38 protein-coding genes and 1 pseudogene (1 of these 39 running past the window's edge) are annotated in these 57,671 nt (G+C 48.5%); 24 read left to right on the forward strand and 15 right to left on the reverse strand.

Annotation, left to right across the window (positions count from 1 at the left end):
* Both DEF47_RS25270 and DEF47_RS08405 read right to left on the reverse strand, forming a co-directional pair.
* Positions 1–374: hypothetical protein (locus DEF47_RS25270; protein WP_287045077.1), on the reverse strand; the 374-nt coding region annotated here is incomplete at its 3' end.
* Complete coding sequence (locus tag DEF47_RS08405; protein WP_012189735.1) at positions 371–2,683, reverse strand: DUF8740 domain-containing protein; 2,313 nt, start codon at positions 2,681–2,683, stop codon at positions 371–373. The genes DEF47_RS08405 and DEF47_RS25270, both read right to left, overlap by 4 nt.
* 467 nt (positions 2,684–3,150) lie before the next feature.
* On the opposite strand from DEF47_RS08405, the gene DEF47_RS08410 reads away from it, so the two are divergent.
* Positions 3,151–5,523 (forward strand): carbohydrate-binding protein, encoded by a 2,373-nt coding sequence (locus tag DEF47_RS08410; RefSeq protein WP_012189736.1) that lies wholly within the window; start codon positions 3,151–3,153, stop codon positions 5,521–5,523.
* Between the two features lie 251 nt (positions 5,524–5,774).
* Positions 5,775–8,840, forward strand: a complete 3,066-nt coding sequence (locus tag DEF47_RS08415; protein WP_012189737.1) for a type ISP restriction/modification enzyme — start codon at positions 5,775–5,777, stop codon at positions 8,838–8,840.
* Between the two features lie 110 nt (positions 8,841–8,950).
* Here DEF47_RS08415 and DEF47_RS08420 read toward each other — a convergent pair whose 3' ends face one another.
* Entirely contained in the window at positions 8,951–10,981 is a 2,031-nt protein-coding gene (locus DEF47_RS08420; protein WP_012189738.1) for an FG-GAP repeat protein, read from the reverse strand.
* Positions 10,982–11,516: 535 nt separating this feature from the next.
* On the opposite strand from DEF47_RS08420, the gene DEF47_RS08425 reads away from it, so the two are divergent.
* The gene (locus DEF47_RS08425) at positions 11,517–12,059 is read left to right on the forward strand and encodes a hypothetical protein (RefSeq protein WP_012189739.1); all 543 of its coding nucleotides are present in this window, start codon (positions 11,517–11,519) and stop codon (positions 12,057–12,059) included.
* Positions 12,060–12,240: 181 nt separating this feature from the next.
* On the opposite strand, the gene DEF47_RS08430 is transcribed toward DEF47_RS08425, so the two are convergent.
* Positions 12,241–14,826: a HEAT repeat domain-containing protein gene (locus DEF47_RS08430; RefSeq protein WP_012189740.1), complete on the reverse strand. Its 2,586-nt coding sequence runs from the start codon at positions 14,824–14,826 to the stop codon at positions 12,241–12,243.
* A gap of 604 nt (positions 14,827–15,430) precedes the next feature.
* On the opposite strand from DEF47_RS08430, the gene DEF47_RS08435 reads away from it, so the two are divergent.
* The 5 genes from DEF47_RS08435 (at position 15,431) to DEF47_RS08455 (ending at position 22,925) form a co-directional block, all read left to right on the forward strand.
* Positions 15,431–17,065: a hypothetical protein gene (locus tag DEF47_RS08435; protein ID WP_012189741.1), complete on the forward strand. Its 1,635-nt coding sequence runs from the start codon at positions 15,431–15,433 to the stop codon at positions 17,063–17,065.
* A gap of 38 nt (positions 17,066–17,103) precedes the next feature.
* Positions 17,104–20,634 (forward strand): hypothetical protein, encoded by a 3,531-nt coding sequence (locus tag DEF47_RS08440; protein ID WP_012189742.1) that lies wholly within the window; start codon positions 17,104–17,106, stop codon positions 20,632–20,634.
* A gap of 136 nt (positions 20,635–20,770) precedes the next feature.
* Complete coding sequence (locus DEF47_RS08445) at positions 20,771–21,313, forward strand: hypothetical protein (RefSeq protein ID WP_012189743.1); 543 nt, start codon at positions 20,771–20,773, stop codon at positions 21,311–21,313.
* A gap of 8 nt (positions 21,314–21,321) precedes the next feature.
* A complete protein-coding gene (locus tag DEF47_RS08450; RefSeq protein WP_012189744.1) occupies positions 21,322–22,056 on the forward strand; it encodes a DUF2071 domain-containing protein in 735 nt (244 codons plus the stop codon).
* 8 nt (positions 22,057–22,064) lie between these two features.
* Positions 22,065–22,925, forward strand: coding sequence for a complex I NDUFA9 subunit family protein (locus DEF47_RS08455; RefSeq protein ID WP_012189745.1), 861 nt, complete (start codon positions 22,065–22,067; stop codon positions 22,923–22,925).
* Positions 22,926–23,060: 135 nt separating this feature from the next.
* Here the strand turns inward: DEF47_RS08455 and DEF47_RS08460 are convergent, their stop codons facing one another.
* Positions 23,061–24,284: a S8 family peptidase gene (locus tag DEF47_RS08460; RefSeq protein ID WP_287045078.1), complete on the reverse strand. Its 1,224-nt coding sequence runs from the start codon at positions 24,282–24,284 to the stop codon at positions 23,061–23,063.
* 450 nt (positions 24,285–24,734) lie between these two features.
* On the opposite strand from DEF47_RS08460, the gene DEF47_RS08465 reads away from it, so the two are divergent.
* The 4 genes from DEF47_RS08465 to DEF47_RS08480 all read left to right on the forward strand — a co-directional run bounded on the left by DEF47_RS08465 (position 24,735) and on the right by DEF47_RS08480 (position 31,088).
* Positions 24,735–25,742, forward strand: a complete 1,008-nt coding sequence (locus DEF47_RS08465) for a sugar ABC transporter substrate-binding protein (protein WP_012189747.1) — start codon at positions 24,735–24,737, stop codon at positions 25,740–25,742.
* Positions 25,743–25,801: 59 nt separating this feature from the next.
* A complete protein-coding gene (locus tag DEF47_RS08470; RefSeq protein WP_012189748.1) occupies positions 25,802–27,172 on the forward strand; it encodes a hypothetical protein in 1,371 nt (456 codons plus the stop codon).
* A 39-nt stretch (positions 27,173–27,211) separates the two neighbouring features.
* Positions 27,212–28,315 (forward strand): STAS domain-containing protein, encoded by a 1,104-nt coding sequence (locus tag DEF47_RS08475; protein ID WP_012189749.1) that lies wholly within the window; start codon positions 27,212–27,214, stop codon positions 28,313–28,315.
* Between the two features lie 67 nt (positions 28,316–28,382).
* Positions 28,383–31,088 carry an ATP-binding protein gene (locus DEF47_RS08480; protein WP_012189750.1) on the forward strand — a complete coding sequence of 902 codons (2,706 nt, stop codon included), beginning with the start codon at positions 28,383–28,385 and terminating at the stop codon, positions 31,086–31,088.
* Here the strand turns inward: DEF47_RS08480 and DEF47_RS08485 are convergent.
* The 5 genes from DEF47_RS08485 to DEF47_RS08505 all read right to left on the reverse strand — a co-directional run bounded on the left by DEF47_RS08485 (position 31,076) and on the right by DEF47_RS08505 (position 36,015).
* A complete protein-coding gene (locus tag DEF47_RS08485; RefSeq protein WP_012189751.1) occupies positions 31,076–31,954 on the reverse strand; it encodes a PHP domain-containing protein in 879 nt (292 codons plus the stop codon). The two genes, DEF47_RS08480 and DEF47_RS08485, sit on opposite strands and share 13 nt — an antisense overlap.
* A gap of 9 nt (positions 31,955–31,963) precedes the next feature.
* Positions 31,964–32,251 (reverse strand): DUF1905 domain-containing protein, encoded by a 288-nt coding sequence (locus DEF47_RS08490; protein WP_012189752.1) that lies wholly within the window; start codon positions 32,249–32,251, stop codon positions 31,964–31,966.
* A 68-nt stretch (positions 32,252–32,319) separates the two neighbouring features.
* A complete protein-coding gene (locus DEF47_RS08495; protein ID WP_012189753.1) occupies positions 32,320–34,062 on the reverse strand; it encodes a cache domain-containing protein in 1,743 nt (580 codons plus the stop codon).
* A 24-nt stretch (positions 34,063–34,086) separates the two neighbouring features.
* On the reverse strand, positions 34,087–35,226 hold the full coding sequence (torT, locus tag DEF47_RS08500; protein ID WP_012189754.1) for a TMAO reductase system periplasmic protein TorT: 1,140 nt from the start codon (positions 35,224–35,226) through the stop codon (positions 34,087–34,089).
* 141 nt (positions 35,227–35,367) lie between these two features.
* Positions 35,368–36,015 carry a RidA family protein gene (locus DEF47_RS08505; RefSeq protein ID WP_012189755.1) on the reverse strand — a complete coding sequence of 216 codons (648 nt, stop codon included), beginning with the start codon at positions 36,013–36,015 and terminating at the stop codon, positions 35,368–35,370.
* 298 nt (positions 36,016–36,313) lie between these two features.
* Here DEF47_RS08505 and DEF47_RS08510 point away from each other — a divergent pair, with 298 nt between their 5' ends.
* From DEF47_RS08510 to DEF47_RS08535, 6 genes are all read left to right on the forward strand, one after another.
* Complete coding sequence (locus tag DEF47_RS08510) at positions 36,314–36,628, forward strand: hypothetical protein (RefSeq protein WP_041304430.1); 315 nt, start codon at positions 36,314–36,316, stop codon at positions 36,626–36,628.
* Positions 36,629–36,771: 143 nt separating this feature from the next.
* Positions 36,772–37,149, forward strand: coding sequence for a cupin domain-containing protein (locus DEF47_RS08515; RefSeq protein WP_012189756.1), 378 nt, complete (start codon positions 36,772–36,774; stop codon positions 37,147–37,149).
* An 80-nt stretch (positions 37,150–37,229) separates the two neighbouring features.
* A complete protein-coding gene (locus DEF47_RS08520; RefSeq protein WP_012189757.1) occupies positions 37,230–37,898 on the forward strand; it encodes a DUF8817 family protein in 669 nt (222 codons plus the stop codon).
* Positions 37,899–38,102: 204 nt separating this feature from the next.
* The gene (locus DEF47_RS08525) at positions 38,103–39,635 is read left to right on the forward strand and encodes a tetratricopeptide repeat protein (protein ID WP_012189758.1); all 1,533 of its coding nucleotides are present in this window, start codon (positions 38,103–38,105) and stop codon (positions 39,633–39,635) included.
* Positions 39,632–40,495 carry a LysM peptidoglycan-binding domain-containing protein gene (locus tag DEF47_RS08530; protein ID WP_012189759.1) on the forward strand — a complete coding sequence of 288 codons (864 nt, stop codon included), beginning with the start codon at positions 39,632–39,634 and terminating at the stop codon, positions 40,493–40,495. The genes DEF47_RS08525 and DEF47_RS08530 overlap by 4 nt, the downstream gene beginning before the upstream one ends.
* Before the next feature lie 33 nt (positions 40,496–40,528).
* Positions 40,529–41,920 (forward strand): S8 family peptidase, encoded by a 1,392-nt coding sequence (locus DEF47_RS08535; protein WP_287045080.1) that lies wholly within the window; start codon positions 40,529–40,531, stop codon positions 41,918–41,920.
* A 56-nt stretch (positions 41,921–41,976) separates the two neighbouring features.
* On the opposite strand, the gene DEF47_RS08540 is transcribed toward DEF47_RS08535, so the two are convergent.
* From DEF47_RS08540 to DEF47_RS08550, 3 genes and pseudogenes are all read right to left on the reverse strand, one after another.
* The gene (locus DEF47_RS08540) at positions 41,977–42,417 is read right to left on the reverse strand and encodes a hypothetical protein (protein ID WP_012189761.1); all 441 of its coding nucleotides are present in this window, start codon (positions 42,415–42,417) and stop codon (positions 41,977–41,979) included.
* Between the two features lie 798 nt (positions 42,418–43,215).
* Positions 43,216–43,410 (reverse strand): annotated as a pseudogene (locus tag DEF47_RS25165) (DnaJ domain-containing protein); the annotation flags it as partial.
* A gap of 6 nt (positions 43,411–43,416) precedes the next feature.
* Positions 43,417–44,391 carry a hypothetical protein gene (locus DEF47_RS08550; protein WP_012189763.1) on the reverse strand — a complete coding sequence of 325 codons (975 nt, stop codon included), beginning with the start codon at positions 44,389–44,391 and terminating at the stop codon, positions 43,417–43,419.
* 126 nt (positions 44,392–44,517) lie between these two features.
* Here DEF47_RS08550 and DEF47_RS08555 point away from each other — a divergent pair, with 126 nt between their 5' ends.
* Both DEF47_RS08555 and DEF47_RS08560 read left to right on the forward strand, forming a co-directional pair.
* On the forward strand, positions 44,518–44,844 hold the full coding sequence (locus tag DEF47_RS08555; protein ID WP_012189764.1) for a hypothetical protein: 327 nt from the start codon (positions 44,518–44,520) through the stop codon (positions 44,842–44,844).
* A gap of 3 nt (positions 44,845–44,847) precedes the next feature.
* Complete coding sequence (locus DEF47_RS08560; protein ID WP_012189765.1) at positions 44,848–45,156, forward strand: hypothetical protein; 309 nt, start codon at positions 44,848–44,850, stop codon at positions 45,154–45,156.
* 52 nt (positions 45,157–45,208) lie between these two features.
* Here DEF47_RS08560 and DEF47_RS08565 read toward each other — a convergent pair whose 3' ends face one another.
* Positions 45,209–45,649: a hypothetical protein gene (locus DEF47_RS08565; RefSeq protein ID WP_012189766.1), complete on the reverse strand. Its 441-nt coding sequence runs from the start codon at positions 45,647–45,649 to the stop codon at positions 45,209–45,211.
* A 243-nt stretch (positions 45,650–45,892) separates the two neighbouring features.
* Between DEF47_RS08565 and DEF47_RS08570 the strand changes: the two genes are divergently transcribed.
* Positions 45,893–53,377, forward strand: coding sequence for an RHS repeat-associated core domain-containing protein (locus tag DEF47_RS08570; RefSeq protein WP_012189767.1), 7,485 nt, complete (start codon positions 45,893–45,895; stop codon positions 53,375–53,377).
* 61 nt (positions 53,378–53,438) lie between these two features.
* Here the strand turns inward: DEF47_RS08570 and DEF47_RS08575 are convergent, their stop codons facing one another.
* Positions 53,439–53,975, reverse strand: a complete 537-nt coding sequence (locus DEF47_RS08575; RefSeq protein WP_012189768.1) for a DinB family protein — start codon at positions 53,973–53,975, stop codon at positions 53,439–53,441.
* A gap of 183 nt (positions 53,976–54,158) precedes the next feature.
* Here DEF47_RS08575 and DEF47_RS08580 point away from each other — a divergent pair, with 183 nt between their 5' ends.
* The 3 genes from DEF47_RS08580 to cas10d all read left to right on the forward strand — a co-directional run.
* Entirely contained in the window at positions 54,159–54,791 is a 633-nt protein-coding gene (locus DEF47_RS08580; RefSeq protein WP_012189769.1) for a TetR/AcrR family transcriptional regulator, read from the forward strand.
* A gap of 30 nt (positions 54,792–54,821) precedes the next feature.
* Positions 54,822–56,186 carry a cytochrome P450 gene (locus tag DEF47_RS08585; RefSeq protein ID WP_012189770.1) on the forward strand — a complete coding sequence of 455 codons (1,365 nt, stop codon included), beginning with the start codon at positions 54,822–54,824 and terminating at the stop codon, positions 56,184–56,186.
* 205 nt (positions 56,187–56,391) lie between these two features.
* On the forward strand, positions 56,392–57,671 hold the beginning of the coding sequence (gene cas10d / locus DEF47_RS08590) for a type I-D CRISPR-associated protein Cas10d/Csc3 (RefSeq protein WP_012189771.1). 1,666 nt of this gene lie beyond the right edge of the window; 1,280 of the gene's 2,946 nt are visible here — the first part of the coding sequence; the start codon lies at positions 56,392–56,394; its stop codon lies beyond the right edge, outside the window.

Genomic DNA, 57,671 nt, shown 5'->3' on the forward strand with positions numbered 1-57,671 from the left:
GTGTTGGTCGGCGTGTTGGTCGGCGTGTTGGTCGGCGTGTTGGTTGGTGTATTGGTTGGCGTGTTGGTTGGTGTATTGGTTGGTGTGTTGGTTGGTGTGTTGGTTGGTGTGTTGGTCGGCGTTGGGGTTAATGTTGATACACCATACCAAAACCCGCCTTCGACGCTAAAATTGCCACCAGTATGGGCGACACTAGCATCGGCCTGACCAATCGAGCCATGCAGATCAAAATTGCCGCCAGTGCTATTGCCACCGCCGCTATCAATCGTTGACCAATCGAGGCTAAAAACCCCGCCAGTTTGAGCTTGGGCTAGCTGAACTGCTAGCATAAGCGCGATCAATGGGATCGCCCACCAGAGCAAACGACGTTTCATGCGCGTTGCCCCTTGCTGCGACGACCAAGCATCCACCCCAAGCCCAATCCAACTGCGGCAATCGCGATCAACCACAACCATGGGAGACTGGTTTGAGGATTTTGGCTATGTTCCAAGGCTGCGAGTCGTGCATCAAGTGCCGCCATGTGCTCGGCTTGTTGATCGAGTAATTGAGCTTGTTCGGTGGCTAAATTGTATAAACCTTGGACTCCAGCGAGGGCCACGCCATCAGCATCGACCGTGGCAATGTGGCGATCATCAGTGCCTAAACCAAAGGCGGCATAAAAATCTTGGGCGGTTGGGCCAATATGGCGAACTGCTGCACCTTCGCTGTTGTAGCTCCAAGCTTGTACGGGAATACTGGCAAGCTGATCGAGCACAGCTTGGGGATCGATCGTGGCGAAATTTGATTTGAGATTTTTATCTGATGAATTGGCCCATGTACCGCCTTTGCTCAGGAAAGCGCCACTTTCAGTTGCCAAAATCGCGCCATCAGGCATATCGACCTTGGTGCTGCTGCCAAACCACGCCCCACCTGGAGCACGCACGATAAACTGACCTGGCCCAGTCGTCGAAATACTATCATCTTTGTTGGCTTGTTGACCAGCCCAAACAAAACTCCCAGCGTGAGCAGCGACGGCATTTTCGCCAGCGGCAACGGTATAATCGGCCAAGGTTGTATTGCCGCTACCACCCAGAATTGCCGATAAGGTGCTGTTGGCATTATTGTTTTGCCCACCGCCGACAAATGTACCCGCACCTGCCGCTTGATTGTTGATACCACCAACTACGGAAGCGTAGGTATTAGTGGCATCATTATTGACACCACCAGCCACGACCGAATATTGGCCAGTCGCTGTATTGGTCTGGCCGCCCCCGACATATGCGCCAGTGTTGGTCGCTTGATTCGATTGGCCACCACCAACTCCGGCGATATTGGAAGAAGCAGTATTGCCGCGTCCACCAGCAACTACTGAATAGCCACCGCTGGCTGCATTCAGTTGGCCACCACCGATGCTGCTGGTATCGCCACTGGCAGCATTAGTAGTGCCACCAGCAACTGTGGTGTAGTTGGCGCTAGCGCTATTGCCACTGCCGCCAGCAACCGTCGCACCATCTTCGCTGGCGGTATTGCCATTGCCACCACCAACCGTGGCATATTGCTGACCAGTTGTATCGCCAGTTACGCCCGCTACGTTATTTGTACCACCGCCGATTGTGCCATAATCGTCGTAAACACGATTGGCTTGGGCACTGTTGGAATTGCCACCGCCGCTGATTGTGGCATATTGAGCAGCAGCACTGTTGTTGTAGCCACCAGCAACTGTTGAGTAATCATCGCTGGCAGTGTTGCTGCGGCCACCACTGACGATCGCATAGTTATCGCTGGCAACATTGGCCCGACCACCGCCAACAGTGGCATACATTTGGCTGACGGCCTCGCCAGTTAAACCTGCGATATTTTCGCTACCCCCAGCAATTGTGCCATAATCATCGTAAATTGTGTTGCCAGTTGTGCCACCACCACCAGCAATTACACTATAGCGACTATTATTAATCACATTGTTGATGCCACCACCGATCGTTGACCAAGCGCCGCTGACGTTGTTGGTTTGACCACCGCCAATCACAATGTATTCTTGGCTGGCGGTATTGTTGATGCCCCCACCGATGGTTGAATAGACATCGTTGCTTGGGCTACCATCGTTGCTGCCGACGCTATTGCCAGCCCCACCACCAATTGAACTATAGTTATCGTAGGCGCTATTCAGGCCACCTGAGTTGCCACCACCATTAATTGTGATCCCAATCGCCAACGATGAGGCAGTATTGCCTTCGTAGCCGCCAATTAAGTTGGGGCTAAAGCTGTTTTGGCGTGTCCAGAAGCCTGGCAAGGCTAAAGCCAAGGGCGCGGCTGTCACTTGTTGGCGGGGCGTGAGCGTGGTATAGCTGCCGCTAGCATCGGCCTTAACTGCTAGCTCGATCCAGCGACTTTCACCATTGAACAAGCCTTCGCTAAAGGTGAGTTCGCTAGTAAATAAACCATTGCTCACAGTCACATCATTGCGGGTGACTACGCCTAAAGCTGTGCCACCGACTGCGTCAACGTACAAACCAAATTGAAAATCGAACACACCATTTGCCAAGCTGCCACTTTCGCGTAACATGCCTTGGTAGGTAATTGTTTCGCCTGAAGGTGCTAAAACTGCCGATGGTTGCTGCTTGGTTTGATCTTGGGCAGCAACCGGTAGCAGCCATGTGCTGGCTAAAACGAGGGCGATTAGCATAAGATAGCGTTTACGAATCATGATTGTGGCTCCTTTGAATAAAATGCTGCCATGGTTCTGCACTCTTATCCCTCGTTCACGACGACGCGAGGCTTGAGACCCGAACTATCTAGATGGTGCGGCCTAGGGAATGAGTTTATTTATAGCACCATTAGCGGCTGAGATCTAGCTGCAAAGAGCCTGAGCCTAAAAAGAAATGACAGATAGATCCAAGATCCATCTGTCATTTGAGTTAAATGAGGTTTAATTATTTAATTGCGATTGGCAGCTAGATTGAGCTAAATCAGACATTTGGGCCTCTAGGATAGGAACTTTGGTCCTGATTGCAAGATTTAGGAGTTAGTTCTTTTGGGCTATTTTTTGATTCTTGAACTTCTTAACATTTATTTAAACTTTTTATTAATACGTGTACTTGACAAATGAACAGGCGATGCTTTATACATTCACTAAAATAAGTTAATAATCTTAACCTATTGTTAGGAGTCGTTATGCAACGTTTTTTTTCATTGATGTTGGTATTTAGTTTATTTGCGAGTCTCTTATTCAACCAAGCTACTCACGCCGCACCAAACCCATGGGCAGCCAATACGGCCTATGCGGTTGGCAGCCAAGTTAGTTACAATGGCACGATCTATGAGTGTTTACAAGCCCACACGGCCTTAGTTGGTTGGGAGCCAGCCACCACACCCGCGCTCTGGAAGCAGGTTAGTACTGCTCCAAGCGCTACGACAATTCCCGCAACAAGCATTCCGCCAACCGCTCCCCCTGCCACAAATATTCCGCCAACTGCAACCGCAACGCCGACGGCTGGCTGTTTAAATCCAGCGGCGGGCGTTGGTTGGCAAAGCCGCAGTTTAAGCAACCAAACTGGGAATTTTAGTTTGAGCTTTGAGGCAACGCTGAGCGCTAGCCCCACCAATGCTGTGATTGGCTTGGCCAATGCTGTGCCAACCGATTACACTGGTTTAGCAATTGCTGTGCGCTTTAATCCAACTGGCTCAATCGATGCCCGCAACGGCGGAACTTATGCTGCTGCTACCAATGTGGCCTACAGTGCTAATACACGCTATCGTTTTCGGATTGTTATCAATCTTGTGGCTCATACCTACAGTGTTTATGTTACGCCGCAGACTACTAGCGAAGTTTTGATTGCCAGTAATTTTGCTTTTCGCAGCGAACAAGCCAATGTGAGCAATTTAAACACCTTGGCGACGGTGGTTGGTGGCACAGGAGCCGTTGGCTCACTCAATCTTTGCAATATCAGCCTGAATCTGCCTGCAACTCCAACGCCGCTGCCAACCGCAACGCCAACCCCACGACCAACCGCAACCCCAGTGCCAACCGCAACTCCAGCGCCAACCGGTTATACCCCAGCTTTTTGTGCCAACTATCCACCAGCAATCGTCGCAGGCAGTTGGCAATCATCGGTGGTCAGCTATCACAATGGGCGTTTGCAATATACCAACGATAGTGCCCAAAACCGAATTCCTGATTTTAGCTATGCTGGCTATTATTCAGGCCAACGGCCACTGCCAAATCTGGCGGTTGTCCAAACACTCAGCCCAATCAGTGGCGATAATACCGCCCGCATTCAACAGGCACTCGATGCAATTGGCAATCGCACGCCCGATGCCAATGGTTTGCGTGGAGCATTATTGCTTGCACCTGGCCGCTACAACATCAACGGAACCTTACGCATCAACAAAAGTGGCGTGGTGCTGCGCGGCAGTGGCGATGGCAGCGATGCTAGCACTTCCACGATTTTGCTAGGAGTTGGCAACACGCCGCATCAACGCACATTAATTGTGGTGGGCAACGGCGATTCAACCCCGTGGACGGCTGGCTCCGCCACCAACGTGACCGACCAATTTGTACAAGTTGGCAGCAAAAGCTTGAATGTAGCCGATCCCAGTCGTTTTACGGTTGGCCAAGAAGTGATTGTGCGCCACCCATCATCACAAGCATGGATCAACGCGGTCAATGGTGGCGGGGTAGTCAATGACGCTTGGTGGGCGGTCGGTGCTTTAGATATGACTTGGACGCGCCGAGTAACTAAGATTGCTGGTACAACCCTGACGCTTGATGCTCCAATTTTCAATCATTTGGATCGGGCGTTGAGCCAAGCGACGGTTGCTCCGGTTGCCAGCCGCACTATCATCGCCAATGCTGGGGTAGAAAATCTGCGGGTTGATATTCAGACCGCTGGCGGCGAGGATGAGAACCACGTTTGGGATGCAATTGGGATTGTCGGGGCAGAAAATAGCTGGGTCAAAAATGCGACAGTCTTGCACTTTGGCCATGCTGGGGTGTTTACTCAAGGCGCAATTCGCATCACGGTTGAAGATGTGCAGGCACTTGATCCAGTTGGCATTCGGACTGGTGGCCGTTTTTACAACTTCGATGCCGAATCGAATAGCCAACTCGTGTTGTTTACGCGGGTTCATGCCACTGGCGGTCGCCACAACTTTATTTCCAATGGAACTCAAACCACCTCGGGGATTGTTTGGCATCGTTCGACTGAAGGCGGCGGCTCGGATAGCGAAGGCCATCGTCAATGGAGCCAAGGTCTATTGTTCGACACCATTAATGCTAGTGCCGCCAGCAATATCAAGCTGATCAACCGTGGCGATTATGGCACATCGCATGGCTGGGGCAATGTGCATTCAGTCATCTGGAACTACAATCGCACGATGATGGTGCAAAAGCCGCCAACTGGCCAAAACTATGTCATCTCACAGGCTGGCACGCGTAGCACCTCGTATCCCTTCCCGGGCGCTGGTGGTTTTGCCGATATTCGCAGCGGCAGTTTAGTACCCAATTCGCTCTACGAAGCTCAACTTTGTGATCGGCTAGAACAGTGAAGTTACCTCACTACCTCACCCGATCCTTACAAGGGTAGGTTTTAAGATCCCTCACCCCCTCTCCCACTACCATGAGCGAGGGGAGTTCCATTGTTCATGCTGGGGTGATTCCCCCTCGCCTCGCGGGCGGGCTAGGGGGTTAGGGGGTGAGGGTATGCACATCGCCCGCCCGTCCAACCAGCGGAGGTGAGGGAATGAACGTCGCCCTATGCTATAATTGTACAAGTGTGCGTGGTGAATAGGGAGTTGTTATGCCAACGATTGCCCCCAAGGTGCTGAACACCTACCGTGTTGAGCTAGCGAGGGTGATGAAAGTCGGCGGTCTCAATGAAGGTGCGATTCGTAATGCCTTTCAAAATTTGTTGAGCGAGGCTGGCCGCGCTTGGGGCATGACCCTCGTCGCCGAGCAAACACTCACGCTAGGTTCGCGCAAGGCGCTGCGCTTCGATGGCGAGTTGCGCGATAGCCTCAAATTGCGCCATGGAATTTGGGAAGCCAAAGATCCTGCCGATGATTTGGAACGCGAAATTAGCAATAAGCTCCGCGCAGGCTACCCCACCAAAAATACGCTGTTTGAAAATAGCCGCCAAGCAGTGTTATACCAACATAATCAGCGGGTGTTGAGCATCGATATGCACGATGATCACCAGTTGGTACGCTTGCTTGAAACATTTTTTAGCTATGCCGAGCCACAGGTCGATGATTTTCACTTAGCTGTCGCTCGCTTTCGTCGCGAAATTCCCGATTTGGCCACCAGCGTCGCTGAAATTATTGCCAATGAGTTAAAACATAGCCGCGATTTTAAATTGGCCTTCGATAGTTTTGTGGCGTTATGCCGCAGTTCGCTCAACCCCCAAACCAGCGAGCAGCAAGTCGAGGAGATGTTGATTCAGCATTTGTTGACTGAACGAATTTTTCGCTCGGTCTTCGATAACCCCGATTTTGTGCGTCGTAATGCAATTGCTGCCGAATTGGAAAAAGTGATTGCGGCGTTGCCCAAACGGGCATTTAGCCGCGATAAGTTCTTGGCCAGCCTCGATTATTTTTATAAAGCGATAGAGAATTCGGCGCGGACGATCAGCGATTACAGCGAGAAATCAACCTTTTTAAATACGGTCTATGAGCAGTTTTTTCAGGGCTATTCAACCGATATCGCCGATACGCACGGAATTGTTTATACGCCTGCGCCAATTGTGCGTTGGATGGTCACGTCGGTTGAGCAACTATTGCGTGATCAATTCGACTCTAGTTTGAGCGATAAAGGTGTGCATGTGCTCGATCCCTGTGTCGGCACGGGCACGTTTATGCTCGAAATTTTGAATCAATTACAAAATAGTACACTTGAGCATAAATATCGCCATGAGTTGCATTGTAATGAGTTGTTGTTGTTGCCCTATTACATCGCAGCCCAAAATATCGAACATGAATTTTATGATCGCACCCAGAATTATGCGCCATTTGAGGGCCTTTGTTTTGCCGACAATTTAGAGATGGAAGCCAATAAGCGCCAAGCTTCGATGTTTGTGCCGGAAAATGCGCAACGGGTGCAGCAACAGCAAGATGCACCAATTTTTGTGATTATTGGCAATCCACCCTATAACGTCGGACAGCAAAATGAAAATGATAATAATAAAAATCGTAAATATCCGCATATCGATGCGCGGATTCGTCAAACCTATGCGAAATCGTCGAAAGCATCGTTGCAAACCAAACTTTACGATATGTATTCGCGCTTTTTTCGCTGGGCCACCGACCGCCTCGGCGATAACGATGGGGTGATTGCCTATGTTAGTAATGGCTCGTTTGTTGAGCAAATTGCCTTCGATGGCATGCGCAAGGAGTTGCTGAAGGATTTTACCAGCATCTATGTGCTTGATTTGGGCGGCAATGTGCGCAAAAATCCTAAGCTTTCGGGCACAACCCACAATGTGTTTGGCATTCAGGTAAGTGTGGCGATTACCTTGTTGATTCGTAATCGTGCCCAATATCCCCAGCGCCAGCAGGCCGAGCTACACTACGCCCGCTTGGATGAATGGTGGTGGCGTGGCGAGAAATATAGTTATCTCAACCAGCACGCCGATTATCGGGCGATTGCGTGGCAACAGTTGCAGCCCACCAGCAACGGCACATGGATCACCGAGGGCATAAGCGACGATTTCGCCACCTTTGTACCAATTGGCAGCAAAGAGTCGCGTTCGGGCAGTGCTGGCGCAGAACCAACGATTTTCAATACCTATAGTTTGGGCGTTTCAACCAATCGGGATACTTGGGTGTATGATTTCAACCGCGAAGCGCTGGCCAAACGCATGCAAACCTTCATCACTACCTACAATACCGAGGTTGATCGTTGGCACAATCGCCAAACTGAGGTAGCACTCGATGATTTTGTGTTGCAAGATGACACGAAAATTAAGTGGAGCCGAAATATTAAACGTGATTTGAAGCGTTCAAAAAAAGTTTCATTTTACGAAAATAATGTATTATTATCATTGTATAGACCATTTACTCATCGATATATTTATTTTAGCGATGTAATAATTGATGAAATGAGCAAGATGGGTCTATTCTTCAAAGGAGCAAACACATCGATATGTGTTACTGGTGTTGGTTCAGAAAAACCATTTTCATTTTTCATAAGTAATTATATATCTGATCTTAATTTTTATGGTGGAGGTTCTGCCACACAATGGTTTCCATTCTACATTTACGATGAGGATGGCAGCAACCGGCGTGAGAATATCAGCGATTGGGCTTTGCAGCATGTTCAAGCGCATACTGGCAACAATAATTTCGATAAATGGGATATTTTCTACTACATCTATGGTTTATTGCATGTGCCAAGCTATCGTGAACGCTACGCCGCCAACCTCAAACTTGAGCTACCGCGCATCCCCTTACTCGCGCCGAGCGTGATCGAACAATTGAGTGCGGCAGGTCGCCAATTGGCCGAATTGCACCTGAACTACGAGCAACAGCGCGAATATAAGCTCAAGCATAACGAGAATTGCAATGTCCCATGGACGTGGCGGGTCGAGAAAATGCGATTAAGCCGCGACAAAAGTGCGATCATCTACAACCAAGCCTTGACGCTTGAAGGCATCCCAGTCGAGGTCTACGAGTATCGGTTGGGCAACCGCTCGGCGCTCGAATGGGTGATTGATCAATATCAGGTCAGCACCGACAGGCGCAGCGGCATCACCAGCGATCCCAACGACCTTGATGATCGCGAGGCGATTGTGCGCTTGCTCAAACAAGTGATCACGGTCAGTCTCAAAACCATAGCGATCATCCAGCAACTGCGGGCAATTAGCCTCTAGCCGAGTTCCCTCACTCCAACCCCTCGCCCGTTACAGCGGGTGAGGGGCTTTTCGTTTCGTGGTTCCCCCTCGCCTCGCGTGCGGGAGCGGGGGTCAGGGGTACGGGATGTTTAGGGTGTCCACACCAAATATAACGGGGTCGTGCTATACACGAGGCCAGAAATATCGGTAAAATCGACGGTAATTGTTTGGCCTGCCCATGGCAACAGATCACCGACCGGGACTACCACCAAGGCGGCTTGAAGTTCGCCCGTCATCCCATAGTGATGACGCAGGATTTCAGTTGACCCCACTCGCAGAATCACCGCATCATCAACCAAACCTGGCACTAGTGCCGTCGGGCTTGCGGATAGCCAATAGTGACCACTACTTGATAATGGGGTTGGCAACGTGATTGTTTTGGTTAAGAAAATCATGCCAGGCGTACCAACTGGAGTTGTTGGCACGGCGACAGGAGTGAGTGGCGCAATCACCAATGGCTGACTGGTTGTGACGAAAGGCAGATACAAGGTTGGCAGATTGGTAAACCCATAGACCGCTCCGGCATCGCTTGCTAACTCATCAACCGTGGGCAGCGTGCTATGATCAACACCCGCCGTACTGCTATCCTCGTAGGGTACACCAACAACGAGCGTATCTGCTGCCACCGCCACACTAAAGCCAAAGATGTCGGACACTGAAGTTTGGGCAGCCTTGAGGTAGGTTTGTTGAACCCAAGTTGTGCCATTGCGCACGACGACATACGCGGCCCCTGCATCACTCATGGCTTCATCGACCGTTGGTGTCGCGCTGCTGGAAACACCTGACGTACTACTATCTTCATGGGGCGCACCGACTACGATAGTATCGCCCGCCACCGCCACACTAAAGCCAAAGATATCGCCTGCCGAAACTTGCGACGCTTTCAGATAGGCTTGCTGAACCCAACTTGTGCCATCGCGCACGAACACATACACTGCTCCAGCGTTGGTCATATCTTCATCGACCGTTGGTGTGGCACTGTTGGAAACACCCGCCGTACTACTATCTTCATAGGGCGCACCGACGACCAGCGTCTCCCCTGCCACCGCCACACTAAAGCCAAAGATATCGCCTGCCGACACCTGCGACGCTTTCAGATAGGCCTGCTGACTCCAACTTGTGCCATCGCGCACGAACACATACACTGCTCCCGCATCACTCGCCGCCTCATCGACCGTTGGCGCGGCGCTATGGAAAACCCCGGCGGTGCTACTATCCTCTTGGTGTGCCCCAACAACAACTGTTGTATCTGCCACCGCCACGCTGGCACCAAAAATATCGCCTGCCGAAACCTGCGAAGCTTTCAGGTAGGCCTGCTGGCTCCAGCTTCTCCCATCACGCACGAACACATACGCTGCTCCGGCATCACTCGTTGCCTCATCAACCGTCGGTGTGGCCCCGTTCTGTACACCCGTCGTACTACCATCCTCTTGGTGTGCCCCAACGACAACTGTTGTATCTGCCACCGCCACGCTGGCACCAAAATCATCGCCTGCCGATACCTGCGACGCTTTCAGGTAGGCCTGCTGACTCCAGCTCGTGCCAGTCCGCACAAACACATAGGCGGCTCCCGCATCACTCGCCGCCTCATCGATTGTCGGTGTCGCCCCATTCTGCACGCCCACCGTACCGCTATCCTCGTGAGGCGCACCAACCACAATGATATCGCCGGACACCGCCACACTGGTGCCAAAGCCATCGCCTGCCGCTACCTGCGACGCTTTCAGGTAGGCCTGCTGACTCCAGCTCGTGCCAGTCCGCACAAACACATAGGCGGCTCCCGCATCACTCGCCACCTCATCGACCGTCGGTGTCGTCCCATTCTGAACTCCTGCCGTGCTACTGTCCTCGTGAGGCGCACCGACCACAATTGTATCGCCGGACACCGCAATACTCCAACCCATTGCATCGTCCGCAGAGACCTGCGAAGGCTTGAAATAGGCTTGTTGCCGCAATGGCAATAGGGCGCGGATAGCCCGCCAGTCAGTAGCAGTAAACAAGGCAGCAGCCGTTGATGGAGCAGGCTTGCTTCCAAAACCAACGCCCATCGACAACAAGCCAAACAGTAAAATCCAAATGCTGCGCCGCGACCAATGCATTAACCACGATGATGAAAGCATACAACCTCCACGTACACATAAAAACGATCACTTCTAGTCTGCTGACCCAAATGGCAGAGAGGATGCAGGATGGCACAAGTGAGAGAGCGACCATATGCAATGCAACTATGTTCCAGCTTTAATCCTACTGTGGAGAGCATAGCGTGGCGGCGTAAACATACCGTAGTCATGAAGCATCATCATCAATAACATAGCTGCATACGATGATGAAGAAAGCTAATTATGCTAAGAACGTTGCTCACAAATTCTTAGCATTCAGGCAATGCGTGAGAATCTGCTAGCAGGAAATACAGAATGTTGCTCAAACATGCCCAAAGCAGGCGAAATCATGTCATTTCAAGGGATTAACAAGCATAATATTGCCCGAATGGCACGATGTTTTTTGATGGATATGGGCCGATATACGCGCTATGCTGTTGCCTAGGAAGTAGCGAGTAGTTTGTTATCGTAGTCACTATGTTCACATTTGTGCTGACAAATAAACCCAATTTCCAAATTACCGCTCGTTTTGCTGATAGAAAAGGATTTAAAGAGCATGGATGTACTCTATCAATCACTAACTCCCGTGATCTGGGATATTCCCCTGAGCCTTGATCTGCTCTTGTTGGTTGAAGCTCCCAAGCCTATGACAACGCCTATCACCTGCTGGTGGGTTGCCAATCAGTTACTAGCGCTCTCGGCAAACATCGTGTGGGAGGTAGCCGATTTTAGTTGGTTTTTTGCGCTTACCGATATTCTTGTTGATAGTCACATGTTGTCCCAAGCAGAAACCATGACCCAAGATTCGCGAATCGCGATCTATCTCGACCCCGGATTGCGCACAATCACCCTCGTCTCACCACCAGACTATCATCCTGAGAGAACGACGATTGATCGGGCAGCTGTGATAACCCTAGGAACAATGCTTACAACAACCGACCTTGATCAGACAATCCAAGGCCTTAAGCATGCCATCGAAACTCCCGATTGTGCTATAACCAACGATTTCATAGCCCAAGAAGCGGATAATCCACCGGTGGCTGATGGATTGCTTGAGTGGTGTCAGGCGTGGTTTCAAGCGCAATCGCAAACCAACTAAAATGATCACTTGCCCTTCTATTCGCGCAAGCAAACCCTACATCGTCCAAGCGTAGGGTTTGAGCTTTGAACTAATAATTGTAAAAACCTACAAAGTACCCCTCGCCTGCTCGGCAGGCGAGGGGTACTTTCAAGAGATGGCTGAATGATATTTGGAAAGATGCGTGGCCTAAGGCACCACCTTAGAAACTATGATTCCAAATCGGCCAAGTTTGGGTTGGAGCACTCCAATTCCAAAGCGTCCACTCGTTACGTGGTTTCCAGCTTCCATTCAATTTGCGCAATTGATACCACAAAAAGATGCGAACGGCCATCGGCTGAAGTGAGACATTCAGATTAATACTACCGTGAAAACCATTGATAATATGATAGGATGCACTGGCCTTCGCTTCGATGCCGGTCTTCAAGAAATCAGCGGTAATTCCAACCCCACCACGAGCGACAAAGATCGTAACGGCAGCCGTTGCGCTGGCTGAAGCCCAGACCGTTGGCGTAATCGAGATATTGGCATTGGCCGAAATCGGCACATCACAGGCACTTGCCACGATTTTCCAAGGAATTGAGATCGTTCCACTGGCGGTCAAGCCAAGTTGAACAGGCACTGGCCCGACCATAAAGGTTTTCGTAAGCGAGAAGAAATTGATCGTCGTTTGATATAAGTTGCCTGTGCGCTCAACCCCACATTGCAGGCGTTCTTTGATTGGGGTAAAGACATTGTTACCCAAGACCTTGACATACGCTTCAAAGTAGCGATATTTAATTGAATGCTCGGTCTGAACATAGGTTGAGGCTTGGGCTTCGGCCAGTGTATAGCTCCACGACCAAGCATGAGCTTTCGCTTCGCCTCGGGCCAAGGCTGTAATATCGGGGCCATCGCTCACATATACTCGTGATTTCAATTCGCCCTTGAGATCACCGCCGCCAATAAATTGTTGCCAATTCCAATCGAAAGCATTCAAACTTGGGCTATCACCGTTGGCATACAGCAATTCACGCGCCGTATGACGGACAATCTCGCTTGTATCGCTACGATACGCGGTGTTGAGAAGCGCGTTGGTATCGGCTGCTGGAAATTTGCGCAGGGCATCAATTGCAGAGGTACGAACAATCTGGTTGGCATCCGCCAGGTATGGACGAATAACTGCAAGATCAGTCGCGGTTCCGGCATTGCCCAAAGCGCGTAAGGCCAAATCACGCTCAGTATCGCTCTTGGCATGGGTCAATGTTGCTTCAATGATCGTCGCTAGATCGCGAGCTTGGGCTGGCTGTTCGTGTTGAATCGTACCTGCTATAGCACCAAGCACCAGCAATGCTTGCATTCCCTCAGGAGTATTTTGATCAGCCAAGGTTGTAACAAAGCGAATCGTTTCTAGGCTAGGCTTTTTGAAGATCGTCAAGGCAGTCAAGGCTTGGGTACGAATTGACGCTGCAACGCTAGGCGATTGAATAAAGTGTTTAATCACCAACGCTTGGGCTTGGGGATCAATCACTCCAGTCAGAGCGCCAATTAAAGGTTCATAGAGGTTGGTGGCGATTGTCCCTTTGCTCAAGCGTTGATCAAGCTGCTGCATACTTCGATCAAGCGTATTAAGCGTCGCCCGCAGCACGATCACATTGTTAGGATCGTGAGGATTTTGGGCTACAAGAGCCAAAGCACTGGTTAAGTCATTCGCCGCCAAACCGCGATCAGCAACAGCAGCCTGCTCAACAATGGTCGCTACTAATGGTGTAGCAACATAATCGCGCCCCTCGGTGCGCCGCATGAGGGCAGCCAATTCACTGGTCTGTTCATCGCCCGATAAACTGATTACCGAATCCAATGCGCCTGTGGTAACACCATCAAGGCTTATGCTCTCATTGGCATTAATTCCCGATTCGATGCCATAGCCAGAGCCAGCATACTGAGCTTGCTCGGCACTCCCCAAGCGATTGCGAATGGTTTGTTGATTGCTATTGCGCACCAATACGCCGGCCCGTAGATCATACATCGCCGTATGTTTACTGGAGAGCAGGGTATCACGAGCATCAACAATCGTGCGATCAGCAAAGGCCGTATATGAATCTTGATCTCGCGTTTTCGTAATTTCCACATACTGGCTATCTACAATCCGCGCAGCATAGGCGGCTGTGTAGGTTCCCGTTACATCAGTTTCTAGCCGTTTGTAAGGCTGAGCACACGTAATCGTGCGATCATCACAGCTTGGTGTGGGGCTGTATTCAAGCTGCATCGCCAACTGCGACACCGCCGCCCGTTTCATATTTCGTACTTCTTCGCTATCTGTCCGATCAAAATACATGCCGACAACTTCACCAGTCGTATGTTGTTGAAAATAGAAAGGAACTTCAACTTGTTTGTCGAAGTCTGGGCCAACTACCTCACGATCAGTAACCAACTGCCAGCCTGTTTCGGTGATGGTATACATCTTAGGATTAACCAGTTTAGCTCGCAACAGATTGGTGCTGCGGCCACTGGCGTAGCGCTCAATTTCGACAACCCCAGTCATACCCAAGCGATTGACATCTTGGCGTGGTCGAGTAGCCGCCGTTTGAGTCGTTGATTGCGTATCCACCGTTGATGACCAGGCATAGCGATAGATGCCCATATCTGGATAGCGATAGTAGCCTTTACTCTCAGTTGCAACCACCACGGGTTCGCGTCCAGACGAGCGGGTTTGAGCCGTAGCATGGTGCGGAATTAGCACCAATTGAGCGAGCAAGACCGTCCCGATTAACATCGATAACCAGCGTTTCACACGTGGGTAGATCATTACTAGATTCCTCCAGACCAATTAAGCACGACACACTGCACGAAGCCGAATCTTGGATGCGCTCATCCATAAACCATACAACCATCCTCAAGCTACACCGAGCAATCACACAACCTTACTCGGTGGAATCAAGCGCACATCTATGCACTACAATAGCTAGTATTACCGAAGCAAACATCGATGACCATCAAAAAAGCTCGTGGAATTTGCGCCATTTTTGCCCCCCAAATAGCCCATCATGACTCGATTCAAGCCGTGCGCTTTGACCATGGTGAATTGGATAATACTGATAATTGGTAGGTGGGAAAGAGGAAGAACAACAACCATATCTATTGACTAAATCCCATGAGGATCAGCGACTATACCACCGAGGGTCGTTGTTTAAATTCAATTCCTACAAGAACCTCAATTCATGAACGCCAAATCTCCAGCGTTAATTAGCTAGAAGCAGCTGCAACCGACAAATCAAGGATCGCATCAATTGAATAAGCCTCAATGCTAAATACATCAACCTTATTTAGCGCAAATGAGGCAGAACGTTATTAGTCGATCACGTGAGTGAATCGATGCAAATTCTTATAGCCATTTTTACGAGGAGTGTGTGATGAAAAATACTGATGTTTTCAATAGTTTCGATTTAATTGTACCGATCACCCAGAAAACAATTAACGATCAGCTTACTCATTTAGTTCGTCTAGGTGTCATTAATCCCGAACTAATTATCACTCAAGTGTGGGATGATCCAAACAAGCAAGATGTTTATACAATTTTAAAATCATCAGCAGATTTACCTAAAAATTCTGATGGTAGTATTGATTCAAGTAAGCTCGATGGCTACCTTGATGGAATACTCTTACCACAAATCTCAATCCATGAAAGTGGTACAGTTGTTTTATTATTGCTCAATTTTCTCTCTGGTACATTTGGTTATTGGGGTGGTTCGCCGCATAATCCAACCTGGATGACCGTTGATATGAGCAATTGGAAATTTGGCATTAGTGTCAATATGGATCTTGCGACCCTCGCCAAAAATGACCTTGATCAAAAGATCAAAGTTCCCGATAATGTCCAGCAGCAACTCAGTGGATTTATTGATAATATGTTTACGGTAAACCACCTCTTTATGGATTTCGAGTCAACCGATTTAATTAATTTCGACCCAACCGTAACCAGTGTTGGCAATGCAGGTGATGATGTTAAAAAGCAATTTGTGTTTTTTATGCAAGAATATCTTAAATCCCAAAAAGATGCTGGAAACCCGTATGTACTTGGCTATACAATGAGTGCCACCGACCAATCGAATTATGCTAGCTACGGTGATGTGCCCGACTCATTACGTCCAGTTGGCACAACCTACAATTTCTATAATGATCCAACAAATCCTGATATTAGCACCTTGAACTTTGCCCTTGTAACCAAAGGTGGCCATCAATCAATCTCAACCACGCCAGGCAATTTCGATAGCAACTGGATCAGCCCAAATGAACAATGTGATGCAAAAATGATTTATTCGCATCAAGTATTGCTCGAAGAATATTTCCTAAAACCAATTTTTCAGCAGCTCCACGATGGTATTTATGCACAAATCAAAGATCATCTTTCGGTCGATAGCGGTGCCAATTATGATCAAGCGAAGTCTGCCACCGCCAATGGCTTTAGCTACTCGATTATTAACGATAAAGATGGCGACGATCAATATGTCAATAATTATTCAGTGCAAATTGTGAATCAAGCCCAAAGTGCTCAAGTTGATCTTAATTTTTCAGGCCATCTCTATTTTTATAAAGAACAAAGCAAAGATATGTTTTTCTGCACTGCTAAAGGTTGGGCCTGGACAGGCCTCGATTGGAGTGGCACGGTTTCATTAATTACCACAAAAGATACTAATGGCAGACCAAATTTATCGATTACAAAACAATTTAGCATCAGTAATGTTGATAAAGGCCAAGATAAAAATAGCTGTGCTGAGGCTTGGACAATCATTGGTGATATTTTGGGATCAATCCTTGATGCATTTTCATTTGGTTTAGATGGAAATTTCTTTGCCAATCTCTTTGCTAATGCCTTTGGTATTCATATCGATAGCATTGGTAATATTGGGGTTGTGCTTGGCGATATCGGCACAACCATCAATACCGCGCTCATCCTACCTGCTGGAAATGTATTTTTTATCAGCAATCCAACTGCCGATCCATTAGCAAATTTTTATCTCGAATTACATTATAAGTCAGAACACTAAACTAAAATCAATCAATTTAAAATAAAGGAGTTAGTTTTATGTCAAATTCACCTGTTGATTTAATAACCTTGCCAACGACCAATTTCTCAACTGATCAAATATCGTTTCAAGTTTCAGCTGAACTAATGCAAAATAGTCAACAATCATCGCCAATTTCGCCAACCAGTAATTTGGCTGTGGTGCAAGATAGTGCTGGCAAGCCAATGCTCTTTTCAATTGGCACGGATCAAATACTTCATTTGATTAAATACGATGAAGCAACACCGAATGGCTGGCAAGTGATTGATCTGAGCACCCAATGGAGCAAATACAGTCATGCTGTTGCTTTTGATCTTAGCCAAGATGTTAATGGGTTAATTTCGATTACGCTGGCCTTAGCAACAGCAGATCAAACAAAAACTGCGGTATTTACTGCAAGTATGCTTTCTAACGATTACACAAAAACTGATTGGACGAAATTAAGCCAACAATCCAAGGAAATTGCTGGGCTTGATCCAACACTTCAAGCCGAATCAATTCGGCTGGGCACATCAGATGATGGTCATTCACCAATCATTATCATTGTTGGTTCAATTAATAATGCAAAATTCTACTATCAGGTGATTGATGGTCAAACATCACAAACGCTCCAATTCCCAGAAAATGTGCTTAGTAATCCTGGTAGTTTATTAGAAGTAACTGCTGGACATGCGATTGGCCAACGAGCTTTTTTCTTTTTGTATCAAATTGGTGCAACCCAAACCTTAGAAGCAACAACCTTAGCAGATCAATTTCAGGGTTCGCTCCAGTATGATTTCAGCCCAGGTAATGCAGGGATTCCGGCTGAATATGCTCATTTGACCTATACCTGTATGACAACCGCCTTAGGTACACAAACCAGTCCACTCAATATTTCTTCAGATGTTTATGTTGGAACAACCGATGGTGTGTATGTCTTTGCCAATTCGCGCTTGGATGGAATGCAAAAAATCACCGATGCAATTAAAGATGTGCATCAAATTATTGTAACAACTGCTGGCGACAACATTGGCCTATGGGTTATGGCCAGCCCAAGCAAGTTGTATTATATTGCAGGAAAACATGGCTCACCTTATACCTTTAATGAACCAATTTTATTTAGCGATACAGTTGTGCATATCGCCCCAACGCGCAGTCTATTGAGCAAAGCCAATGAATTATTTGTGGTTGATCAACAGCAGCAGGTTGTGCACTATTGGCAAGATCCAAATACAACGCTTTGGAGTCAACGAACTATAAGCATCGCTGATCAAAGCTATTTGCTCAATTTCAATTCTTATACCACGCATATCCAACTCCAAGATCAAAATGGCATGGCATTGGCAAATATTCCATTAGCAATTAATTGTTCGACTTGGAGTTATGCAACCATCAATGGTCGAATTTACAGCCTCGATCAAGATGTGTTGGCGCAAGTACCAACCGATGCCTTGGGAAATTTAACCATTATTCTCCCAGCCAGCGATTTGACTGCACCAATTATTCATGTTCAGGCAGATTTTATCGATCAAACCCTGAATATTTATCCGCATGGCAAAATTAGTAAAGGGTTTCAGACAATTAAATCGGGGGATGATTTAAAAAACGCCAAAACTGCTGATGGATCACCTGTTATCAGTGGTAATTTCGATAGCACAGCATTGAATAGTGTAGCCCAGAATATTGGTCAATTACATCAACTTAGCAGCCAAATTGTTGGGCCAATGGGCAATAATACCTACGTTGTACTCACCGCCAAGAATACCAAACAAACTGGAAAACTCAATTCTTCCCAACCTGTTGCCAAACAATTAACCATGCAGGTCAGTCGCAATCGTAGCGTGGCAACGCTAAGTTTAAATTCGGTTGACGATATTTTTGATGACATCGGCGATGCCTTTGGCGATGTCTGGCATGAAATTGAACATTTTTTCGTTGCAGGCATTGACAAAATCGAGCAAGGCATTACTTATCTAAGCAATGGAGTTTCGTTCCTGATTAAAGAGGCTGAGCAGGGTTTAAATTTTATTCTTAAGGTCGCTGATAAAGTCTATAACATCGTGCTTGATTCAATTGCCAGTATCTATAAAGTATTGAGCTGGATTTTCCAATTAATCAAAGTTGGCATCGAAACGCTGATTAAGTGGCTAGGATTTTTGTTTGGTTGGGATGATATTTGGCATACTCACAAAGTTTTGGCTCAAATTATCAGTCAAGGAGTTAATTATGGGGTCAATCGGCTTGAAAATGAGGTCAATGGTTGGGTTGAGAGCATCAATACAACCTTTGATCAACTCAATCAGCAAATTCATAATACATTGGTGCCAAGTTCATTGCAATCAACAACTCCACACGCAATAACCAATAATCAAGGCAGCGATCAACAACAGCAAGCATTTCAATCGCCAGGCTGCAATTGGTCGGCCTATCATCTCCAACATAGCGGCATGTTAAATGGATTAGGAGCGAATCTAGATCATAATCCATTTATCCAATTCTTAAATGATGTAGTAATCCCTACCAGTCAACAATTATATGCAGCGCTGGAGAACGATATTGATGATCTCAAACAGATTATTACTGGTGGCGTAACGATCAGCGCTACGCTTAAATTATTTGCTGATCTTGCCACAACCATCATCGAACCAATTAAAACGATGCTGATTGGCTTACTCAATTTTGTGGTCGATCTAGCCAAAGATATTCAACACGCCCTTGTTGATGATTTGGATATACCATTGCTGTCGGATCTGTATAAGTGGGTGACTGGACTATTTGGCGAGGGCGAAGATTTCAGCGTGGTCAACGGCGTTTGTTTGCTGCTGGCAATTCCGATAACGATTATTTATAAAGCGAGTGTAGGTTCGGCTCCCTTTACCGATCAATCACGGGTGCTTGATGATCCTAACTTGTTCACGACGATTATGGGTCAGCCCAAACAACAACTGATGCTGGACACAGCCAAAGCGCTTAATGATTCAACAATCAAATCGGTTGGCGTTGTCTATTCACAAGTTGGTGGCTTGTTGGCAGCAATCGTTGGACCAATGATCACAATCGCCAATGGATTTAAGCTTACTGCCACCGAGCAACAAGTTACGGTTAAATCCCGTGCGGCAAAGGTTAGTATTGTGTTGGCCGCAACGAAAGCCTTACTAACCTTCCCAGTCCGTAAAACAGGCCAATCGGCGGCTGGCTATGGGCTAAAAATAACCACATGGCTCTTAAGTATTCTCAATACTGTCCAAAATGCGATTATCCGCAACCTAAGCATTAGTGGTGGAATAATGGCTGGAATCGATCTCGTCATCATAATTATGGCACTAATCGCTGATGGGCTTGACCATGCTGATGGCTGGACATGGACAACTGATATTTTGTCGAATGTTAGTGGCATCGTAGCTGGGATTGGACAAATTGTGAAAGATAGCGAAGAAGGACTTACTATTGCGATTATTGGGTGGGGTGGTTCATTGTTCAGTAGCCTGATAGGGGGCTTGGCGGCGGTGGTAAAATTAAACGATGGCAGCGATAACGAAGCATTACAATTAATCAATCTCGGCGGATTATAGCTTAAGAGGCTGATAACGCAGATTCCCCTTGGCAGGCCTGCCAAGGGGTTTTCGTTTGGGCTAATTTCATGGTGTAACAAGTTTGTAACATAGCGATGTTAAGCTTAATCCATCAATTAGCTGTGAGATACGCCCGATGCAAACATTTTTTCAACAATTACGCCAGCCCAAACAAAGCTTGGCCCAACAGCTTGATCAACCATTCCAACAATGGCCTTATCGTGCATGGTTATTGCATAGCAGTTTAGCAGTTGGCGGTTCGTTGATCTTTGGCGGCTCGCTCAATCGAGCGCTCCCACGATGGTCGCAACGTGGCGCGGCTTGGTGGCTGACCTTATCGTCTGGTGCTGGTTGGCTCGTGCTTGGCCCAGCCTTATTGCTCGCTAGCCGAGGCAACATTAATAGCTGTATTCAGGCATGTTTGGTAAGCATGAGCTATGGCGAGACGATTTTGTTAATCGCGGCGCTGCTCAACTATGTGCTCAAAAGCCAAGCCTACGCCCAGCAACGCAATCTGTTATTGGTGTTGATTGCCAACTTGAGCATGGCCACAGCTCTCGCCGAACAACTCAGTATGATCAAGCTCGCCCGTTGGCAAACGTGGCTACTGTGGATGTTGCTGCTCAATGGCACAGGTGCAGTTTGTTTTTATCGCTTGCGCCATCTTTTAGCGAAATGAGGTTGCTCATGCCGATTTTACACAACCCAATCACCATGCAAGGCCAGATCGATCGCTGCTGGCTTTTGACCTACCGCATGCCGATTGATCAATTTCAAACGTTGCTGCCTGCCGAATTAACCGCCACCGAATATCAAGGATTCGGTTTTTGGAATATTGTGATATGCCATGTTTCGCATATGCGTCCGTGGTTTGCACCTCACTCCTTAGGGTTTAATTATTGGCATGTGGCCTATCGCATTTATGTCAATCTAAAAACTCCATATGGTATAGATCAAGGCTTGTATTTTGTGCGCAGCGATTGCGATCAGCCACTATTAGCATGGGCTGGTAATTTAGTAACTAACTTCAATTTTCATCATACACCAGTGATCGTTAAAAGCTCTGTTGAACAGACCAGTATTTCGATTAATAGTTCAGTAGCAGCCGCCAGTGTTCAGATCAACAATCAGCAACCAGCCCAACTCGCCAGCGATTCAATCTTTGATAACCTTGAACAAGCCGCCGCGTATCTCAAATATCCGCCGCGTGGGATCGCGCTTAGTAAACCAGGCGAAGCCAATATCGTGCGGATTGAGCGCGACGAAGCAGCTTGGCAACATCAACTCCGTCATGTCGAGCAGGCTGATGTTCAATGGCTCAAAACATATCCAGTGCAACCCGAAATTTGCTATGAAATTCAGCCAATTGCCTATCGCTGGTTACGCGGGTATCGACGCAAGGTCTTATTGAACCAGCACTGAGGTGAGCAATGCGCATTTTTCTGACTGGAGCGAGTGGTTTTATTGGGCGGCATGTAGCAGAGGAATTGCACCAAGCAGGCCATCAATTAACCTGCTTGGTGCGCCAAAAACCAACCACGCCAATCAACTCAGCCACGCAATATGTGGCAGCCGAATGGCTTAAACCGACAACGTGGCTCGATCAACTTGCTGAGCATGACATGGTGATTAATTGCGTTGGAATGTTGCGCGAAAGCCGCCAAGCCAGTTTCCAAGCAGTGCATACCAGCGTGCCAATTGCGCTATTCAAGGCGGCAGCACAATACGGGCTGCAAAAAATTATCCAGATTAGTGCCTTGGGAGCCGATGTTGCCGCACCACAAGCGTTTGTGCGCAGCAAAGCGCTGGCTGATCAAGCCCTGAGCCAACAATCTGTTCCTTGGGTAGTGTTGCGTCCGAGCTTTGTCTATGGGGCAGGCTGCTATTCGATGGAGCTATTTCGACGCTTAGCCCGCTTGCCAATCACCCCAATTTTGGGCGATGGCAGTTATCAAGTTCAGCCGATTCAGATCGGCGATCTCGTTCGCGCAATCAGGCAAGCTGTCGAAGATCCAACAATCACCAATTGCCTAATTGAGGCTGGTGGTAGTGAGCAACTGAGTTTTCGGCAATTACTTGAGCGCTTGGCTGCTAGCCAAAATCGCCAATTACGCCCGTGGTTTGTGCCAAACTGGTTAACCCAGATCATTGCACAAATTGGCACAACCACAGGATTAGGGCCAATTAATCGGGCTGAGTTAAGCCTCTTGCTGCAAGGCAACACCTGCGATTTAAGTGATTTTCGGCAGCATTTTGGCTTTGAACCACGCCGATTTGAGCCAAACGCCTAAAATCAAAAGCCCATGGTCTAGCTAGTCCCATGGGCTTTTGATCTGATAGGTTGCTTAGGTTTTTACAGGATCAATTGAACACTTCCACACACCAAGCGGTCAGCTGACCACTTATTCCGTCAGATGAGAGTCGAACTATTGAACAGCTTTGTAGATGTTGATCCGACCGCAAGTCCAGCGCGTGCCAGTCCCGCTAATTTGGTCGGAGCTTGAGCAGATTTTGCTCTTGATTTGGCTGTTGGTCAAGCCTTGTGATGACAACAAGCCAGCCAAACCGGCAACGTGTGGGGTAGCCATTGAGGTACCATTGATCGTGTTGTAGCCACTGTTAATCCAGGTTGAGTAGATGCTCGAACCAGGGGCAGCCACTTCGACCCATGTACCATAGTTTGAGAATGATGAGCGGGCATCGGTTGAAGTCGTTGATGCAACCGCAAAACAGTTGGTATACGCAGCTGGGTAAGCGCTGGTGGTGCTTGAGGTGTTGCTGTTACCAGCGGCACAAGCCAAGAATACTCCACGGCCCCAAGCGTAGTTGACGGCATTTTGCAAGGCCGTTGAACCACCGCCACCAAGGCTTAAGTTGATGACCTTTGCGCCATTGTTAGCAGCGTAGGTGATGCCATTGGCCACACCAGCCAAGGTACCGCTACCGCTGTTATTCAAGACGCGAACGCCCATCAAGCGACAGTTGGGGCAGGTTCCTGCGCCACCAGTGCTATTGTTGGTTTCAGCAGCAACCGTCCCAGCGACGTGCGTACCGTGGCCATTTCCATCATTTGGCGTTGAGTCATTATCGATGTAGTCGTAGCCAGCGACAATTTTGGCATCCAAATCAGGGTGAGTGCTTTGAATCCCAGTGTCAACAACCGCAACGACAACGCTGCTGCTACCGCGCGTGATATCCCAACCAGTGTATGCTTGGGTTACACCCCATGCCCATTGTGAGCTACGACCTGGGTCGTTGGGAGTGTAGGTTGAAGTATAGATAAAGTTGGGTTCGGCATATTCGATGTTGCCATCTTTGAGCAAGCTTTCAACCATGGCTTGGCGCATTGCCAAACTATCGTTGCTCTTCAAGCTAGCGAATTCGACGACTTCAGCGTCAAGCGCTTCGATCCGATCGATTTGCACTGCGCCCAAGGCACTCAAGCTATTGGCGCGGCTAGCTTTTGAGGTTGAATTCTTGAATTTGATGACAAACTGACCAGGAACAGCAGGGGCATTGAGGTCGAGACCAACGGCATCGCCAATATCGACGGGTTTTTCTACATCGCGTGACTGGGCGAATGATGAATTTGAGCCAGCAAACGCACTAACCGCCAAGATCAACATGCTCGAAACAAACAGACGCTTCAAAGTTGCCTCCTCAACATGTGGGTTGATTTTTTAACCAAAATCGTGCAGTACCAAACCAACAGCGGCTGTACCTACACCTTTACACATCGTTGTCATGAAGGATCGGTGAGGCCGATGATCCTGATGTTGCGTCCTCCTTTTACGCAGTCAGCAAACGAACCTAACAACACTATCAAGCTCCGTATCAGTGGATTAGTTATATCTTAAAGGATCTTAACCGATTTGTCAAAAAAATTTAATAACCTTTATGCAGATATGTTAAAAAGCGCTTAAACGGGTTTAAGCATACTCCTAGAGCAGGATGGGACTATTGAGGCTAGACACAAATGGTAAAATTGCGATAGTTAACTTGCTCGTAAATTTTGACGAATTTAATCAAGATTAATGTGAGAACACAGTAATTTCGTCTCAGGCCTGAATCGTGTTCCCCATGTGCAAAAGGATCATCCAATGGAAAAGCCAACCAACAAGCCGCAAGTTCTGGTAAACTCCGTCGGATATTCCCGCCGTGATTTTCTGCGTTTCGGGGCGTTTACCACTGTCGGGCTACTCGCTGGCTGTGGAACCACCAGCGCCACGCCGGTAAGCACCGCCACCCCAACTAAGCCCAAAATTGGCTTGGTCATGAAATCGCTGAGCAACGAGTTTTTCCAACAAATGCAGGCTGGCGCTGAAGAATATGCCCGCCAAAATGCAACCCGCTTTGATTTCACCGCCACCGGCATTAACGATGAGCGCGATTTCGCCACCCAAATTGCTTCATTCGAGCGCTTAGTTAATGAGCAATATGATGTGATTGTGTTGGCTCCCGCCGATTCGATTGCCTTGGTTGCCCCGGTTGCCAAAGCGGTCAAAGCTGGCATCGTCGTGATCAATATCGACGTTGCGCTTGATGAAGCAACCAAAAAAGCTGCTGGCATCGATCTGGCCTTTTTTGGCCCCGATAATCGTGCCGGAGCCAAAATGTCGGGCGAGGTGCTGGCCAAAGCCTTAGGCGCAGGCGGCAAAGTCGCAGTGCTCGAAGGCAATCCAGAGGCCGATAATGCCGTCCAACGCCGCTTAGGCTTCGACGATGCCATCGCCGATGGCAGCTTAAATTTAGTTGTTGCTGAAAGTGGCCACTGGGAAACCAGCGAAGGCCAAAGCATTACCGCCGCATGGCTCAAAAAATATCCCGACTTACAAGGCATCATGTGCGCCAACGATTCAATGGCTTTTGGGGCAGTCCAAGCACTCGAAGCCGCCAATCTGCTCGATAAAATCAAAGTCGTGGGCTTTGATAACATTCCTGCTGTGCAACCCTTGATCAAAGATGGTAAAATGCTGGCGACCGTTGAACAATACGGTGCGCAAATGGCAGCAATCGGTATGGATTATGGCTATCGCACGCTCAAAGGCGAGAAATTTAGCGGCTGGATTCGCACCGAGCTAAAATTAATCACTAAAGATAATCTCTAGATAATTAGCCAGTTTTTTACTTACAACGAAACTCCAAGTTTAGCACTTGGAGTTTCGTTATGGCTGCAATTAAATGCATTATGAGGAGAAGACAAATGGTCAAGCGTTGGTTTTTAATCATGGCGTTATTCTTAGCAGGCTGTAGTCAAACTACAACCCCTAATCCAACTCAAACCGAAGCTGTCAGCACACTCGAAGGCTACACAGTTGCAATTCCTGAATCGTATAAAGCACCCCGCTATGGCGAACCATACATTATCGGGACTAATGCTGACATAGATCAAATTTTAATTTCATTGGTTGCAAAGCAGCAATATAGCGATATTATAGGCCGCAGTGTCTTTACCAGCAGACATCCATATGATGCGATTCATTCTCGAATTAATGCACGAATTAAGCAGGATAAATGGGATTATATTACGCGCAATGATGACCCGGAATTCGTTCATCTCGTTTATAGCAAAGTATTTGATCAAACTAGCGTTGCTTTAGATACAATTATTATGTCTACTATCACAACCAATGACCCAGAATTAGTCTTAATTGTCCAAACCTTAACCACTGATATTCCTGAAAAGCCCACCCCAACTGTCAAGCCAACTCAAGCCGCAACGACATCAACTCGAACAATCGAAGGCTACGAAGTTGCAATTCCCGAGTCATATGAAATTCCAACCTGGGGTGATGCCTATGGATTTGGCTCCGATGAAAAAATTGATCAATTATTAATAAATTGGCATGCAGCAGAACCCTATACAAATATTTTGGGTCGCAATGTATTCATTAGCACCGATCGCCTTAGCTTGGTATATGCAACTATTAGCTCAAAACTTAATAATCGTGACTGGGAGCGGATTAGCGGCCAAGGTGATGATCGTTATTCGCATATTGTTTATAGTAAAACCATTGATCAAACACCAGTCGCTATCGCTGTCCTCATGATGTTGTTTGATCCAGAAACTCACCCCGATCAGGTTTTGGTAATCCAAACATTAACGACTGATATTCCTGAAAAACCAACCCCTACGATTGCCGATCGCCCAGTAACAGCAACTCCAGTACCAATATTACCAAGCATCATTTGGCCTGATCCGGTGACGTTTTATGCACTTGACGACCCTGAGATTGCCGACGGAAGTTTTCAACTGCAAATTGCCTCAGTTTTAGATCACGTTGGCTATGCGACAACGATTAGTCAGACCCTCTTTACATCAAGCAAAAGTATCGTCGAACTTGAGCAATTTTATGATCAAGCTTACGCAAATAAAGTAAAAACCCGCAGTATAATGGAAACCATCGCGGCTCCCAATCTCTACCTTGGGTATACCGATTCCCACTATCAACGCGGCTATCTAATTAAATATGTCATCATTGATTTAGCAGATCAAGGCAAACCATATCGTTTAATTTTGGCAACGATTGCTGAATAATGATCACCAAAGGCCATTTTAGCTGGATATCATAGCACTATGCGTTTTAAGGCTTTACTCGCAGGGCTTTTTCGAATCAACCACGCCGACGCAAATATTCGGCGGCGTGGTAAGGCCATCGTTGGGATTACCTTCTTTTTGGTTTGCTGTATCACATTAATTGGTATTTTCAGCATTTTTGCAACTGGCTGGCGCGAAACTGCCTTACTCACCAGCCCATTTGGGTTGCTTGGGCTAGCAGCAATTTGGCTGGCTCGCCGTGGAATGGCCAATCGCGCCGCCGGATTATTGATTACCGCCGCACTCATGGCCCTGATCGCAGCGCCAGTATTGGCCAATCGGGTAGCTTTTACGCCATTTTTCTTTCTCTTACCAATTCTGATGGCCTTTATCACGCTTTCGCCGCGCGGTTTACTGTTCGCCAGTGGCACGAGTTTGGCTGCGTTAGGTTTGCTCGCGCTATTAACTCAAAATATTCCGCAAACATTGCCGCAAAATAGCGAAGTATTCGGCTTGGCCAGCACCCTCTTGTTGATGATTATTGGTTTGGGCTATGTTGGCTCACGCACTACCCATCAAGCCATCCACGCAATGAATCTAGCTCAGCAGCGGAGCCGCGAATTAACTAAAACACTGCAAGATGAGCGTGATCAACTCAGCCAACGAGTTGACGAAAGCACGGCAGAATTACGCCAAAGTTTGGCAAATTCGGAACAGCTGATCGCTGAACAAGCCCGTTTGTTGAACGAGAATGATCAACAACGTTCAACCATTCGTTCCTTGAGTTTGCCAATCTTGCCATTGCATCAACACATGTTACTTGCCCCACTGATTGGCACGTTTGATCAGCAACGTTTACACGATGTTCAAGCGCAGCTTTTACAGGCGGTTGAGACCTATCAAGCCAAAATTCTGCTCTTAGATTTAACTGGAGTTGCGGTGCTTGATCAGGCTGGGGCAGCCATGCTTCAGCAGATTGTCCATGCCAGCAGCTTGCTTGGGGCAGCCGTTGCATTCATCGGCGTGCGGCCTGAAGCAGCCCAAGCCATTGTAAGTATGGGCCACGAGCTTGGCAATGTACGGGTTTTTCGCGATCTGCAAGCGGCAATTCAGCAGCATAGTCGGCTGTTATTCGATAGCTAGCCAGCCTTCGGGTATACTAGCAATTGTTTTGCAGGCTGCGTTAGCGCAACCGATAGAGACTTGCACGATGGATGATCGGCCAATCTTCCCTGAATGGATCAAACAGGCTCGTAAGCAATTGGGCCTTGGCAGAGCCGAGTTAGCCCACCAAGTTGGCTGTTCGTTGGCTATGTTACGTCAGCTTGAGTATGGTACGCGCCGCCCTTCGCGCCAATTGGCCGAACGGCTCGCCAGCTTTTTGCAGATTCCAGCCGAACAGCAATCACTCTTTGTCCAAACTGCGCGGGTGCATCAACCACCAAGCCCAATCAACCCCGTTCCACTCGTGAAACGCCTGCCTGAGCCAACCCAACCCTTAATTGGTCGCGAGGAATTATTGGCCCATGCCAGTCAGCTATTGCTCCAGTCAAGCACCCGTTTGCTGAGCATTGTCGGCCCAGGTGGTGTTGGTAAAACCCATTTTGCAAGCCAGCTTGCCCAGCAGATTCAAGCACATTTCAGTGATGGGAGCTTTTTTATTGGCTTAGCTTCGTTGCACGATGCCGAACAGCTACCAACTCTGATCGCCCAAACACTTGAAATTCCCCAACCAACTCATCAATCAACCTTAGAGCAATTGATCGGCGCAATTGACCAACGATCGATCTTGCTGATGCTCGATAATCTTGAGCATGTGATGATGGTTGTGCCAATTATCAGTCAATTGATCACCCAATGTAACAAGCTCAAAATGCTGATAACCAGTCGTTTTGCCTTGAAATTACACGATGAACACCTGATTGATTTGCCACCGCTCGATGTACCACAACACCCACCTGAGCACCAAGCTAGCGCCGAAACCAACTATTCCGCCGTGGAATTATTTGAGCTTCGCGCCAAAATGGTGCAACCTCAATTTAGCCTAACAGCCCAAAATCGCGCGATCGTTGGCGAAATTTGCCGGCGATTAGATGGCTTACCCTTAGCAATCGAGCTTGCTGCGGCGCGAATTCGTGGCCTACCACCCCAAGCAATGCTCGCGAGGCTCGATCGCCGGCTCGAATTGTTCGATCAAGGCAATAGCGATTTGCCTGAGCGGCATCAAACCTTGCGCAATTTAATTGCCTGGAGCTACACGCTGCTCACGCCCAACGAGCAAACTATTTTTCGCACGCTCAGCCTGTTTGCCAACCATTGGACATTAGGTGCCGCCGAATATCTGTGTCAAGCTCAAATTGCCAAACCCCAAGTTCTCACAATCTTGCTCAATTTGCTTGATAAAAGTTTGGTGCGCGAAGAAAGCTCAAATGATGGCATCGCCACCTTTGCCATGCTCGAAATTATTCGCGAATATGGGCTAGAGCAGCTTGAACAAACCAGCGAGGCTCACGCATTGCGCTGGCGACATGCCCATTATTACATCCAACTGGCCCAACACGCCGAGCAACAACTCGGCCAACAAGAAGCATTATGGCTTGAGCGCTTGACGTGGGAGCGTAGCAACCTTTGGGATGCGCTCAATTGGCTTGTGGCGCAGCAAGCAGCCGAAGCATTATTGCAGCTGATTGGTTCGCTCTGGAAATTTTGGCAAATTCGGCATCTCTGGCGTGAAGGTTTGCACTGGATTGAGTTGGCTTTGGCCTTACCGCTGGTCAATAGCGAAGCTTATCAACAAGCCCGTGCCAAAGTGCTTTGGGGTGCTGGTTGGTTGGCAGTCGATTTACATCAGCATGATTTGGCACAAGCCATGTTCGAGCAAAGCCTGCACCTCGCCACCAGCCTCGACGATCAACAGGGAATTGCCCGAGCGTTGCATGGGGTTGGCTTATTGGCCGAGTGGGCGGGGCAGCGCGATTTTGCCATGCGAGCCTATCAAGAAAGTTTAAGTCTCTTCCGCCAACTCGACGATCAAGAGGAGATTGCTTGGTCGTTGTTCCATCTGGGAGCAGCCTTACAATCACAGGGTCAAGCCAAACAAGCGCGGCATTTTTTAGAAGCAGCCTTAGCGACCTCACGCCGCTTGGCCCATTCGTGGAGCATCGTGCATCAAACCAAAGCACTCGGCCAAATGGCGATTGATCAAGGGCGGTATGCTGATGCCGAGTTATTGCTCAACGAAGGTCTCAAGCTCGCTCAAAACCATCAATATCAACAAATTTATCTTGAGATTTTGCGGCATCTTGGGCGTTCGGCATTAGAGCAAGGCCACTATCAACAGGCCCGTGAACGGTTTCAAGCCAGCCTTGAGCAAGCCCAACTACTTAAAGAACCCTCGGCGATTCGTTGGGCCAGCATTCACCTCAATTGGCTGGGTATTCTCGAAGGCGATTTGACCCAAGCCTATGCGTTTGAGCAACAATTGGCAATCTTCGAACGCGACGAGCCTGCTTGGGCAATTGCCTGGCTCAAGGCGCGTTTGGGCACAATTGCTTTACTCAAATGCCAGCCTGAAGTAGCCCAAAGCTGGTTTCTGGCTAGTATTCAAATGTACCAAGCCAACGATTTGCCATGGGGCTTGGTCGAATGTCTTGAAGGCTTGGCACATAGCCTATGGTTGAGCAAGCAAGCCCATCAAGCCGCAGCCTGCTTGCAATTGCTGAGCGCTGCCGAACAACAACGCCAAAGCTTACCACGCCTGCGCTCCGTACCGGAACAAGCAGCATGGCAAACCAGCCTTGCATGGTGTCAACAACAACTTAGCCCTGAGCAATTTGCCCACATTTGGCAAACTGGGGCGACCCAAACGCTTGAACAATTGCTCAAGCCTTTTAATCACGAAACTCAATCAGCTTGAACTATAATCCCCAATCGTTCCAACAATGCTTGATAATCAGCAGCTCGATAGCGAATCGGCGGTTTATTGGGGCTATGCGAATCGGAGCCAGCGCTGATCAGAAGCTTGTGCTGTTGGGCATAGCTACGGTATAAGGCAGCTTGTTCAGCAGTATGTAAGGGATAATCGGCCTCAATTCCATCCAAGGGTACTTCAGCGCGTAACGCATCGAGCAGCGCTTGATCAAAACAGACAAAGCCATCGCTGCGGCCTGGATGGGCCAAGATGCAGATTGCCCCACTCTGCTGCGCCGCTGCCACAACCGCAGCAATCGGATTAGTTGCAAAATCGCAGCCTGAGGCTTGTATCAGTTGCGAAAATTGAGCTGGAGCAAGAGTTGGGTTCTGTTGCTTGACCAAGGCTGCCAATAAATGAGGTTGTTGAGCCGAGGGTTGGGCTAGAATCTCGACAATTTGGGCTTGGTGTTGCTGTGTCAAATAGCCTTGATCACAACAATACGCAAAGGCCTTGGCGATGATTGCTTGCTGGCGTTGATACAGCTCAGCGGCAATCGCCATGAGTGGATTTGGCCCAAGCTCAAAGCCAAAACACAGCAAATCGACCAGCTGTTCGCGCCAAAGACAGCTCATTTCAGTCGCTACCAACAAGGGCATACCTTCAGCCACCGCCAAATCCTGCATTGATTGCGCCATATCAGGCCGATCATGGTCGGTAATTGCGGCCAAGCCAAAGCCTTCACGCTTCAAATGGTGAATCAGATTAAGTGCTGACCACTGGCCATCACTGGCCGTTGTATGCAATTGTAAGTCGATCGCTGCATCGGCAGCTAACACCAAGTTTGTGGTTGAACGTTTAACAAGCGTCATCTGGATGCCTCACTGACCAATCACAAGCTGAATATTCACCAGATCACCTTCGTTAAGCTGCTCGGCCAAACGAATCGGCTTTTTGATCGGCACAAGATACAGGCCATCTTTGGGAATCAGCGATGTACTCCAGGTTGTACTGCCAATTTGCACTTGAGCCGGAATCACGCCCCAGCCATAGGTCACCAACCCAGCAACCGCCTTGATTGCTTGGCTCTGTTCAAACGGAACAGTGACGAAATACCATGGAGCTGGCCCCTTCCAAAACCAAATTGGCCCAGTAAAATCAAAGGTCACACGAAACTCCTAAGATTAAATCAAGAACCCATGCACGATGCATGGGTCTGATAGCAAGCTACACAAATTTACGAACGACTTAGTTGGGCAACGGCTGTACGCAAATCGGCTGAGGTCTGGACTGAACTCAAATCCACCGACAAGGTAGTCAGAATTTGGGCAACTTCAGGAGCAACCCCTACCAAAATCACACTGGCTCCCAACAAACGCAAGCCATTCATCATAGTCAACAACGCTTGAGCAGCTTGCTCATCCATCATTGGCACACCCGTAATATCAATCAACACTTTGCGGGCGCGTTCGCGTTCAACTCGGGTTAAGAGAATTGAGGTGGCTTGTTGCACCCGTTCGCCATCCAAACTGCCAATCAATGGCATCACCAACACCCCTTTTAGAATTGGGATGACTGGTGAGGCAACATCACGCAGCAGTTGCGATAACTGTTGGCGTTCAGCAAGTGAGTGTTCGAGATTAACCACCACTTCACTCAAGCGCTGCATTGCAGCTTCACGGGCAGCCTCTTTGGCCTCGGTTTCTTGGCGCGAAACCTGTAAAGCAGCAGTCATGCTATTAAATGAGCTGGCTAACTGGCCTAATTCATTATTGCTCTCAACCTCAATTGGCTGGAGATCGCCATCGGCAACCCGATTGGTTGCCCCAATTAAGCCAGTCAGCGGCTTAAGAAATTGGCGGCGCAGAATCAATGCCATTCCAAAACCAAACAAAATAACCGCAATCAAAGCCAAACCGATGCTCAATCCAAGGCTTTGGTTGGTGATCGTGGCAATTTGGTTGGCGGTTTCAGTGGTTCGCGCCGTAATTTCATCCAAGGGCGAAGCCAAGCCTAAACCCCATGGAATACCGCTAATTGCCGCATAGGCTACCACATAGCCGCGCCCACTCAAGCGGACTGTGGTTACTCCATCGCGACCCGCTTGCAGATCGCTGATCATTGATGAACTGGGCATGTTAGCTTGATTGGTCAAAATTTGCTGAACAATCCCGCCCTGGCCAGCCTCGGTAACCGCCACAACTTCACCATTACGGGTAATCAAAAAAGCAAAGCTCGATTGATCGATGATTAATCCCTTGAGATAGAAACTCAACCGATCAAGGCTAACATCGACGCTGACGGTGCCCAAAAAATCGGCGTTGGCATAAACTGGTGCCGCAACCGAGATCAACGCTTGCGATTGATCAATCGATTGATGTACCTCTGTCCAGACTAAGGCGCGACTCGGGTTATTCTCAGGCAAACTTGCTTGATACGCCGCCTCTTGGCTAGGCAACCAATCCGCTGGCGGATCATTGGGAGTCATGTTGGGATAGGTGCGCAAGGTGTTGGCCGTCAGATATGAGATGCGCACAATTTCAGGCACGCTGATTTGCAAGCTTGGCAAAACATCTTCGAGCCGTTGACTATAGCGAATGTCAGCTAATGCTTGAGTCTGATCAGGATTAGCAATCACCAAGACCGTGGTTGCCCCGCTGGCATATTGACGGCCATTACGTGCTACGTTCAACTCAGGCAAGTTTGGAATTTGATTAGTTGGTTGTTGCAAATAGGTGCGGGTGGTAACCGCTAATTGTTGCACACCGCGGACTGTTTGCCCAGTGCTAGCAGCATGGCTTTGGGCAATGCGCAGGAGATATTGTTCAGCTTGGGCTTGCAGCGCGGCGGTGCTATCGTTGGTGGCTTGGTTGCGCACTGCCACCAAGCCACGAGCATTAATTGCTAAATTGAGCAACGCCAAGAGCGATGTTCCCAATAAGAGGATAACAATAACTTGCCTGCGTAAACTATGGAGCATCGTCCATCCTCCACCTACAACAACCTATTGCGACACACGCAGCGTAATTTTGAACGTTTCGGGTGGGATCGAAGTCGTCGGATCAAAGCTGGTGAGCGATGCTGTATCGATCACGAAGCTCTTCGGGCCAACATGGGCCATGAATTCTTTGCCTTCCAAAATGCGCACCGTTTGATCGATGGCTATTCGCGCAATCGTAACTGGGGGAGCCACCGCCGCTGCTTGGATACCACCACTCTGCAATTCAGCATACACTTCTGGACTGATGTAATATGCCATAATTTTGATTTTATCTTGCAGCTTGCGTTCGCGCAGAATTTCGGCAGCAGTTACCGCAGTTTGGCCAGTACCTACAATATAATCGATCTCGGGATGTGCGATCAAGACCTCTTCGATCAATTTTGCCTGCTCTTCTTTGCCAGTATCGCCATATTTGGTTTCGACAATGTTAATTGCGCCACCAGTAATAGTAGCCTTAAATTTTTCATCGGCGGCTTTCGACCAGCCAGCCTTTTCGGGGCCAGGGAACCAAGCGACATCCACAGCATCACTGCCCTTGGCATGTTTTTGCACTAAATATTTAGCAATTTCTTGGCCGCCTTCGCCTGGCACCGATAGCGATTTGGCGGTAATGGCCTTCGACGAAATATCATTCATAAAGGCAATCACGGGAATCTTTTGGCTTTGTAGCTCAACAATTAAATCGTTGAGGCCATCAAGCGAGATTGCCCCAATCACCACAGCCTTGGCTCCGTTAGCCACACATTGGCGAATTTGGGTAATTTGGGTTGGCAAATTACCATAGCCACCAGCTTCAACAATTTCCACATTGATGCCTAAGCGTTCGGCTTCGGAAACTACACCATAATTAACGGCCAACCAATAGCTATCCTTGATGTGCGGAATTGAAACACAAATTGTCTCAGCCTTATCGGCCACAACCAAGGGCACATAGTCGGTTGATGTACGGGGGCTAGCAAAATCGAATGGTGGATTCCAGACTTCAACTTGATAGCTGGTGCTGGTGCTGGTTTGGCTGAGCGCGACGGTTGCACTAGGCACGGATGTTGGTTGGGCGGTTGGCTGAGCCGTGCCACAAGCGGCCAAACTAGCGGCCAATAAACTGCCAAGAACCCATTTTGAGCGTTTGGTTGCAGTCTGCATAGGATCTCCTTCTTACTTAAACCCTAGTGCAACAATGTTGAGAGCATGAGGCGGGCATTGTGGGGAAGCGTGGCTAAACAAACAAAGATGGGCAGGCCTATGTAAGAGATTGTCTCACACGAGGCCTGCCCACACAAGAGCTTATTTAATTTCGACAATCAACTCGATTTCGGTGGCCATATTGAAGGGCAATGCAACTTTACCACCAGATGAACGAGCATGTTTACCAGCTTCAGGGCCAAAAATTTCGACCAAGAAGTCTGAACAGCCATCAACCGTTTTGCCAAGTGCGCCAACAACGGGGCCAGACGTTACATCGTCGTAGGTTGGGGTAACATTGACTGTTCCGGTGACCATCACAATGTGCTCAACCAGATCGAGGTCGCCAATTGTCGATTTGAGGAAGCGTAAACCCCGAACACAACTCAGCATCGCGGCTTCTTGGGCCGTTGCCAACGAGAGGGTTGGCAATTCGCCTTTGAGGAAACCACCGCTGCCAGTCAAAATTTCTGGGCCAGCTGACGAAATAAAGACCGTTTCGCCTGATTGTGAAGCATACACATAATTTGCGGTTGGTGGAGTCAGCGCTGGCAATGAAGCTACGCCATAACGCGTTTCAACATAGGCTTCAACCTTTTCAAAGACACAATCAACACCTGGTCTGCGACAACGATGCTGTTCAGCTTGTTGGGCTTTGTCAAGCGCTTGGCCTTCCGAAGCCAGTGAGATCGAACTAAACGTGGCAGCCATTACCATTACGAGCAGGAGTTTGAGAGAAAAGCGTTTCATAGATGGACTCCTCAGCACAAGGTTGATGTCTTTGATCGATCAAGTTATCAATTGTTAGTCATTGGGCTTATAGGTCAAATGGGTCAGTGGATAGCTTTGAGTTTACCCGACCTCAAAGCAAAGTCAACAGTCCCAATAGTCCTATCCAAAAACCATATTTAAATGGGACTCGTGAACCCAGCCTCGGCTAGGTCATCCTAACAACTTGTCCTAGGTCTAAAGGGCTAAAAATCGATCAGAGAACTATTTTGGCTCAGCTACGGTAGAGTAAGCAATACTATTAATCGAGGTTTGAATTATGTCGATATTTATTCATTTTGAGTTTATGTGGATTCCACCTCAGTTTGGCGGTAATAAAGGTGTGCCTTATCCTAATATGCGTACCGAGATTCATTGGCGGCATTACCTTCGTGATCCAGAAGAAGCCACACGCGACATTCAATGGATTCAGTTTGATTATGATGAAATAACCCGCCAAGGTTATGCGAAGTGTAGATTTGGCTCGCATCATCAATTACCAGAAGCAAGACTTAAGCCAGATCAACTTATCGTCATATTCAATGGGCCGAGAATTTTGGCAATAGGCAAAATCGTCGAGGAACGTAGTGCATAAATTAATCCTGAATGCTGGTCGAACTGTAACATTCGATCAGTATTTATTTTTTAATCGCGTTGGCCTCAAACTTAACGAGCAATGAACCCCACCAGCCAAATCTGAGTATCATAGATCATCAATTGAGCACGGAAGGATTGTCCATGAGTGAGCCATTTATGCCAATTTCTGTCGTCTTACCCGAAGCAGGCACAACCTTGATTGGCGATATTCGCTGCAAAGTTTCGAGCGCTGCCACCAACGATCAATGTACGGTCTTGGAAGTTACTTTGCCGCCAGGTCAAGGCGCTGCAATGCATCAACATGAGGTCGAAATGGAGATTTTGGTGGTTCAAGCGGGGCGCTGCACGGTTGGCGATGAACGCAATCAATGGGTACTTGAAGTTGGTGGTATTGCCCACTTTCCGCAACGCACGCGCCATTTCTTTCGCAATGATCACCCCGAAACGTGTGTGATTTTGATCACGGCTATTCCAGGCGGGCTTGATCGCTTTTTCGAAGCGCTAGCAGCCCAAGCCTGAAATCCAGCCGAAGACTGAGCCAAAACAGCCGAGCCAAGGCTATACTACCAATCTTAGCAGCGAAAAATCTGGAGGTGGTTATGCCAACAACAATTCCAGCCCTACCCTGCGCAGATTTAGATCAAACGATCGCTTTTTGGTCTAGTCTTGGCTTTACGGTCAGCTACACCCAACGCAAGCCTAACCCCTATGCTGTAATCAATGCTGATGATTATTGTCTGCATTTTTTCGGCTTAAAACAGCTAGCACCCGCCGAAAACTACAGCACCTGCTTGATCATTGTGCCCGAAGTTGAACAATTACATCAACAATTTAGTCAACACCTGCGAACGAGTTTGGGCAAAGTTCCCGCCCAAGGCTTCCCACGCATCTCACGTATGAAACCTGGCCAAAGCCGCTTTACCCTCACCGATAATGCTGGCAATTCGATTATTTTCATTAAACAAGGTGTCGAAGATGAGGCGGCTGCCCAAGCCTACAAAAACCCTGAGCGAAACCCATTGCAACGGGCAATTGCCGTCGCCGCTCGTTTGCGCGATTTCAAAAACGATAATCAAACCGCCGCCAAAACGCTTGATCATGCCCTCGCTCGTTACCCTGATGCCCCAAGTTCTGATTATGCCCAAGCCTTGCTAGCACGAATCGAATTAGCCCAAGCCCTTGAGCAAGATCAACAACTTGAACAATTAACTGCCCAACTCAACAGCATTGAACTCAATCCTGAACAACGCCAACAGCTCGGTTTATAGCGTAAAAATGTGGTTCAGGCTGACGAATAGTTGTCAGTTTGAATCGCATAATGTTGATCCAAGCCTACGTTTTATTTGTATAGCAGACTTTAATCTATCGCAATAAAAATTAATTAGGCTACCAAAGTTGTTTGTAATGGCAGTGATCGTTGCCAAAATAACCATTGCCCTAAAGGTCGTTATTACTCCGCCGAAAGATTGATTATGGATGAACTTGCCCAACATCCTCCAACAGCTGAATTGGCGATTGATAAAATTGACAAAGCTGAATTAATTCGTGCGTTTCAGCAAAAAATGCCAGGCTACGATCCGGCTGTCGTGGCGCAGGCAATTTGTGATCTGCTTGAGCAAAAACCAACTATGATCGATGGGCAAGCCCTGAGATTAACTATTAATGACCAAACTGCTAACTTAGCCAGCTATAACGTCGTTGGTGGCAACCTCAATCAAACAACCATAACGGTTGTCATGCCAAATCCGATCGCAAGCGCAAACACAGCTAAACTAAAACGTGGCCTGACTCGCCGAATTATTGCGCTAATCGTTGGTTTCATCGGTTTGCTGATGCCTTTACACGCTTCCGATCAATTTCAAGCCTCGCAACAACCGTCATCACAGAGCATGACAGGCGATGTCAATATTGTGATCGCTGAATTTACCCAGCTTAATGAAGAAATTCCCAATCAATGGAATGATCTGTTGGCGCAGGATCTTGATAATTTGTATGGAATGAGTAGCTTCAATCGGGTCAAAATTCAGACTGATCCGCGTTTTATTCCATCGATTGAGGCCGCTCAGCAGCTAGCCCAAACCACAAATGCGCATATGGTGATCTACGGCGATACCCAATCGAGCAGCACGGGGGCGGTTGTAACGCTGCGTTTTTATGTGATCGATCCACATCGGATTAATATTGGCGAGCTGATCAATGGCGAACACCAAATTGGCGCTCAACTGCAACTCTCAGAGGCTGATCTTTTAGCAGGTCATTCGTTGTTGGATCTACCTGATGCATTGATTCTGATTGAATTTACCAAAGCCTTGGTCTACTTAGGGCTTGAGGGAACAACCAATCTTGATGCAGCGCTGGCATCGATCAATCAAGCGCTTGCCGCCGCTGAAATTCACCCAAATATTAAAGGCAAAGAGGTACTTTTATTATTTGCCGCTGTGATCACTACTGAGCAATGTGCGCTCGAAGTCGATGATCACAGCGCTTGTTTTGCCCGCGCCCAGCGCTACCTTGACGCAATTCTCCAGCTTAACCCAGCTTATGGCCGCGCTTACCTTGCCAAAGCCAATATTTTTTATGCCCAAGGCAATTTGTTTCAGGCCATGGAATTCTTTAACCAAGCCAAAGCCTTGCCAGATCAGCCATTTGGCAGCTATATCGAGGAAAAAGCCACCTTTGGAATCGGCAACGTTTGTACCTTGCAATTGCAATATGTTCAGCAACGGCTTGGTGGAAGTGTAGCCGCAAATAGCGAGGCAACCAAACTAGCAAATTGCGCCTTACAAGCCTATCAAACCCTAATTAATAACTATGATCCAGTGCGGAACGACCCGATTTTGCAAGAACTTACGGCTTGGGCCTACTATTGGCAAGGGGTAGTTTATGTCGAGGCAGGTCAAACCAACGCTGCTCAGTGGTCATTTGAGCAAGCCCAACGTTTAGCCACAAATGCCGATTTGCAGCAGCGCGTCCAACAACGGCTCACCCAAGGAGCAGCCAAATGAAACCACGCTTAGCTACATGGTTGATAGCACTCGGCTGGTTATTAATAGGATGTGGAGCACAAACTCCACCTGGTTCAGATCAAACAGCTCCAACACCAAGCCGCCCAATACTTGGCTTGATCACACCATCGCTTGCCCAAACTGTATCAATCCAAACTCCAGTAGCAACTCAACAGCCAACACCAGCTATAACAGCAGTTGCCTGCCAAAAACCGAGCACATGGATCAGCTACACCGTTTTGCTCAATGATACGCTTTCCGAGCTAGCCTACCGCAGCGGAACGAGCGTCGAACAGCTTCAACAGGTCAATTGTTTAAATGACACGCTCATTTTCGCAGGCCAACAGCTCTACTTGCCCACGCTGTCAAGCGTTGAGCCAACCAATGATGTAGCTGCTCCAGCCGAACCAAGCAGCGAGCCATCACCTAATCCCGATCTGGCAGCAATCGCCACGCGCACGATTGATATTCCGATTCCAAGTGGGCCAAACGATCAGCTTTTGATTAGCCCCAGCCTTGGTATTGCTGGCACAAGCTTCAGCTTGCACTATCAGAAATTCGAACCCAATGCGAATATCAATTACACCATCTACAACGAAGATTTTGCGATCGTGGCAACAGGTGAGCTGATGGCTGATGCTACGGGGAAAATCACCTTTGTCTATGTTAGCCCCGTCGATACTCCAAGTGGCTTTTATCTGGTTGAAATGCAAAGCCAAACTGTGTGGGCCGAAGCAAGCTTTGAAATTATTGAATCATCGACCTTACCCAAAGCATCGCCTGAACCAACCAGCACCAAAGCCAGCCCAAGCCCAAGCACCACGCCAATTGATATAACACTCACGCCCAACGACGAATAAATTTACACCCATAATTCACACCAAATGAGGTCAATGATGCTTTTTCCACCGACCAATCAGCATGGGCCGCTAGCCCGCTGTATTGTGGTCAAATTCCACGATCAGCAGGCTCCGCTAATCTATACCGATCAAAATTTTCAAGGCTATGTTGTTCAACCGCTCTTTAACAGCGTCGATCCTGATCAATTAGTTGGCTTAGTTCAGCAAGCCCAGCAAACTAACCCAGAATATCAAGCACCAAATTTTTTGGCCTTCTTTGCGATTGATGTTGAGCCAGACCAAGATCCCTTTGCAATCATTGAGGAAATTAACCAATGGGCAGAACTTGAGTATGCCTATGTTGAATCGCCGCCAGCACCTGTGCCCACTGATGCTAACCCTCGCCGCGCACGCCAAACCTATCTCAACCCACCAAGCAGCACTGGCCCAACCATTGGCGGCATCGATGCTGAAGCGGCTTGGAAGGTTTTAGAGCATGCAGGCAAAGCCATCACGATTGTGGATATTGAGAAATCATGGCAATTAGAACACCCCGATTTGCTGCAACATGGCAGTTCGCCGATTACGATCTTGCCCTCACTGCTGCATTGTGATATGCATGATCCCGCTTGTGCTGATCATGGCACGAATGTTTTAGGTGTGCTGGTGGCCCAAAATAATACTGAGGGTGGAGTTGGAATCGCTCACGACGCAGCAGCAGCAGTCATTTCGCCCTGGCAAAAACCAAGCAATGGCACCAACCAACCAAGCTGGAATATCGCCAATGCGATTGTCGCCGCAAGCAACTACTTAACAACACTTGAATTATCAGGTAATCTGATCCTGCTAGAATTGCAAATCTACCAAGATCTGGCTGGCGGACCCTACACCAACACGCCCAATCAACCAGGCAGATTGCTACCAGTCGAATTAGAACCAGCCAATTTCGAGGCCATTCGGTTGGCGAGCGAACTGGGCATTATTGTGATCGAGGCTGCTGGAAATGGCGCTAGCGATTTGGCAACGTGTTGGGATACCGTGGGAACATATCAAATTGAGCCAGAAACAGCCCGTTATCGTGATTCTGGGGCAATTCTAGTTGGAGCGGTTTACAGTCGCGACCCCAATAAAGCAACGCGAACCGCTAGCTCCAACTATGGACAACGGGTCAATTGCTTCGCTTGGGGCAATGGTGTATTTACCACCAATGCTTCGGGCTATAGCTTAAGCTTTGGCGGAACATCAGCAGCAGCAGCGATTATTGCCGGAGCCGCCATTTTAGCGCAAGCAATTGGCGAACAGCTGCGCCAAGCACGATTCAGCCCCGAGGAATTACGCAGGTTGCTTACCCACCCAGATGCCTGTACCTATTCAGCCCAGCCCCAACATGATCGGGTTGGCGTTATGCCAGATCTAGGGCGCATTATTGGCTTGTTGCAGGTTTAAACCTTGTTGAATGTCAATCGGCTTGAGCGTTGTGAGCAGGAGATAAAGCAGATCAATCACTCAAACTGCTCAAGCTGCGCATCGTTAAAGCAGCGCTCTAAAATAGTGCGGGTTGTTTGCACAAAATGGCGCTCAGCCGAATCGACCGGATGCACCACACAGGCCGTAATATCGCAGTGCAAGCCCGTAATCAAGCGGCCTTGGACTTGTTGTTCGGCCAACACGTTGATTAAGGTTTGGCCAACCACATGCACTGCCCAACGTAATTCATCGAAGGCCAAAAAGCGCCCATCACGCAAAGCTAAATCACGAAAGCTAATCAAACGATTGGGTTGCGGAATCAGCCGCATGCCCACAATTGCAAAGCGCTCAGTGTTGGGAATTTGGCGCACATAACGTTCATATTCAATGATGGTCTGTTTTAAACGCCAGCTAGGTTGAGCTGGCGTGGTTGCTAAAAGCACTCGTTGATGGGGGACACAACGTAGCATCTGCATGCTGCACCTCTAAACCTTGGCTTGTTGGCGCATGGCATAGACATAGCCCACTAAGCCACCAATCAAGCTAGCCCCAACCAGCAAGCCAATGGCACTGCCGCCATGAATCACCAGCAACAGCAGCAAACAAATTCCAGCACTAGCCCCAAAAACTTTGATCCGTAGGTCATCCGACCATGCTTGAATCAGGCTTGGAACAAAGCGCACCGCCAGCAATGCACCCGCTACCATCGCCACAAACCCAGCCAAGGCCAACTTGATGATTGCCCCAACCACGGTCGTGGCGACAATCGCGCCAACCCCACCAACCAGCGCCAAATCAAGCATCGGTTTGTATTGTGGTGCAAGACTTGTGCGAATCTGCTCCTCAAAATCTTCACCATTCGACTGTGCTTGATCATATTTTTCAAGCCATTCTTCGGCCCAGCGCAACTCGGCTTGGGCAGCGGCATACTCGGTTGGATTTGTACTTGCATAGGCGGTTTCGGCTAAAGCTTGGTAGGCCGCTTCGGCTGCCGCCATCGGATTACTCATAATTTGCTGGGCAGTTAATTGAATCACCTGCCAATCGGCCCAAGTTGTTTGCGAACTGGCTGAGGCTTGGCAAATAATCCCAATTTTTTGCGCAGGATAAGCAAAATCAAAGCGAAAACTATTGCCTGCAATCTCAACTGTATGATTTTCGTACAAATAAACTGCTGGATGCGCTGCATGCCAAGCCACGGCAAACAAATCGTTGATCGCATTGCCGCTCGATTGCTGGCGTGGCTGCGGTTGATCACGCTGGCCGCTCAATTCACGATCATAGGCTTGGCGCTTTTGGGCATCTTTCAATACACCATAGGCAATATTCAAGGCCTGCATCAAGGCCGTGGCATCGGGAGCTTTATTAATATCTGGGTGATATTGGCGGGCCAAACGCCGAAATGCTGCGTCGATTGTGGCGGCATCGGCGTTGCTGGCAACCCCTAGCACCTCGTAGTGCGTTTTCATAAAGAATTATTCACTCGCTGCTAAACCAAAAAAACCACGTAATTGTTGGCGATAGATCGCATGATTTTCCCAAAGATCATGATTCAATTTGGCTTGATGGCGCAACAAACCAGCCAATTGCTGCTGATTTGCTGCATCTAATTTTTGCAATGTTTGCTCAATCAAACGCTGATTTTGCTGTTCAAGCGCAGGCCAAAACGCTTCATGCAAAATTTGTTGTCCAGCGACTTGGGCCGCCGTCAATTGGCTAAAATCAGTAAAAACCGCCTGTTGCTGCAAATAGCCCAAAAAGCGACAGGCCACACTATTGAGTTTATCCTGCTTGAGTTCATCAATCCAATCGCTGGCATCGTCGCTCAGTTGGCGGGCGAGGGTCAAGATTTCAAGTGCTTCAATCACCAGATTCGCCGCAGCACCAAATGGATCAGCGCCTGCTAGCCAAGCCTGCGCACGGCTACAAAAGAAAAACGGCTGAGCACGAGCCAACAACACCGTTTGATCAAAGGTTGCCAACTGCTCAAAGCCTAACACGCTTAATTCGCTTAAACGATAGCGTAATTCCTGCTGATGCCCCAAGGCTGATTGCACCGTTAATTGGCGAAACAAGGGCCAGATTGGGCTTTGGGTCACACCCAATTCAGTATACAACTCAATCTGACGCAACAATGCCAGATGCGCCCCAAGCAGCAAATCAGCCGCCCCATCGCCATCCAACAGCTGATCTTGCGCCCAATAATACCACCAGCCATACAATTGAGCCGCGCCAAGTTGGGCATACACTGGCGTTGCGACTGGAAATTGTTGGCCCAACCAAGCTGGCAATAAAGCCGCAATTTGGCTAAATTTGCCCTGTTTGAATTCAGCAAACGCTGCTTGTAAGGCCTGGGCCAACGCTTCAGGCAAGGCCGCCAAATCGACCTCGATTAAGCGACAAACCGCCTGATATTGCGCTTGATCATCGAATGGCTCAGTCAAATTCATTGGAGTTCCTTTATTGCTACAAGGTTATTGCTGCCTTGGAGCATACACCAGGCTAAGCATTGAACTTTAGCCCTCAAGGCCTAGTACAGTACAGCAGATTCAGCTAGAGAATATGAAGGATAAACGATGGCAATTTGGATTTCAATTGAGTTTTTTTGGATTCCCAAACAGTTTGGTGGGCATAGTGGGCCACCGTGGAACAATATGCGTCCCGGCATTCGTTGGCAGCGCAACATTGAAGCACACATTAAAGAAAGGCGCGATATTCAGTGTATTAAGCTTGAATACGATCCAACCACACTCGAAGGCTTTGCCACTTGTCGATTTATAGCAGATCATCCATTGCCCGATCGGTCATTGGAACAAGGAGCACGCATCGAGCTTCTCGCTGGCTATAACATTTTAGCAGTTGGCAAAATCACTGAAGCATGGGTGACAGCTAACGAGGAGTAAACAATGACAATTTCAATCGACATTGAATTCATCATGATTCCCGCACATCTTGGCGGGCGTACCCATCCACTCTTTGAAACGATGTGGATCAATTTTCGTTGGCAGCGCTATCCAGCTTGGCTTTGGAGCATTCGGATTATGAACCTTGAATATGATCCAGCAACACGTATAGGTTATGCCCAACAATGCGCTTTGATCGTAGAGGAACCATGCACCGAATCGTGGCTCCAGCCAGGTCAATTACTGGAATTATGTGAAGGGCCAACCGTCGTAGCCATCGGCAAGATCGTTGAACCACGAGAGAGAACTTAAACACAAACAGCCTAGAGCAAATACTCTAGGCTGTTGCAGCATACGATAAAGCTTATTTTTTGTGAACCACTAACTCAGGCCGACCCATTGCTTGCAGCAGCCGTGGATACATCTCATACATTGGGGTGACCGCTGGCAAAAGCTTGATAATTTTGGGAATCGGGCCTTTGGCTACAATCTGACGGCGCGTTAATGCAGCCATCAAATTGATTGTGCCATGCCAAAATTGGTGGGCAATATCGGCCTTCATCGACATCACCACATCGGGCTTTAAGCCAGGCACTTCGCCCCAAACCACATCGAAAAAGGCTCCCTCTTGGCTTGGCTGACGATCAGCCAGAATGCTCACAATCCCATCGGGATCATCGTAGCGATACTGAATTGAGAGGCCAGATTGCTTTATTTTGGGCGCAATTTCAGGATCGCACTTGGCCTCATCATACAATGCACCAAGGTACTTGATCAGTTCTTCTGAATCTTTAAACACCGACATGAATGATGCTCCTCACGTATACAGGCGGTTCGGAGACGTGACGAGGGGAAAGTGCTTCGTCGCGCTTTTTGGCGATTATAAAGGCCATGCTGCACTTGCGTCAAGCCCAAGATTTTGCCGCCTCGGAGTAGATTCGGAGTAGATTCGGAGTGCTAGTCCCACTCTTTGACCCGCACATCGCCTACATTCTAGCTGATTGCAGAGCACGAAGGTGACATACTTGCAAGCATCGTAGGAGGATGTATGTCCGTAAACCGCCCCTATCGACGATTGATTCACGTTGGAATGCTCTTGAGCATGCTCTGGTCGCTCTTCCCAGCGAGCCAGCCAGCCACCGCCCAAACTGATCAGTCCAACAAAACGGTTGAGCAAGCGTTTGCTCCCGATACTGGCCTAACACGCGATCCGCAAACCCCGCGTTTAGCAACTGCGCTACCAAAAAAAGCCAGCAGCAGGGCTGATTTTATGCCTGTGGCGGCCCAAAACTTAAGCATTCAGCCGCAACTTAATCAGGTGGTCACTGCCCAACTTGATAGCGCCAAAACCACCGCCGTACAATTCGAGCAAGCGCCGTTGAGCTTGTTGGTTGAGGCCGATACCTTCGCGACCGCTACGCGCTTGGAGTTTCAAGCTCAAGCCTTGCCAAACTTGACCCAACAGCTCCAACGCAGCAGCAAAAGTGAAGGCTACCTGCGCGACCAAGCTGAGCAAGTTACGTTCTATCGCTTTAACATCGAAGCCCAAACCAACGATCAAGCTGCCAACTTCAAAAAACCAGTGCGCATGGTGCTCGATTTGCGCCAACTCATGCGCGATGTTCCCAGCAATTATCAACAATTTTATTTGGCCTACCAAGATCAAGCCGATCCCAACCACTGGATCGAAGTGCCAATTACCTTACACGATGCCAAGGGCTTGATTAGCGCCGATGTTGACCATTTTTCGACATGGGCAGCTGGCACACGGCCAGAGCGTTGGAATCCCAGCTGGGTTCCAGCAGCAGTTGCCAGTTTTAGCGGAGCAGCCACCTATGCCTACCCAATTGAAGGCCCAATGGGTCGTGGTGGCCTGCAACCAAAAGTCGAATTAAGCTACAACAGCCGGAGCCTTGATGGCCGGATTCGCGATGACACTGGTGCAGGCCCACTGGGCGATGCTTGGTCAATCAGCGATATTAGCATTGCACGGGTTGGGGTAAAAACTGAATTCGTTGCGGGCTTTCCATCCAACAAACATCCCGACAACTTCCGTTTGACGATCAACGGCGCTGGACATGAACTCTTCCCTGAGTTTCCCAGCCAAACTGCCACTGCCAGCAGCATGCGCTATTTTGCCAAAGATGCTCCAGGCTACTACATCAAACGGGTCTATAACACGGCCACCCCCAATACCGATGGAATATATTGGATTGTGGTAACGCCAACGGGTGTGACCTATCGTTTGGGTTATTATCCTCACGCCGAAGAACACCAAATTTGGGATATTGGCTATTGGAATGTGCAAGGCCATCAAGGCCGCCCCAATAACGAACGCTCAGCCTTGGCTTGGCATGTCGATACGGTCACCGATCGCGCTGGCAACCAGATGACCTATCAATATGTCAACTGGACAGTCACCGAGCCAATTGAGTGGTATCTCCAAGGCTCAAGCCATAAATCGACCTTGCAATTAACTACGTGGAAAAGCCGCATCGGCAGCATTAGCTACAATTACCCAAATCGGGTGACGGCCTTGCCAGTCAGCGATACCGTTGCTCAATTGAGCACTACTCCTGCCAGCCGCTTGGTATTTACCACCAAAACCCAATTTGCCTACCTGATCGACACAATTTATGTCTATCATGGCTCGTTGAGCACCCCAATTAAAGAATATCGGATTAACTTATCAGGCCATTTCGTTGATAGTCCGGCCTGTATGAACCAAGATACTCAGCCGAATATTCCGCGCTCAACTCATACTCGGGTGGTCAATGCGATTACGGTCGCTAGCGGGGTTGATGCCGACCCAACAACCGAAGATGGTTGGACTTTGCCCGCCACCAGCTTTACCTACGAAGCCAAACCACATTACAACAACAATTGTTTCTCTTTCTACTATCTCAAGAGCATGCGCAGCAATTATGGTGGTGAAATCAGCTTCAATTACGCCTCGGATAATCGTTGGATTGGCGATTATACCTACCTAGGCTATGATCGGTATGTTTGGCCAAGTTTGGGCCAAAGCTATTACGTGGTCGAAACTTTAGCCAACGACGGGCGTAATCCTGCCGTCAAAACCACCTACAGCTATAGCCAGCCCTGTTATGGCCAATGGTCAAGCAACGTTCCCGCAGGCGCAATCACTTGTGGCGCAAGCGATGCTCCCGAGTTTGGCACAATCACTGGCTTTGCCACGGTCAATCAACGCAGCTACGATTTTAACGGCACAACGCTGCTCAAACGCAACGAAACAATTTTCTCGCAAAATAGTGCTACCACCAGTGGCAAGCCCATGATTCAGCGCAATTTTGCTGGCGATGGAACGTTGTTGGATGCAACCCACAGCACCTACAACACCGATAGCCTGCATGGCTTGCCCAATATGTTCACCTATTTGAGCGAAGTTAAGAGCTATCAATATAGCAACGGCCTTGAAATTTCGACCAAGCGCACGTTTGGTTACGATGTGGCCAAACAAGCTGGCGTGCAATATGGCAACCTCACCGACACTTGGCTCTATGCTAGTGCTGCTGCAACGACACCTTACGAAAAACAAGTTACCTATTACACGCCCAACAATGGCCGAGCCACTGGAGGCCAAGCCTGGATGGTCAACGCGCCCACAGCCAGCGGTCGTTACGATCAACAAGGCACATTTTTAAACGGCACATGGATCTATTATGATGGGGCCACAACCAACGCTACTGCCCCAACCCAAGGCTTGGTCACCCGCAGCCGCCAAACTCGGCCTATTACTTGTGCTGAGATTCCAAATCCAAGCGGCTTGCCACAACCAGCTGACCCTAATTGTGTCCATGCCTTCCAAACCATCGATAGCGATATGACTTACGATAGCTTTGGCAACCCCAAAACGACCACAATCTACAGTGGCTTTGGCTATCGTTCGCTCAAAGCCAACTTTAGCGATTCGCTCGATTGGAAGCCCACCGAAACTGGCCAACCAAACCTGAGCCAAGTTGCCAGTTTGTGGTACGACAGCGATTACAATCTATATCCAGTCAAAACCACTAACGCATTAAATCAAGCTACAACCTACGAAATTTATGGTTTCCGCAACGATGCTGGCAACATCGCCGCCGTTGATGGCTTCCAAATTCAGACTGGCTTGCTCAAAAGTGTCACCAATCCCGATGCCACGATTGTACGCTACGAGTACGATCCATTTGGTCGCTTAGTCAATACTTTCGATAGCTATAGCTTCACGGGCTTTGGCGATAGCACCAAGTGGAACGGCAATCCAGTTATTCGCTACCGCTATTGGGATAATTATTGGAACGACAGCGCGGTTTTTGCCAATCCTGCTGCCAATCAACCATTCCTGATCAGCGATGAAAAGCGGCCTGGCAGCTATGCCAACCCCAGCAGCACTGGCAATTTCGCCTACAACGACCAAACCATGTACGATGGTTTTGGCCGCGCTATCCAAAGCCGCCATATTTGGGCCGATGTTGATGGCGAAGCCAAGCGCCAAGAAATTTATAGCACAACCGCCTACAATGCACTCGGACAGACAATCTGCCAAACTGCGCCGTTCAACCTGCCGTTCTACATCGATCGCGGTTTGGTTTGGCCAGCGTCACCCTTCGTCACCACGCCATGCAGCGATAGCAGTATGGCCAAAACCCTGACCAGCTACGATAATTTTGGGCGGGTCAAGCAAACCACTGCCGCCGATGGCAGCCTTAACAAAGCCAATTGGAGCTTAGTTAACAACATCACGGTTGCTGGCCAAAATCTCTTCTGGCAGCATCAACAAATTAATCCCAAGAACCAACTAGAAATGCGCTTGATCAACAATCAAGAACAGTTGGTCTTGCGGCGCGAATATCGCGGTACTGCCGATAGCCCAATCGTTTATAGCGATACCCAGTTCCAATACGATACCCTCGGCAATATCAACAAAATCAGCCGCCGCCAACCTAGCAACGCTGGCAACGGAGCGTTGATCGCACCCGAAGCAACCATGGTTTACAACGGCTTTGGCCATAAGTTGCAAATCAACGACCCCGATATGGGCACAATCAAGTATCGCTATAACGCCAATGCGCGAATTATTGAGCAACGCACGCTCAACGATAGTCTGCTTACGAACGATGACGATGTTGTGTGTTTCTATTTCGATGCGTTGCAGCGCAATACCAGCAAAAATACCACCAATGCTGGCGCTAATTGTTCTAACACGCCAATTTTGAACGGGGCGTTGTGGCTAGCCAACTCAAGCTACTACAGCAGTGGCGCAGGCAAAATCGGCAAACTCCAATCAGTTAAATGGAATCGTGATGGTAATGGCGCGGTTGATGGCGAAAGTTTCAACTACAATAGCCTTGGCTTGCTCACCAGCCATACGCGCACGCTCAATGGCGTAAGCTTTAGCATGCAATTTGGCGACTTCGATGCCCTCAATCGCGCCACCACAATCACCTATCCCGATGGCGAAGTCGCAACCATCACCCACGATTTAGAAGGCGAAAATAGCCTGAGTTTGGGCAGCCATGGTGCGTTGGTAAGCAATATCGAATACAACGCCCGTGGCCACATCAGTCTAATCGATCGTACAAATGGCGGGCATAACACGGTCTTTAATTATTATGGCGCAACTGGCACGGCCAACACAGGCAACAGCAATTTCCGCCTAGCTAGCATCAATCATCAACATAGCCTGTTGCCGAGCTATACCTACGAGTACGATCAAATCGGCAATATCAGCCTCCTCTACGAAAGTGGCTCGCTCTCGGGCAATACCTATTTCAATTATGATGAATTGGATCGTTTGACCAGCACCAGCGGCATTTACAGCCATATCTATGCTTATGACAAGCTGGGTAACTTAACCAACAATAATGGCATTGCTCAAACCTACAACGGCATAGGTACTCAGCCGCATGCGCTGCGTTCAACCAGCCAAGGCAATTTCTTCGAGTACGATCAAGCAGGCAATATGATCGTGCGCAACGATGCTAGCGGCCTGTATCAACAAGCCTTCGATGTTGAGCAACGCTTGTATGAAGTGATCGATCAACACGATCAAACCACGCGCTTCCGCTATGATCCCAGCGGCCAGCGCACTACCACCTTCGCCGCTGATGGCACAGTTACCTACGATCCTTTCCCGAATTATCAACGCACGACCGTCAGCAGCAGCAACTCAGCCGTGGATAGCCTCAACGCTGGAGTTCTGTGTAGCGATTACAACCCTGAAACAAAAAGCTATGGCGGCGCTGGCTATATTATGTACAGTGAAATCCCAGTCAAACAGCGCTTTGGCAATTTGCCAGCGGCCAACATCAGCGACCACTTCATCTGTGTGCGCAACAATACTGGCGTTTGGGAATACGATAACGATGCTGGCTTCTATGCATTCACTCCGATTGCCAGCGACTTGTTGGTCGCCAGTTTCAACTACAATGCAACCACAGTCAGCCCATATCTCAATCAATCAGGGGCGATTTATGGCCTGCGCTATGGCTATACCACCAGCAACCTAGCCTTCAGCAAAGATGTCTTTGGTGGAACCAACAATCCAGGCGAGTTCGAAATTGCTGGAACCCACTTCAAAACCAATGCCTTTGCCCAAAGCGTCGCCAACCATGGCTATGGTGTGGCTTGCCAAGAAGATGCAACTGGCACAGGCTACCTGATGTACAGCGCTGAATCGGTGCATAGCCGCTTCGCCGAGCAAGCGCCCGATATCAACAATGCTGCGCACTTCATCTGTGTACGCCACAACGGCCAAACCTGGCAATACGATAATAATTCGGCCTATTTCGCCTTTACTCCACGCCAAAGCGACCGCTTGATCGGCGCAATCGATTTCAGCAACGATAGCTACACCAGCTATGTCGGCCAAACTGGCACGATCTTGGGCATGCAAAAAGGCCTAAGCAGCAGCAACTTAACCATCACGGTCAATCAATGGAATGGCGAGAGCAACCCAGGCGAATTTGGGATTGCTGGCTTGAATTTCACGCCGCAAGCCTACGAAGTAACGATCACATCGGCAGGCATGGGCATCAATTGTTTGGATACCGCGACAGGCACTGGCTATATCATGCACAGTCGCCAAGCCCTGAACCAACGCTTTAGCCAATCGATCCCAGCGCAACTTGCCAGCAAACACTTTGTTTGTGTGCGCTATAACAGCACGCTCAGCACTTGGCAATACGATGATGGCAGCAATTACTATGGCTTCACGCCACGCGCAAGCGACACCTTGGTTGCCAGCGTCAACTTCAGCACCGACCAAGTAACGAGCCTCGCGGGAGCAAGCGACAGCGAATTTGGCATAACCAAAGGCTTTGTCAGCGGTATTAGCATCGTCGCCAATCAATGGGGCGGCAATAGCAATGCTGGTGAGTTTCAAGTTATTGGCAACAATTTAACCACGCATACGATTGATATCGGCAGCAAAACTGTGGCAATCGCTGGCACGCCAATCGCTACCCGCCGCAAACATAGTGTCGCCACAAGCTTGGTTGATCAATCATTAGTGTTTGTGTATGTCGATAAGCTCGGCAGCGCCAACACTTTGATGGATCAAACGGGCACAGCGATTTTGAATAATGTACGCTATCTGCCATTTGGCGAGGAACGCCTAGGCCTCAACTCAGCCTATAGCGATCGCGGCTTTACTGGCCATCAAGAGAATCGTGAGCTTGGCCTAACCTATATGAATGCCCGCTTCTATCTGCCAAGCACTGGCCGCTTTATCAGTGCCGACAGCATGATTCCTGAGCCGAGTAATCCCCAAAGTTTCAATCGCTATAGCTATGTCTACAACAACCCAATCAACGCGACTGATCCTTCGGGTCACTTGCCAGGTGATGATGAACCTGAAATTCCAAATCCGTTCCCTGAATCGAATCCAATCCCTAATATGGAGTACAGCGCCTATAGAAAATGGCTTAACTTCTGGCAAGCCTATACCGACAACGATAATCCCTACATCATGATTAAACAAGGAGATCAACTTGTTGAAAGCTCAGTTGCAATCAAAGCGGGGTCTGTCAGTCTAAGCCCAGATAGCGTTAGTGTTGCTGGAAATTGGGGATTGGTAGGTGCTGAAGTATCAATGCCAGGAGCATATAAGAAAGGTGAAGGCGATAATTTCTTAGAAACACTGTGGGAAGGAACATCAGCAAAAATATTAATAGGTCCACAGATCGACTTAATTGTTGTCGAAGTGATGCCTTTAGCATTGGGGATCGATCCATTTACTGGTAATATTACCCTCGAAACAAGCGCAGGAATTGGACTAGTCGAGGGAAGTACTACAATCAATCCGTTTGCCAAAACAGATGCGATCTATGTTTTGCAAATCAGCGATGAATTGCATGATAAGCTGATGGGTCGAGATCCATGTGCCTTGAGTGTTTCGTTCCAAGATCAACAAGCAGCTTGGACGGAATTAATCAATGTAGTCAACAGCTATGGGTTTAATGGCACTGACCCTCGCTGGACACTCCATTCAATTCCAAATTACGTCTACAATGGCGAGGAAAACACACCCTGATCAATCATTAAACCTCTTAGTAGGCCGTCGATCAAGTTTAATCGACGGCCTTTTTTAATGCTTATTCTGGAATAATTCCATGAGCTCGTTCAAAGGCAATCCGTAAGCTGCCAATTTGGCTGCGATGTTCAGCCTCGTGCTGACAGAGATGATGCAACACCCATTCAGGCGTAACTGCATAGGCCGCCAATTCGCGCACCCGTCGAAAATCGGCTAAATCCATGTGATTAAATGTAGCTAAAAGTAATTCGCGCACCTGCTCAAGGCGAGCACAATGTTGGACTAAATCTTGACCTAAAACGGGAGTTAACAAGCCTTGTTTGGTTCGATGGGGATAGGGCAACAAACTTGCGGCTGGCTCAGGATAGGCATCCAAGCCCAGCACTTCATCATATAACCAATCAGCTTCAATCAAGGCAATGTGATACAGCACACTGCCAATCGTGCTATCGCCATGATCTGGTTGCCAATCGATCATGGCCTCGCTGAGTTTGGCAATTTCCTCGTTCGTGCGCCGCCGAGCATCTTGCAAGGCCCACAGCCACCCGCCAATTTCGGCCACCGAATGGGTTGATTCAACAATTTTTTGTTCGCGCAAAGGCGTTCTCCTTAAATAATCATGAACCCAAGTATGCGTAGCCCACGCCTGATTGTCGTCGTTCCTCAGCCCGATCAATCCTCAGCCTTTTGAGTAGATTTGACAATTTGAATTCCCATGCTACATTATGACCAATCAGTCATAAATTATGACCGAATAGTCATCAAATAAATATGGTGATTCATGGAACCAAAAACAGCTCCAACCACGCTCTCGATGCGTTCGTTACGTGAACGCCAGCGTGAAGAACGCGCCGCACTGATTCTTGAGGCAGCTCAGCAGATTTTTAGCGAAAAAGGCTATGTCGAGGCCTCAATCGACGAGATTGCCGCTCGCACAGGTATTGCCAAGGGCACTGTTTATTTACATTTTGCCAGCAAGGAAGAGTTGGTGGTGGCCTTGTTCGAGCAACAGTTCAAGCAATTTTTGCAGCAAATTGAGCATATTCTCAGTGAAGCCATGCCAATGCGTCTGCGGCTTGAACACTTGCTGCTCGATGTCTATACCCGCATTCAGGCTCAAGGCAACCAAGTGCTGATCGATCTCAACCCACGGCTGGGATTAACCACCAGCCTGATCAACAAACGGCCTGATCTTGCGGCCTACAGCACCCAAGCCATGGAATTGATCAGTGGATTGATCAGCGAAGGCCAAACCAATGGCGAGCTTGATCCCAAGGTACCAAGCATGGTGATGGTGGCAACCTTGGTCAATATGCTCTCGCCCAACAGCTACGAACGCCTGCTGGCCAGCGGTCTGATCACGCCAGCCGAACTAGCGGGCTATCTCAGTCGAAGCTTTTTCCCCAAACCTTAAATCATCGCTGCTAGCATAGGAGTTTTAGATATGACGCTTGCTGTTCGTTCGCTGCCGCATCGGCGCAGCCGTTTTGCGCTCGATATTGCGCTCGAAGTTAAACGCCAAGGCACATTACAATTTTTTGAATCGACGTGGCGACGCTATGGCGACCTTGCCCACCTGCAACTTGGCTCAAAAGATATGTTTTTGGTGGTGCATCCTGATCACGTTCGGCGGGTGATGGTCGAGCAGCGTGACACTTATTCAAAAAAGGCTAGCTATGAAGGTGTGCGCAAATTATTGTTAGGCGATGGCTTGGTAGCCAGCACTGGCAGCCTTTGGCGGCGGCAGCGCAAATTGATGGCTCCATTTTTCACGCCACGGGCAATTGAAACCTATTTACCAATTATTGTTGAGGATGGGGCATGGTTTCGCGAACGTTGGAGCGCTGCTGCCAAACAGGGCGAACCACTCGATATTCTGACCGAAATGTCGGTGCTCACAGCGTCGATCATCTTAAAAAGTATGTTTAGCCTTGAGGCCGATGACACGATTGCTTGGGTCAAACATGCGGTCGAAACGATGATTGGCTTTGCCTCAAGCCGCCAGATGAACCCACTGCATGCGCCACTCTGGATGCCAACGCCCAAAAATCGGGCTTATTTGGAAGCTCGCAACCGGGTTAATCAGTATATTCAGGGCATTATCGCCGAGCGCCAACGCCAAGCGCCGGATGAATGGCCTAACGATTTGCTAACCCGCATGATGCAGGCTCGCGACGAAGAAACAGGCGAACCAATGTCTACAGTTTTGTTGCGTGATGAGGCAATTACGGTCTTTTTTGCTGGCCACGAAACCACCGCCCGCACGCTATCATTCTTGTGGTATGCCTTGGCCAACAATCCCGACGTTGCCGAACGCATGCAGGCCGAAATCGATAGTGTGTTAGGCGATGCTGCACCAACTCTCGATCATCTCAAACAACTGCCTTATACCTTGCAAGTAATCAAAGAAACCTTGCGACTTTACCCCGCCGCCCCGATGTATGCCCGTGATGCGGTTGCTAGTGATGAATTTGCAGGCATTAAGGTTCCAGTTGGCTCACGGATGACGATCATGCCCTATCTTACCCATCGCCACCCTGATTTTTGGGATAAGCCGTTGCGCTTTGATCCTGATCGTTGGTTGCCAGAACGCGAAGCCCTGCGCCACCCCTTTGCCTATCACCCATTTGCGGCTGGGCAGCGGATTTGCATCGGCAATAATTTTTCGTTGTTTGAATCGCATGTGGTGGTTGCGATGCTGGCCCGCCATTTTGCCCTGCGCACCGTGCCAAATCACACGCCGCAAGTCTGGATGGATGGCACACTTGGCTCGCGCAATGGCTTGCCAATGTTCATCACCCAGCGCTAAAAATCTCTCACCCTAGCCCCTCTCCTGTTTCGCGGGAGAGGGGTTTTTGTTTTAATTATTATAAGATTTGCAAAATTGCTGGCAAATTCCGTGCGCAAAATTCAAAATGGACATCCTGTGTCCGCACGATCATGTATACTTGAAAACAACGATCACAGCAGAACTTTGCAGCCTCTAGTAATGCTATTGCGTCAAAGGAGGTCGAATGGATGCGGAATCAACAACCTATGCTGAAGGAGACCCACCCACGGAAGATTCAAGCCAGCTTGATCCGGAGTTTTTAGATTTATTGCTCGGTAAAGCACCCAACGAGGAAGAAATCTTCGAGCGCTATCGCAAACATATACTCAATGATGGGTTACTTTGCTACAAAAAGACCATTCAGTTTAGCATGACCGAAGGCGGTAAAGCTGGCGAATCGCTATATAGCCATATCTTGAACGGCATCTTAGTTCTCCAAGATTTACGCTCAATCGTACACCTAACCGACGAAGAAACCAAGGTATTGTTTACAGCCTTTACAATCCACGATATCAACAAAGTCCAACCCACCGAACAACGCCAGAGCTATCTCGACCTAACCAAACCAAATATTGTCGCTAATGAAATGAGCAAGGTCAAACTCGATGTATTTTTCGATGGCTATGAACCATATCTCAACGATATTATCAGCTTAATGCAACGCCATTCAGGCCATAATTGGACAGGCGTGCAAGCACTAAACTTGAAAAATCAGCCTAAATTTAAATTGCCAATGGAGCGACTTGATCAACTGGTGCTGTTGATGCGGGCAGCTGATGGCATCGATCTATCACACACGCTCGAAGAACAACGCCACAAAGAGCAATTTCTACATTCGATCAACACATTCAGCCCCCAACAATATGCTTTTTGGCGACATCGGGTAGCCGAGCAGCGTGGCAATCTGACCAACATTATTCATAATGCTGTGGCTGCCGAATTAAGTGAACGCTTTGGGTTAGTGCCACTGTTGTATTACCCCGATGGAGTAGCCTATCTTAAACTTAAAGCGACGAGCCTTCAGCCTGAGCCAAATCTCTATCCTGCCATTGCCGCACGCGTAGCCAATACAATCAACAGCATGACCAGCGCCGGCTTTCGTGAGTTTATTCGGGCAATCAATATGGGGATTACGGTTGATCGCAAATGCTTAGAACTTAATCTCCCATTTGCCCAAATTCTCGCAGCGATTGACACCATCATTCAGCGCCGCACGGTTAAGGATGATAAGTTGCAAGCCCTCAGCCAAGCGTCGATCAAACGCACCCGTGATCTGCTGGCTAAACGGCAAGCCAAAACTGCCAATTCAAACGATCAACGAGCAATCAATCAAGCCATTGAAGTTATGTTAGAACGCGGCCCCGTGCCGCAAACCAATAGCCAGATGAAGGTCGGCGAGCTTATTCGTACCTACTATATTTTCCTGATCGAGCATTTCGAGCAAGCAATTCCTGACGCTTGGCA

It is taken from the genome of Herpetosiphon sp., assembly GCF_003512625.1.
In the GTDB taxonomy this organism is placed as follows: domain Bacteria; phylum Chloroflexota; class Chloroflexia; order Chloroflexales; family Herpetosiphonaceae; genus Herpetosiphon; species Herpetosiphon aurantiacus.

Bases quoted from the DNA above. Each gene is read 5' to 3' on its own strand.
- DEF47_RS08405 (WP_012189735.1), bottom strand. From the start codon at position 2,683: ATGATTCGTAAACGCTATCTTATGCTAATCGCCCTCGTTTTAGCCAGC.
- DEF47_RS08410 (WP_012189736.1), top strand. From the start codon at position 3,151: ATGCAACGTTTTTTTTCATTGATGTTGGTATTTAGTTTATTTGCGAGT.
- DEF47_RS08415 (WP_012189737.1), top strand. From the start codon at position 5,775: ATGCCAACGATTGCCCCCAAGGTGCTGAACACCTACCGTGTTGAGCTA.
- DEF47_RS08420 (WP_012189738.1), bottom strand. From the start codon at position 10,981: ATGCTTTCATCATCGTGGTTAATGCATTGGTCGCGGCGCAGCATTTGG.
- DEF47_RS08425 (WP_012189739.1), top strand. From the start codon at position 11,517: ATGGATGTACTCTATCAATCACTAACTCCCGTGATCTGGGATATTCCC.
- DEF47_RS08430 (WP_012189740.1), bottom strand. From the start codon at position 14,826: ATGATCTACCCACGTGTGAAACGCTGGTTATCGATGTTAATCGGGACG.
- DEF47_RS08435 (WP_012189741.1), top strand. From the start codon at position 15,431: ATGAAAAATACTGATGTTTTCAATAGTTTCGATTTAATTGTACCGATC.
- DEF47_RS08440 (WP_012189742.1), top strand. From the start codon at position 17,104: ATGTCAAATTCACCTGTTGATTTAATAACCTTGCCAACGACCAATTTC.
- DEF47_RS08445 (WP_012189743.1), top strand. From the start codon at position 20,771: ATGCAAACATTTTTTCAACAATTACGCCAGCCCAAACAAAGCTTGGCC.
- DEF47_RS08450 (WP_012189744.1), top strand. From the start codon at position 21,322: ATGCCGATTTTACACAACCCAATCACCATGCAAGGCCAGATCGATCGC.
- DEF47_RS08455 (WP_012189745.1), top strand. From the start codon at position 22,065: ATGCGCATTTTTCTGACTGGAGCGAGTGGTTTTATTGGGCGGCATGTA.
- DEF47_RS08465 (WP_012189747.1), top strand. From the start codon at position 24,735: ATGGAAAAGCCAACCAACAAGCCGCAAGTTCTGGTAAACTCCGTCGGA.
- DEF47_RS08470 (WP_012189748.1), top strand. From the start codon at position 25,802: ATGGCTGCAATTAAATGCATTATGAGGAGAAGACAAATGGTCAAGCGT.
- DEF47_RS08475 (WP_012189749.1), top strand. From the start codon at position 27,212: ATGCGTTTTAAGGCTTTACTCGCAGGGCTTTTTCGAATCAACCACGCC.
- DEF47_RS08480 (WP_012189750.1), top strand. From the start codon at position 28,383: ATGGATGATCGGCCAATCTTCCCTGAATGGATCAAACAGGCTCGTAAG.
- DEF47_RS08485 (WP_012189751.1), bottom strand. From the start codon at position 31,954: ATGACGCTTGTTAAACGTTCAACCACAAACTTGGTGTTAGCTGCCGAT.
- DEF47_RS08495 (WP_012189753.1), bottom strand. From the start codon at position 34,062: ATGCTCCATAGTTTACGCAGGCAAGTTATTGTTATCCTCTTATTGGGA.
- torT (WP_012189754.1), bottom strand. From the start codon at position 35,226: ATGCAGACTGCAACCAAACGCTCAAAATGGGTTCTTGGCAGTTTATTG.
- DEF47_RS08505 (WP_012189755.1), bottom strand. From the start codon at position 36,015: ATGAAACGCTTTTCTCTCAAACTCCTGCTCGTAATGGTAATGGCTGCC.
- DEF47_RS08510 (WP_041304430.1), top strand. From the start codon at position 36,314: ATGTCGATATTTATTCATTTTGAGTTTATGTGGATTCCACCTCAGTTT.
- DEF47_RS08515 (WP_012189756.1), top strand. From the start codon at position 36,772: ATGAGTGAGCCATTTATGCCAATTTCTGTCGTCTTACCCGAAGCAGGC.
- DEF47_RS08520 (WP_012189757.1), top strand. From the start codon at position 37,230: ATGCCAACAACAATTCCAGCCCTACCCTGCGCAGATTTAGATCAAACG.
- DEF47_RS08525 (WP_012189758.1), top strand. From the start codon at position 38,103: ATGGATGAACTTGCCCAACATCCTCCAACAGCTGAATTGGCGATTGAT.
- DEF47_RS08530 (WP_012189759.1), top strand. From the start codon at position 39,632: ATGAAACCACGCTTAGCTACATGGTTGATAGCACTCGGCTGGTTATTA.
- DEF47_RS08535 (WP_287045080.1), top strand. From the start codon at position 40,529: ATGATGCTTTTTCCACCGACCAATCAGCATGGGCCGCTAGCCCGCTGT.
- DEF47_RS08540 (WP_012189761.1), bottom strand. From the start codon at position 42,417: ATGCAGATGCTACGTTGTGTCCCCCATCAACGAGTGCTTTTAGCAACC.
- DEF47_RS08550 (WP_012189763.1), bottom strand. From the start codon at position 44,391: ATGAATTTGACTGAGCCATTCGATGATCAAGCGCAATATCAGGCGGTT.
- DEF47_RS08555 (WP_012189764.1), top strand. From the start codon at position 44,518: ATGGCAATTTGGATTTCAATTGAGTTTTTTTGGATTCCCAAACAGTTT.
- DEF47_RS08560 (WP_012189765.1), top strand. From the start codon at position 44,848: ATGACAATTTCAATCGACATTGAATTCATCATGATTCCCGCACATCTT.
- DEF47_RS08565 (WP_012189766.1), bottom strand. From the start codon at position 45,649: ATGTCGGTGTTTAAAGATTCAGAAGAACTGATCAAGTACCTTGGTGCA.
- DEF47_RS08570 (WP_012189767.1), top strand. From the start codon at position 45,893: ATGTCCGTAAACCGCCCCTATCGACGATTGATTCACGTTGGAATGCTC.
- DEF47_RS08580 (WP_012189769.1), top strand. From the start codon at position 54,159: ATGGAACCAAAAACAGCTCCAACCACGCTCTCGATGCGTTCGTTACGT.
- DEF47_RS08585 (WP_012189770.1), top strand. From the start codon at position 54,822: ATGACGCTTGCTGTTCGTTCGCTGCCGCATCGGCGCAGCCGTTTTGCG.